The sequence below is a fragment of the Sphingopyxis sp. GW821-FHT10B01 genome (assembly GCF_059415685.1).
In genome coordinates this window covers 331906-389576 of the sequence record NZ_JBWKNS010000004.1, presented here as the reverse complement: position 1 = coordinate 389576, position 57671 = coordinate 331906, and the positions used below count along the sequence as shown (strand labels likewise).

Genomic DNA, 57671 nt, shown 5'->3' with positions numbered 1-57671 from the left:
TCTCGCTCGCCTTCGGCTGGCTGCTGCTTGGCAATCGCGGTTCCGAAGCCATTGTCGCGGGAAATGAAAGCGGCGAGATGCGGCTCGAGGATGGCACCCGCGTTGTGCTGACGGATGGAGCGCGCATCGAGATGAAATTTTCGCCGGAAGAACGCCGCATCTATCTAAGTGGCGGGCGCGCCCGGTTCGAGGTGGCCCATGATCGTGCCCGCCCCTTCCGGGTGGAGGCAGGAGGAAGCGAGACCACGGCGCTCGGGACGATCTTCGAGATCGATCTGACTGGCCGGCGACCGGTCGTCCATCTTGTCGAGGGCTCGGTCGAGGTGCGCGCCACCGCCAGGCCCCTTGCTCCGCTGCGGCTCCGTCCCGGCCAGCGCGCCGCAGTCGAGAATGACGCGCCGGTGCTCATCGAGACCAAGCCGGCCGGCGAGACGGTCACCATGGTCAATCCTGTCGGCAACGGCGCCGGTCCGAATCTTCTCCTCGCCGAGGGCCTGCCGCTCGGTGCTGTGGTAGACCGGGCCAATCGTGTCGGCAGCGCCAGGATCGAGCTCGCCGACACGGCAATCGGCAGGCGGCTCGTGAGCGGTCGCTTCGATGTGTCGGATGCGCGATCGCTCGCACGCCAGCTTGCAGCCGCGCTCGACCTCGATGTGAAAGAGCAAACGGGCGGCTATGTCCTGATGCCGAAAATAGCCAACTAGGAGTTTTTCGACCCAATCCGTCTTGCCCCCTCAGACGGCCATGCAGGCCGCTGGGAGGATAGGATGAACAAGAATTTTCTGGCCGCTCTTCTGGCCACGGGATCCGCTGTCGGTGCGCTCTGTCCAGTTGCGGCGCATGCGCAGACCGAACAGCGCAGCTACGACATTCCCGCGCAACCCCTGGGCGATGCGCTACGGGAATATTCGGAGGCTTCGGGGCGCCAGATCCTCTTCGCAACCGACCTGGTCAAGGGGCGACGCTCGACTTCGGTGCGGGGACGGATGTCGTCGGATCGGGCCCTCTCTCGACTGCTGACAGGATCGGGGATTGTTCCGGAGTTCGTCGATGGCGCGCTCGTGCTGCGGGCGGGAAATGGCGCTGCGGCAGCCAGCGACGGGTCGACTGAGGCGCATGGAGATAGTGCGATCATTGTCACGGGCACGCGGATCCGGGGAGCCGGCCCTACCGGCTCGCCCGTCCTGACGCTCGACCGCAGCGACATCGAGAAGAGCGGAACGGGATCGGTCCAGCAGCTGCTACAGGCGCTGCCGCAGTCGTTCGGCGGTGGGCCGAATGAAACCACGCTCGGCGCGACCACGCGCAACGGTTCGGGGACCGACGGCACTTATGCGTCGAGCATCAACCTTCGCGGCCTTGGACCTTCATCGACGCTCGTGCTGATCGACGGCGCGCGCCCGGCGCTTGGCGGTCTCGGCGGGGTGTTCGCCGATATCTCGCTCATTCCCCTGAGCGCGATCGAGCGGGTCGAAGTCCTCACCGACGGTGCTTCCGCCATCTATGGCGCGGATGCCGTCGCGGGCGTCGTGAACATCCGCCTGCGCAATCGCTTCGAGGGCGCCGAGACAAGCATGCGGATCGGCACTGCAGACGGGGACATGGGTGAAAGGCAATTCGGCCAGATTTTCGGCACGCGCTGGAACGGCGGTCATGTGACACTCGCCTATCAGTTCAGCGAGCGCGATGCGCTTGCCGCGGCCGACCGGCCCTTTGCCACAGAAGATCTGCGGCCCTTTGGCGGCCCCGACTATCGCTCGCTCTTCGCGGTTCCAGGGACGATCACCGCCGCCAATGGCCAGACGTTCGCTATTCCGTCCGGGCAGGACGGCACCGCGCTCACAGCCGCGGACCTGACGGCAGGCACGCGCAATCCGGGCGACCGGCGCGCTGCGAGCGATCTGCTGCCGCGGCAACGTGTTCATAGCCTCTATCTCGCCGGCGAACTCGAATTGACCAGCAACCTCACGCTCCGCACCAGCGTCCTGGCTGCGGAGCGCACCTATCGCAAAGTCGCGCTCAACCAATATCTGAGCGCCGCGCGAGTCCCCGTCACCAACCCATTCTACGTCGACCCGATCGGCACCAATCAACCGGTCATAGTCAATTATGATTTCACCAACGATCTTGGCGCGCCGATCGACACCGGGCGCGTGCGCGGGATCAGCGCTGCGGCCGGTCTGGAGCAAGCGTTCGGGCGCTGGCGGGTGCAACTTGGCGGAGCCTATGGCCGGCAGAAGAGCCGTTCGGACAGCATCAACATCCCCAACCGCGCGCGACTGACCGCCGCGCTGGCCGACACCAACCCGGCGACCGCTTTCAATATCTTCGGTAACGGCACCGCGAACAATCCCGCCACGATCGCGGCGATCCGCGGCAGCATCGGCTCGCGCGATGATTATGAAAGCTGGTCGGCGGCGCTGCGCGCCGACGGGCCGCTGCTGCGGCTGCCGGGAGGCGATGCGAGGCTCGCACTCGGCGCCGAGTATCGCCGCGAGCGCTATTATAATCTGACGATCAACGATCTGAGCAGTGCAGCGCCGAGCGCGACCCCGCTGACCGGACTGCCGGGACCACGCCATGTCCGCTCCGCCTATGCGGAATTGTTCGTGCCGCTGTTTGGCGAAGACAATGCGGCCCCCGGTTTCTACCGGCTCGACCTGTCGATCGCCGGGCGCGTGGAAGATTATAGCGACGTCGGCCGCACCACCAATCCGAAGGTCGGGATCCGCTGGGAGCCGCTGCGCGGCTTCGCGCTGCGCGGCAGCTATGGCACCTCGTTCCGGGCACCGGCTTTCGACGAGCTGATCGGGCCGACAGTTTCGAACTATACGACGTTCCAACTGCCCGACCCCACGTCGCCGACCGGCACCGCCAATGTCATCGGATTGTTCGGCTATGGCCCGGGCATCAAGCCCGAGCGCGCAACGACCTGGACCGCCGGGGTCGATATCGTGCCGGCTGCGCTGCCGGGCTTCAGGGCCGCGATCACCTATTATGATGTCGATTATCGCGATCGCATCGGCTCGGTAACCGAGGATTATCTGCGCTTCCTGTCGCGGCGCGATCTTTTCGGCGGCGTGGTGAACGACAATCCCTCACCCGAGCTTATCGCCTATTATTTCGCATTCCCGACCTTCACCAATCCGCTCGGGCTGGCACCGGGCGACGTTGATGCGATCGTCGATGGCCAGGTACGGAACCTGTCGTCCGTGCGGCAGACCGGGATCGACTTCGATATCGGTTATGCGCCGCAACTGGCCGGAGGCTCGATCGACCTCGGGCTCGCGGGAAGCCATATCTTCCGGATCGACCGGCAGCTGACGCCGGGAACGCCTGCCGTCGATGTCGTCGGCACCTTCGCGAACCCATCCAAATGGCGCCTCCGCGGCCGCGCCGGCTGGTCTAAGAAGGGCTTCGCCGCGACCGCCTTCGTCAATTATGTCGGCGGCTATCTCAACCAGATTCCCGCCGTCGCGGAGCGCGTTTCCTCGTGGACGACCGTCGACCTCAGCCTGTCGCAGCGGTTCGGCTCGGAAGAGGGAGAGCGCGGCCTGCAGCTCGCGGTCAGCGCGCTCAACATCTTCGACCGCGACCCGCCCTATGTACAGAGCCGGACCAACATATCGGCGCTCGCTTATGATCCCGAGAAAGCAAGTCCGATCGGGCGCTCGGTGGCGGTGCAGGCGACGATCCGATGGTGAAGAGTCTCGTCTGGGCGGCGTCGTTCCTTGCGGCGGCGTCGCCGGCGCTCGCCCAGACCAGTCCCCGCGAGCTTGTCGAGATGACCGATATCTCGGGGCTCGCGGCCTCTCCCGACGGGCGCTGGCTGCTCTACCGCCGCGAGCGCCCGTCGACCGTGACCGGCCGTATCGAGACCGGCTGGTATATCGTTGCGGGCGACGGCGGATCGCCGCCCCGCTATCTTGGCGATGGCGGACCCTCGAGCTGGAACGGCACCGGACTTGTCGAGCCGGGGGCCGCCCAGTGGGCGACCGATAGCGAACGCTTCTACATCCTGGCAATGATCGGCGGCGCGGCGGGACTGTGGGAGGGACGCCCCGATGGGGCGTTCGCGCCCTATCTGGTCGGCGACGCGGATATCGAGCGCTTCGCGGTCAGCGCGGCAGGCGCCCTCATCTATGAAACCGGTCCGTCGCGCGCCGCGATCGAACGCGCCGAGGAAGCCGAACGCGATCATGGCATATTGGTCGACGGGCGGGTCGACCTCGCCCAGTCGCTGTTCCGCGGCGCGATGATCGCGGGGCGCCCCGCAAGCCAGCGTCTCAACGGCGACTGGTTCGACCGGGAAGCGCTGCTTGCAAGGGCGCCGCGCCGCATCGAGGCACGCCTCTTGTCGACCGGCGAAGACCGCCCCGCGACCGCCGCTGAAGCGAGCCTGCTGGCGCCAACGCAATCGGAGTTGCCGGAGGCGGCGGGACTGGCGGCCGCAGCTCAGGGCATCTGTACGAAGGCCGAGGGCTGCGACGGCGGCAGCGGGGTCAGACTGTGGATGCATGTTGCGCTCGGCGACGGGCGCTTCGGTCTGACGACGCGCGACCGGCGCGTCCGCCAGAATGCGCTGCTCTGGGATCCGGCAGCGGGACTTCGGCCCTTGGTGACCACCGAGGGCCTGCTCGGCGGCGGGGGCGAAAATGCGCCATGCGCCGGCACGCGCGAGGCACTCTTCTGCGTAGCCGAAAGCGCGGCGACGCCGCCGCAGCTGTTGCGGATCGCGCTTGCCAATGGCGCTGTACAAATCCTCGATGACCCCAACCAGCTACCCGACCGCGACGATCTCCTGACGGAGGCGATCGCGTGGCAGGTGGGCGGCAGCCGTGCGTCGGGCTGGCTCGTACGCCCGAAGATCCCCGGACGGCTGCCGCTTTTTATCACCTATTATCGCTGCGCCGGCTATTTGCGCGGCGGCCTCGGCAATGAGTGGCCGCTGCGCGCGCTGGCGCGAAGCGGCATCGCGGCACTGTGTATCAATCAGCTCCCAACGTCCGGGGCGACCGGCGAGGCCCGTTACCAGCTCGGGCTTAACGCAGTGCGTGCCGCCATCGCCGAGCTCGACCGCCGCGAGATCGCCGACCCCGGGCGGGTCGGTATGGGCGGCCTCAGTTTCGGGAGCGAAGTCGCGATGTGGACCGCGACGCATAGCAAGCTTCTGAAAGCGGTGTCGATCGCGTCGGTCCAGGCCGAACCGGCCTATTATTGGTTCAACGCGGGAGTCGGCCGCGATTTCTTCCGGCAGAATCTCGAGAAGAATTGGGGGCTCGGCCCGCCCGACACCGACCTCGCGGATTGGCGCCGCCGTTCGCCGTCGCTTCAGGCGGACCGGATCGACGCGCCGGTTCTGATGCAACTTCCCGAGCAGGAAGCGCGGCAATCGCCCGAATTGCAGGCGCGGCTGACCGCCGCGCGCAAAGGAGAATTGCACGTCTTCCCCTTTGCTCCGCATATCAAGGTCGAGCCGCGACAGAAGCTGGCCGTGTACCAGCGCAACCTCGACTGGTTCCGTTACTGGTTGCTGGGGCATGTCGACCCCGATCCGGGCAAGGCCGATCAATATGCCCGCTGGGCGAGGCTTGCCGGCACGCGCCCGAAATCTTCGATCGACGCGATCCAAAGTTCGATATCGGCCAATTCGAGCAAGCGGAAGTAGTCGTAATCGCCCGCGAGGCGATCGCGCGCCAGGTAAGCCTCGATCCGCTCGCGGTCGAGCAGGCCTTCGCGGGCGAGCCGGCCTTCGAGCAGGATCGGGCGGAGCTTGGCGCGCTGATCGATAAAGGCCGTCGCACAGAGCGTCTCGAGCCTGCCCTTGTTGCGGCGCCAGACGACGAAATCGGGGAGCCGCGGGGCGAAGGCCTTGCGGGCGACCGCGCGGTCGCGGCCGCCGGCGACCCATTGCCAGCCCGGGATCGAAAGGCAAAGCTCGACGACCGGTTGCGAGAGCAGCGGCGCGACGACATCGCGGCCGTACCAGCGCCCCGGTCGGTCGAGAAAATCGAGGATGCGCTGGATCGATTGGACGTGCCTTATCTTCCCGGGAGGGATGCGCTCGCATCCATGGTCCCAGATGTGCGGCAAGGGTGCGTCGGGAAGCGCCGGGCGCCAACAATAATCATCCTCGCGCGGCCAACCGGCATCCGGTGGCCGGCGCCAGTGGCGATACGCCGCGCGCGCCGCATGCCAGATGGTAACGTCACACAGGCGGGCGCAATCGCGAAGCGCGCTGGCGACCCGTCTGGAAGGTTCGTTTATCCTGAGCGCATCGATCACCGGCAGGATCGACCGCGTGATGGCGAAGACATTGTCGCCGCCGATCCCGGTGAAGATGCTGGCGCCGGGCCGCTCTGCCGTCGCGGCGCCGAGCGCGGCATCGATTCCGGCGAGCACCCCATAGGTCGCCGGGCGCGGCGACGCGAACCGCGGGCCGGCGGCGAGATCGAGTCCGCTGTCGTCGTGCAGATATTCAGCGAGCGCAGCACCGCAGCGCTCGGCCACCGCGCGGGCGTAGCGCCGTTCGTCACCGTCGGGACTGGCGGTGGCGATCGTCGCCGCGGCAAAGCCATGTCCGCCCGCCGCGAGCGCTGCGGCGACGATCGAACTGTCTAGGCCGCCCGAGAGCTCGAGCATGATCCGCTCGCGCCCGGTCGCCCAGGCCGAGACGCATTTCCGAATCGCAATACCGAGCAGCGGCACGGCATCGCGGTCGTATATCTGCTTGCCCGCGTGCGGCCATGGCGACCAGATCGGCTTCACCTGAGCTGTGTTCCCGTCAAAGGCGAGGCACGTTCCGGGCAGCAATTCCTCGACACCTGCAAGTCCCGTTCGCGCGGTGCGATGATTGCTGTAGGCCAGCAGGTGACGGAGGAAATCGGCGTCCACAGCGATACCGATATCGAGACCGCGCACCAGTTCGAGGTGCGAGACAAACAACAGTCCGCCCCTTGTGCGGCACCAATAGAGCGGCAGGCCGGTCAGCGGCGCACGGCTGATTTCAACGGCTTTCCCGGCGCCCGCAGAGAATGAGAGAAAGCTGCCCCATTCAACGCTGAACGGGCCCTTCGGGAAATGGTCACCCAGAATGACGTTGGACGCCGACGGGCGTGAGCGCTTCAGGCCAGCGCCAGCGTAGAGCGTCAACCCCTCAAGGTCACCGACACGGTCAAGTCGATAGGCAGTCGCGGCCCGCGCCACTGCCGCGGCGAGCTCGGGCGCGCCCGCTATCCCCAGGATACCACGGTCCATCATATGACGAGCACCGGCCGAAAATTGTGCGCCTCTTCGGCGGTTCCCGTCAGAACAGCCGTATGGGACTGAAGCCAGCAATGGGCGGCAAAGGGGTTGGAGCGGACGCCGAAAATGAGCGATGGCGCCAGGCCCTGCCGCAGCGAGAGCCGGTAGAGCGCGAGCGAGTCGATCAGGCAGCGTGGCGGGACCGGAACCCAGCGGCGCGCTTCGCCATAGGATGATGCCAACAGGGCGAGACGCATGGCGTCGGGCTTTCCCGTCCCGGCCCGTTTCGCCGCTGCAAATCCATCGAGCGACGCGGCGAGGCGTCCGGGAAGAAGCGCCCTGCGCGCCCAAAAGAGCGACCGCGCCGCGCCTGCGATCGAAGCGAGACGTGTGCGCGGGACGCGAGCAGCGGCGAGATCAGCGGTCGGGACCTCGACCTCGAGCGGGGCGATCGCGGTGGCCTTATCGCTGCGCGCGAAAAGGCCCGTCTCGACCAGGCTGGTCATTGCAGCACTGTCGTTCGGCTCGCGGGCGCAGAGTCGCTCGAACGCTTTCCGCCGCTCGCCGTGGAGCATGAGATAGCGATCGCGCGCGACGTCGAGAAAGATGAGGTCGTTGCCGGCCAGACAGAAGCCGACGCCCGGTGCCAATGTCCAACCCATGAAGAGCTCTCCTCGAGCCGGGTGCCGGTGCAAGCGCCGACACCCGGACGAACGTTCAGTCGAGGCTGATGCCGTTCTGCCGGTCCTTGCCGCCGATTTCGACGGGCGGGCCGAGGTCGCCGGCGGTTTCGGTGCTCACCGAACCCAGTTCGACGATGTCATTGGTTTCGCGGTTCATGTCGCTACCTCCAAAAATGCCGCGGGATTGCGGCAGACACAAACTTAATCCATTGTAAAAAATAGAGTTTATGTAGTTTCGCTATCGGCAAAATATCATTCGATTATTTGCGACCGCGGTCGCAGCTCGGCCACGACGCGTCCGGCGCTTGCGACTCTCCGCCGGTGGAAATGGGCGTTATTGCGGCGCAGTTCGGCCCATTTCGCGCTGCAGAATGCCTCCTCCATCGCGGCCAGGAGATGCCCGGCCGACGGGTCGGTGCGCGCCTCTGCCGAACGAATAAATTCGGTTCGCTCGATCATATTGACGATCGCGAGGCGAATCTCGCGGTTGCCGGCCAGAAGCGCAACGCCCCGGAAGAGTCGCGCGACTCGGGCCGGATAGTCTTCGACCTCCATCCTCGGGAGCGACATGTTGGATTGTGAATCCTCAAACGATGCATCGCGAAGCGCGAGCCCGATCAGCGCGCTAGCCCAATGATAAAGATCGCAAAGATCCGCCTCGGCGTAGATTGGCTGGCGAAAGCCTTCCTGATGCCAGCTGTCGACGATCCGTTCGCCCGACAGACGATGAAGAGCCTCGCGCACGGGGGTCGGGCTTGCCGCCAGCCGCTTCGCAAGGTGAAACGGGTCAAGGCGCGTTCCCGGCGGATAGGCGCCGCCGACGATCCGCGCCTTCAGGTCGAGATAGACCCGCTCCATGGTCGAGCCGGCGTTCATGCCGCGAGCGCTCCATCGCCCTCGCGCTGAAGCTCTACATATTCGGCGAGCATTGCATTTTGATCCGGCCGAAGCGCGTCGATCGCCGCAAGCGGTTCGGCAGGATAACCACCGAACAGCACCGAAGGACATTGTCCCTCAAAATTGCCAAGGTTGGGCCGGTGCTGCGCATATCCCGCAAGGGCTGCGAGATCGGGCGGGAAGTCTTTTGCCAGCTCGGGCGGATAGGCCAACCACTGATTCTCGTAAGGTTTGAGCCAGCCGAGGCAGTAGCTGATGATGATCCCGCGCCGGACCTCCCCACTGCGGTTGCCGCCCGCTCCGTGCAAGGTCGATCCGAGGAAGACGATCGCATCGCCCGGGTCGGCCGCGGCGACGATCGGCGCGTCCTTCGGCTCCTCGACCAGCGCCTCGACCCCATGGCTCCCGGGCCAGATGATGGTCGCGCCATTTTCCTCGGTAAAGGATGTGAGCGGCCACATCACGTTGATGAGATATTCGACCTCGCCGAGCGAGCCTTGCCACATATCCTGATCGCGGTGCGGAAACTGCGGCAACGCGCCGGGATGAATGCCGATCGCCTGGGAAAGGTTGAGCTGGATTCGATCGCACCAACTGCCGAGCGCGAGTTCGGCGAGATCGAGGATGGCCGCGTTCATGACGAGATCGGCCATATGTGGCGATCTGATGAGGAGCCGGCCGAATCTTTTGGTCCGCTCGCCATAGAATCCGCCCTCGCAAAAGGGCGTCGCGGCAAATCGGGGATCAAGGTCCGCGGCGATCTTCGCGACGAGCGACGCGGGGGCGGCACCGCGCAAGATGGTGTAGCCCTCGCTCATCAACTGACGGGCCGCGGGCGACACGGGGCTTTCGGCATCGAGCCTGGCGGGATTGACGATCATCTTCGACTCCTCAGGCTGCTCGTGCGGCGGAGACCGCAACGGCGGTGCTGACAATTCCGGCGGCGGCGAGCTTTGCGATCGTCGAGCCATCGATGTCGATGCGGAGCGCGACGAGAGCCTGACCGCGATGAAGAGCCGCCTCACCGAGAGACTCGCAGTCCCATCCGAAAGTCTGAATCTGCCGGAACCAGAGCAGCTCGGCGACGCCGGTGTATGTGCGGATACCGTTCGCCAGAGCAAATTCGGCGAGCCCAACGAGCAGCGCATCGCGCGCGATCCGCCGCTGACGCGCGCCGATGCCCGGTGACAGGCAGAACCGCGTGATTTCCAGCACATCGGCCCCTTGCGGCACGTCCCCCGCGACGAGCCCCGGGAAGAGACTGTCGAGAAGCGCTGGCCGGGTGGTGAGAAGAAGCCGCGCCGAGGCGAGATGGTCGCCATCGGGATCGGTAACGATGAGATAGGTCGCATCGACATCGTCGAAATGATCAAGCTCGAACCGGCCCGCGAGCGCGGGAAGGTCCCATTTCAAGAGATCGATGAAGACGCGTTTGCGTGCCTCGAACATCGAGCGGAGGGCCCGATGTTCGCGTGCGCGGTTCAGATGGTCGATGATAAGCAACATGGATGCCTCCTTCAAAGAGGCGATCCAATTGAACCGCTTTTTTCAGTCGCACCATAGCATGATAGGGGGGTGCGGCCGTTTTTTTAGCGCCTGGCGATGTCGACGAAACTGATGTCACCATCATAAAGGGCGCGCACCGTAAGGGTGATGCCGCCATTTGCGCCATAGCGCAGCCGGGCGTTGCGCAGATGTTCGCGCACGGTATCGGGCGATAGATCGAGACGGCGCCCGATCCGCCAGATGGGATTGCCTTGCGCGGCCCAGATCAGACATTCGCGTTGCCGGTCGGTCAGTCGCGGCCCGAGACGCATATGGTCTGGGTGAGCAATACGGTGCGCCGCTTCGAAGGCGGCGCCGCCGATCATGCGCGCAAATTGCAACGCGTCCGGGTCGGCAGCGCCGCCCGGCCTCCATGCGAAGGAGACTGAGCCGTGCGCACCGCCGGGAATATGGGCGGGCACGGTCAGCCCGTCGCCGATGCCATGGCGCCGCGCTTCGCCGAGGACGATCTCGTCGCCGGGGCGCGGTGTGTCGTAGCGACGCATGTTGTGCCAGAGAAAGCCAGCCATGCTGCGCTGGCTCGCCCGGTGCACCGGATCCGTGGGCCCTAAATGGTTCTGATCGAACCAATAGGCCCATTCCTCCGGATAATTGTGAACGCGCACGCCCTTCTCTGGCGCCGTGAGAAAATCCACATGGTGGCTGAGCGCGAACCATGCACAACCCAACGAGGCGCAGGTCTCGCGAAGCAGGTCGGCGAGACTGTTCTTGGTCTTCACACGCGCGAGCTCAAGCTCGAAGGCGTGGGCGGCGTCAATCGTCGGCATTACGAACCATGGCGCGCCGAGGGCCGTTTTCCGAACCAGCCGATCCGCGTGCCCCTCGTAAGGGCCGGCAACCTCCGCCCTCTTACAAGGCCGGCTGCCGACGGCGCGATCGCCGCTGGTCCAGACGATCCTGTGAGAATGCGAAAATGGCGGCCAAGCCCATATATTCCAACTATATTCGAGAGATAGAACCAGATTGAGGCTAATTCCCGAACGGCGCGCCCAGCTAGTTCAGCCCGATCTGTTCCGGAAGTCCCAGACCGGAATGCCGAGCTTGCGCGCCTTGTCCGCCAGATTGTCCTGAATCCCGGTTCCGGGAAATATGATGGCACCGACGGGCATGGCCTCGAGCATCCGGTCGTTGCGCTTGAACGGCGCGGCCTTGCCATGCCTGGTCCAGTCGGGCCGAAACGCGACCTGCGTCACGCCGCGGCTGTCCGCCCAACAGACCGCCGCGCGCTCGGCGCCGGTCGGCGTCGCCCCATGGAGGAGGATCATGTCAGGGTGGCGGCCCCGGACGCGGTCGAGCGCGCCCCAGATCGCGGCATGCGCTTCGCTGTCGGCCCCGCCGGTGAAAATTATGCGGGTCCCGGCGGGGAGAAGCGCGGCCGCTTTCCGCCGTAGCCTGTCGTCGAGAAAGTCGCGGCTGTCGATCAATGACGCCGTCATCGCGCGATGCTGCACCCGCGAGCCCATACGCGGTGCCCACATCTTGCGGCAGTAGGTGCGGAACTGCTCGGCGGCGGCTTCGCGGAAGAATTCCATGGCATCGCGCCGTTCGATAAGGCTGATGCCCTGCTGCGTCGCGCGTTCGAGTTCGACCGAGCGGATCTCGCTGCCGTCCTGTTCGCGCTGGAGCTGGCGCTGGACCTGTTCATTGTCGTCGAGCTTGCGTTCGACCTGCACGCCGGCGCGGTGGAACAGGTTGACGAGATTCCAGAGCAGATCTTCGAGATCGGGCTCGATGCGCGTATCTTCGAGACAGCCCGCCAAGGCGTCGAACATGTCGGCAACCGCACCGCCAGCCAGCCGGGCGTCGGGGAGCGGACGCGGGTCGGGCTCGTCTTCATAGGGTCGATGTCCGAAGAGCTGCATCTCCTGGAGCAGGAGGTGTGTGGCGCCGGTTTCAGAAGCGCTGTTGTCGGGATCGGCGGCGGGGATCATGTCGGGCTCCTTCGATTGTCGCCGCGCTCGCGCGGCCTTCGCGGCGACGAAGGGCGGCGCGCGGCGCCGAACCGCACCGCGGCCGACAGGCTGCGGCCGGAGCGAAGCGGAGGATGGCCGGACCGAAGGCTATTTTGCTTCGCGCTGCAAAGGGGCGCCGCGCGCCCCGGCGGAAAATAGCCGCCCGGTCTCCATTGCGGGCTCGGCACAGCGCGCCGTAGTCGCCCTCTTGCGAAGGCCGGAGCGCGGCCTCGAAGGTACCTTGGCCCCGCCGGTGCACGATATCGCCCCGTTCCGGCAAAGCCGTTACCGTCAAGGAAGCAGAGTGCAATCTGCCGGGCTGAACTGCGAACGCAGGGCGGACGCCAAGCGCTCGCGGCCGAGCGTCTGGAGATCGGCATTGAAATCACCGCGCCGCGGCTCGAGGCCAATGACTTCGATCCCGACCGGTTCGGCACGCTCGGTCAAGGCTGCGAGCGCCATCGAACCGGCGGGGTCGTCGTCCCGCGCCACATAAAGGCGCCGCAGTGCGGGGGGAAATGCGATTGCGCCGAGGTGCGCCGCCGACAGCGCCGCGATCGCTGGCAAGGCGGGTGACACTTGCCGCAGCGACAAGATGGTCTCGATCCCCTCGCCGGCCACCATGACGGGGGCCGCCAAGCCGAACCGGACGCCGTGGCCGAGCAGATGGCCCATCGCTCGCCGCGGGTGGGCTATGGGCGCCTTTTCGCGCGACGCTGGATCGAGCCAAGTGCGATGCACGCCCACGACCGCGCCTTGCTCGTCGGTGGTAGCCGCGATCAGCGCCGGCCATGCCTTACGCGCATGCGGATCGTCGTCGGTGGAGGGCCGATAGTAGCAATGCGGGTGAAATCGAAGCCAGCTCGTCTCGCGCAAATCGGTAATCGCCCGCGATGCGAGATAGTCGTACGCGACGCTGTCACCAAGGGGTTTCGAGGCCGCCCACAGCCGCCTTGCCGCCTCGGGCGTTCCTGCCCTCGATTTTCGCGGCGGCGGATTGCGTATCGCTTCGGACGGCGGAGGAAGGCTCAGGAAGCGGCGGGCTTCGTCGAGCGTGTCACGGAAGCTTGTATGACCGCAGCTCGCGGCAATGATGTCGAGGAGATCGCCATGATCGCCGCTCGCAGCGTCAGTCCATTTTCCCGGCGGGCGGAGGCCGTCGCCGCTACCGCACAAGCGCACGTAGAGACTGCGGCCGTGCGCGTTGTGGACATCGCCGACCATCCAGTAATGGCCTTCGCGCCGGCCGTTCGACAGATAGCGGCGGCAAACGCTCTCGGCATTCTCGGCGAGGCGGCGAGCGACATCGGCAGCGGCATTGGACATAGTGGGCTCCTTCGATCGGGATGCCATGACGCGGCGCCCACCACATCGGCGCTGCTCCGAACATTCCGGCCCCGGCAGCCCCTGCCGGTTGATTACGAGAATGTTCGACCGCGCTGCGACGATTTCAAGGGGTAGGCAAAAAGACGGGAAGCCCGGCAATCGCCGAGCTTCCCGCATGGGATCGAGGTTGGCCTTATTCGGCGGCAACCGCATCGAGACCGGCGTCGCCTTCATCACCTTCGCCGCCATCCTCGCCAGCGCTCGCCGCCTCGTCATCGTTCGCCGCAGCGGGCGCGTCAGCCGCGTCTGCTTCGCCGTCATCCGGCTCGCCGGCCGCCGCGCCGACATCGCCGACCGCGGCTTCGTCCGGCGCCTCTTCGACTTCCGCCACCGGCGGGGTGCGCAGCGGGTGGGCGAGCCAGCCCGTCTCGCGCAGAAGCTCCTCGGCGGCACTCGCCATGTCGGGCTTTTTCATGCCGCTGAGACGCGCGGCCGCCTCGGCCCCGCAGGCCTCCTCAACCGCGTCGAGAATCCCGGGCTTGGTCACTCGGCCGAGATAATTTTCGGTCGTGGCGACCCAGCCCGCAGCGACCATGTCGAGACCGGCGGCACGAGCGAGGATGTGGGAATGCTCGATCCGGCTTGCGACGGCGCGCGCAGACACCCGCCCCTCATTGTACCGCGTCGCCGGTTCCCATACCGCGCTGATGCCGAACGACACACAGTGCGCGAAGAGCTGCGCCTGATCACTGTCGTCGAGCGCGGCGAGACAGTCCCAGAGTTCCGCAGTCGCATCGGGGAGGCGCGCCGACCAGGCTTCATGCCGTTCGCGGATCGAGCGTGCCGACGCCGTGTCGTTGAGGTTGCTGCCATAGCCGACCAGAGAGTCGCTCCGCATCGCGATAGTGATGCAGCTCGCAGAACTGGCGTAGGTGTAGAAGCATTCGAGGACGAGCGCGTGCAGCATCGCGGCGAAGGCCACCCGCGGAGAGCCCGCCACCGCATCGCGGAGCGCCAGGGTCCGGTGCGCGGTGAGGTCGGTGACCAGCTTGTCCGGGAGCGGACGAACAAGGTCGTCGGGATCTTCAACCTCGCCGCCACCGGGTACGGGATCGTGCGCTCCGCCTTCCACCTCGGCCGCGTCTACCCTATCGTCGTCAGCCTCAGCGCCACCGGGATCGGCAGGCGTGTCGTCCACGTCCTGCTCGGGCTCATCCTCGGGGCGGACATAGCCGCGTTCGACGTAGAGGGACCCGTCGACATCGATGCTGACGAAAGCCCCGGCGATCGCGACCTCGGCCGGATCGTAGATGAGCGGCTTCGAGACGAGCGGCGCGATTTCTTCGTCGATCGCCTCGATGCGGGCGCTGACCTCGTCGGGGATGTCGTCATGACCCGCCCATTCGTCTTCGAGCCGATCGGCCTCCTCACGAAGGGCCTCGACACGGGCCTCGTCCTCGGCGTTCGTCTCGGGCACTTCGCCGTCGATCTCGCGCAGGCCGTAGGTGTGGCCGTATTGGAAATCGACCGCCGCCTCGACCCACTTCCAGCCCTCGGCGGCGATCGCCGCAACCGCGGCGTCGAGCTTCTCGGTCTGGAGCCGGTCGAGCAACGCGACATCCTCGAGCCAGCCGCCGTCGTCGGTTTCGAAGAGATCGCGAAGGACATGGCCGCCCGCCTCGATATAGGCGGCCAGCGTCACGAAGCGGACGCGCTTGTCCGAGGCGCGCACCTTGTCCTCGGTGAGCCGCGCGCGGATGAACCAGGGCTGCTGGGTCGTGCTCGATTGCAGCATCTCCCAGACCTGTTCCTGCCGCGCATGGTCGCTCGCGACCGAGAAGGCCATGAGTTGTTCGAGCGTCATGCCGTCCTCGGCATAGACCTCATGCAGCTTCGGCGAGACTGACGCGAGCTTGAGGCGCTGTTTCACCACCGCCGGGGTGACCATGAAGGTAGCGGCGATCGTTTCGATGTCGCTCCCCTGCTCGACGAGCTTCTGCATCGAGCGGAACTGATCGAGTGGATGTAAGGGCTCGCGGTGGATATTTTCGGCGAGCGAATCCTCTTCGGCCGAAACCTCGTCGTCCTCGCGGACGATGCAGGGGACGGGCTCGGTCTTCGCCATGCGCCGCTGCTTGACCAGCTGCTGGAGCGCGCGGAAGCGGCGGCCGCCGGCCGGCACCTCATAACGCCCCGTCTCCTGGCCTTCCTCGTCGCGCTCGGCGCGAACGGTGAGGCTCTGGAGCAGGCCGCGCCTCGCGATATCGGCCGCAAGCGTGTCGATCGACACGCCGGCCTTGACCCGCCGCACATTGGCCTGGCTCAGGACAAGCGCGCTGAAGGGGATCTCCTTCGCGCCGCTAAGCGAAATTTTTGCAACTTTCGTCATGACATTCTCCATGACGAGCCGCCGCGAGACTCTCTCCCGGCTCCTGGCCCGTCATGGGACCGGCGCAGCCCTCTTCCTCTGGGGAAGAGAGCCGCGCCGGATCACGCACGCTAAGGACCGGTCAATGGACCGACGCCAGCAGGCGTGCCCCCTTCGCTTCCAAATCGAGGCGTGCATCCTGATGCGGTCGCTCGCGGGCGAGCGCGGTGATCCCTTGCACGAAGTCGAAAATCGAAGATGGGGGATGTCCCTCCTCCTTCAGCACGCTCCGGATGATCCGGTCGCTTTCGCCCTTCGAGAAGCCGCGCCCACGCAGGAATGTCTGCCGATCGTCATCCGTCCGGGCGACGATAGCGGCGCGCGACGCCTTGATTCCGTTCACGAAGGATCCGGGCGATGAGGCGGCGAAGCGTTCCAGCGCGGGCGATGCTTCCTGCGCGAACCGTCCGGCAGCGAACTTGCTGTGACGGATGCTGATTTCCTCGAAGGCCTCGGCGCCCCAGATGTTGCGGTTCATGCAGACGGCGCGCAAATAGAAGGTCGCCATCCCGAGCGACTTCGAGCCAACCTCGCTGTTCCAGCAGTAGAAGCCGCGGAAGAAGAGGTCCGGGTCGCCATTCGGCAGCCGTCCCGCCTCAATCGGATTCGCATCGTCGACGAGAAAGAGGAAGACATCGCGGTCGCTCGCATAGAGCGTGGTGCTGTCCTTGGTGACTTCGACGAAGGGATTGTGTCGCATCGTCGACCAGTCGAGCATGCCCGGGACCTTCCAGCGCGTGTCCCCCGTTCCATTCCCCGCGATCTTCATCACGGCCGACACCAGCTCGTGGTCCCAGATGCGCCCATAGTCGGGACCGGTGACTGCGCGCAGTTCGGCGCGTCCGTCACCGGACTCGAGGGTTTTGACCAGTTCGCCCCGATGCGACAGCAGGCCATGCTGCATATTGATCCCCGCCAGGGCCGCAGGCAGCTGGCGCAGATAGCCGGAAGGCGCCCCCACGAGGCCGCAAAGCTGGCCGAACGACCAGTGGGTCGGTGCAACCGGCTCGGCGCCGTCAGGAAGCAAAAAGGCAAGCCGCGCCGGATTGTCGCTCGCCGCCACAACGCGAATTGCACGGGTGTCGGCCATATGGGTTGTCGCAACCTCGGCGCGGGCACGAACGGCCTCGAAGAGCGCGTTCAGCGAAAGATAGCGCTCATCATCGGGGCGCGAGAACCACTCCGAGGAAATGCGGCCGATACGCCGGCCGCGGGAAATATCCACTTTGTAGCCCCGGGAGGGGCAAGCGGTCACCGCTTGAACAGGATGGGTCATGGCTAGTCTCCGCGACGAGCGCCTGGAGCCTCTCTCCAAGCCTCTGCCCGTCACGGGTTTCCCGAAGCTCTCTCACTCTGACTCAAGGCGGATCGGTTCACCACGTCACATTTGCGACGCAGGTGATGGAGAAATGTGTTCCCGAGCGGACATGGCCCCTATTTGTCCCCGGATGGATTCGGGCCAGGGAGTCAATAGGGCCTGCACCTAACGCCGCCCGGTGCCGTAATCGATCCTGATCCTGACCCAAGCGCCCACCATCGGCCGTCCTCCGATCCGCGGAGGCCGAACCTTGAACTGCCACGCTGCGGCGAGCACGGCGCGATTGATCTGCGATCCGTTCGGATACTCGTCGAGCCCGACGCAATCCTCGACACGATAATCCGGCGCTGTGCGGCAAGCGATCAATCCCCAACCGGGGCCGCTGGCAGTGGACAAATAGCCGCGCAGCTCGGCGTCGCTCGGCTCGCGATACCAGGCTGCCGCATAAAGCGGCTCGCCATTCGGAGCCGTGCCCACGCGCTCCGAATCGCGGGAGGTGGAACCGCCAATATTCGGTGGGCCATAGACCTGCCCGCCAGGCGGACGAACGCCGATCCGGGGAGGCGTCGGCGATGGTGGCCACTGGCTGGGTGTCGGTATCGTCGGCGCGGCTTTCGGTGCAACGGCTTGCGGGGGCAGCGGTGCGGCGGGTTCCGACGGCTGCGGGTCCTGGGTCGCTGGCTGCGGTCTTACGGGCTCCTCGTCGGCCTGCTCGCGCTTCGCACCGCTCGGTTTGGGTGCTTCCTCCGAAATCTCCGCGACTTCGAGGCGCACCACGCTCACGCGCTCCGCCCGGTGGTCAGGCGGCGCTTCCGAGCCAAAGATGAGCAGCATGAACAGCAGCAACGCCGTGATCAGAAGGGCCAGGCTTATGGCAAGCGTCCGCCGCCCCGCCCCGATGGCGATGTAGGACGTGCCTGGAACAGGGCCCGGCAGACGTAATTTTTGGTGGCGGCGTCCGTTGGTCAAGATAGCCAGAGATGCACGCGCGATGGATTATGACGCGCCAGAATTTTGCCAAATGCAAGCGCTGTCCGATGAGCGGCATAGCCGCCGGTGGCCCGTGTTTCGTTTCGACTGGCGGCGTGGACGCAAGCCCATGCGGCGGACATTGTAAAAGGAAAGCGCGGCCACGGCAGCCGCCCCAGCGACAGGGGCCCAAGCCCCGCCGTAGGCGCCGAACCGATCGAGCAATGCCGGGAGAAGGAAAGCATAGATGGCAGCGCCGCAGGCCCGTCCGGCCAGCGCTGCTCCCCCCCGCCCCGCCGCCAGGAGCGCCGGCTCAAAAGCAAAGGCGGCAAGATCGATGGCGACCGCAATCACCAGAATCGTCAGGAGCATAGCCTTTGGCCATGACCCAATTGGCCTGACCGGAAACGTCAACCCCTTTCATCGGCGGTGGAGATATTCGAGAATGGCTTCCGCCGCGCGGTAGGAAGAAGGTGCCGCGTTGAGATGGATAGTCTCGGCGAACATAGTTTCCTGCACATCACGCCAATAGTGCGGGCTGGCGAGCGCCCGCTGTAGCGCCCGATCGAGGCCAGCAATGTCGTGGACCACGGGGCCGGCATGCCATTGCAGGAAATTCGGGTTGCGCTGCCAGTCGTGACGATGGGGGTTGAGGAAAATGCACGGGCGCGGCCGGACCAGGAATTCGTAGACCTGGCTGCTGGCGTCCCCGATATAGATGTCGGCGAGCCGGGTGTAGCTCATGTCGACGCTGGCCGGGCTGCCTTTGTCAATATGAACTCCGGGCTGTCGATGCAGCCCGGTCGGAACGTCGCCCACGCGAGCGAAGGAAAAAGGCCTCAGCGAAATTTTGAAGCGTTTTGCGAACAGCATGACATGCGGCGCGAACAGCAGATTTATCCGTTCGTCGGCTGCCAGATATTCGAGAACCTCGCGCCCCATCCGATACCATGACGATAGCGCGAGCGAGGGGTGCGGATTATAGAGAACGGTGGGCCTGTCATTGCCGAAGGGACATATTGGCGGCTCCGTCTTCGGGATGTCGAACTTCGGATAACCGACGATCGCAAAGCCGCCGGGCTTGAGCAGCCCTTTTTCCTGAAGACGATCACGAATCTTCGGCCCGGGAATCAGAACGAAATCGAAGTTTCCATTCGCCCTTTCGAACTCGACGGCTCGGTCGCCCGCGCCATGGCGCGCATGGATCAGCTTCAGGTTGCTAAGTCCGAAACGGGTCTTCAGCAGCAACGAGGTCTTTTCAGACACGACCAGCGCATCAAGTTTGCGAAATCGATCGAGGTTCCGGGCTAGGATCGATACACGCTCGGCTGGCAGGGCGCCGCCCGAAAGTTTTTCGATAATCCGGGCGGGTTGATGCGGCGCTTTCAGGATGGTTACCGTGATGTTGGTAGCTGGAACCAAAAATCGGGGGATCTCATTCGCCACGGCATCGCCAGCGGTGAAAACCTCAATGCGAGCATCGCGGGCAAGTTGCGCCAGCGCGTTGGCGATGGGCAGAATATGTGCGGCGTGATGCACCGCGCTATGATCAAGCAAGAAGCCGAGGTGCATCACGTCGTCTCGCATCGGCATTCGACGACCGTCCAATCGCGTGGCCATGCCATGGCAAGGGACTGCCTTAGTGGGCCGACCGGGCCTGCGGTGTCAGCCCGTCTGGAGGTGGGTAGGTCGGATGCATGGTCGAAGGAAAACTCGATGGAATTGCGGCCGGGATCGACGTTCGAGATCGCGGTCATGCGCGAACCTGCCCCGCGCAAGCGTCCTGCTGGATAAGCCGAGCAATCAACCTGTAGTCGGCGGCATAATGCGCGCAGATGATGTCCCGTGCCCGGTCGCTTACCTCGACCAGCGCGCCGCTTGACGCACCGATCGGTCGACGGAAGGGGTCGGCCGCCTCAACGCCGACGATATCAACCATCGCAGGATATAGCCGTTCAAGCGGGATGGCGTGTGTGTATATGAGTCGCTTGAGGTGCGCTGCTTGGGGAATGCAGTGCGGGTCCGGATTCCTAGCCGCAAATTCCGCAAACAGTTCGAAAGAAGCGCCCTTTCCCTTGGCGTATTTCTCGAACCTCCTTACGATATCAGTGCAATGCCTCTCATCCAGTATTTTGCTTCTGTATAGGCTGATCAATCGAGATTCTGGATCCCTCCACACGAATATGGTGGCATCATATTGCTCAAAAATCCCACACCTGAAAGAATATTTCAACTCAGACAATTTCTCATTTTCTCCAGCCCCCATCGCGTATTTGAATGAACTGCATCCGTTATTTCTAATATATGCATATCTTATATTCTTTCCTCCAATGGTAATCGACAGATGAGTACGCCCTATCGAGAATGATTTTCTATTGTCAAATATTTGATAATTAGACAAACTTCCCACATTCGATCTCATTTTCGAAATTCACTGGATTAATTCGATCTGCAACTCAATCGCTCGGATCGATATTTGCACTCGACTATTAAACGGATGAAAAGCCAAAACCCTTCGCGCCCGTCGCAGGAAATTTGCGCATCAGTGCTGGGAAATGCGGCCGGCCGCGGCTCCAAGGTGGGAACAAAGGCGGAGGAGCCTCATTGGCCGCGCTCAGGCGAACAATCTCGCCTCACTGCCGCACATCAACTGCAACTCATCGCCGTGCGCGACGGGTGCCTGAAGGCCACCTGTCCGTAAATCGCCATTTTCGGGCCCGCCCCCGTCCCCCCGAGAGCCGCCCCAATTCCTGGGTTGCCGAATATTCGCCGTCGGAGGGGCGCGGTCGGATCACAGATCATCCGCCGAGATCCGAGCATAGGAGATTGACCGCTCTGTTCGCTCCAATCGCATGGCGCCTGCCGCCTTGTTCACTGGCGGCGGCTTTGGTTTTTCAGCAGAAGGAAATGCGAGCTACTCGCGCTTCCGCTGGGGCTCGGGCAACGTCGGCAGCCACCATGCCGATGCAATCGGAGCGGCGCGATCGTCCTGTTCGCGTGCCTGGCGGCAAGGAGGCGCAGGGTAACGCGCCCTACCTTGCGCGCATTGCTTCTAAGCGGTCCGGAGTGCCGAGCAAAAACATCTACCAGGATTATCGGACACGCGCTTCCAGAGGAAGCGAGACCAAGGCGATGAGGCCGCCCTGATCCCGGTTTCGCAAAGTCACGTCGCCGCCATGCGCGCGCGCGACTGCGCGCGCGCTAGCCAGCCCCAAACCAGCTCCTCCTGTCAGCCTGCTTCTCGATGCTTCGAGCCGATAAAATGGTGCAAAGACACGTTCCAGTTCGAGCGCGGGTATGCCAGGTCCATTATCGACAATATGAATTTCGGCGTCGTCGTTGACCCGGGCCAAGCTTACCCTGGCGCCGCCGCCATAGTTGACCGCATTTTCGAGCAGATTCGACAAGAGCGCGCGCAGACCTGCCACGTCTGCCTCGATTACAATGTCCTCGCCGTCCTCGACTTCAACATCTTTGCCCTGATCGACCAACCCCGACGCGACGCTGTCGATCAGGCTTCTCAACCTCAAGCGTTGACGGCGCCCGGATTGATTGGCGCCGCGAATGAATGCGAGGATACCGCTGATCCGCTCCTTCATCTCCCGGATTTCTGCTTCGGCCGCGCGGCGCGTTCCCGCAGGAGCATCATCGAGCAAAATGCTGAGACGCATCAACGGCGTTCGCAGGTCGTGAGCGATCGCGGCAATCATCGTTGTCCGGTCCTCCACATAGCGCTGGAGTCGCTCCTGCATGGCGTTGAAGGCCTGTGCGGCGGCAACAATTTCGGGTGGCCCACGCAATTCAAGTTGCGGTGCCCCGGGATCGCGTCCCAGCCGCTCGGCGGCGTTGGCAAAAAAATGCACGGGCGCAGCAACATAGCGAGCCATGATCCATGCGATCGGCGCAACGAGAAGGATCATTGCACCCAACCAAAGCAGGGCTTGCCATTGCCATTGCTCGATGAAGTTGGATGTCGGCGAAATAACGCGCCATTGTCCGTCGGGCAGTTGGATCGCGGCCTCGAATCCTCCGACAAGAAGTTCGGGATGACGCGGCATCACATCGAACCGGCGGGAATTTTGATTGCCCATCCTGAAGGCGATTTCACGAAGCGGCGGTCGGGAAATCGACATTCGGCATCGCTCGACCGGCTGGCCGAGGCGCTTGCACAAAAGAGCTCGAAAATCGCGGTCTCGTCGATCCTCACCGTCGAGCGATGGAGGCTCTCCCGATCGCACGCGAAGCGTTTGCGTGGACTGTCCAGTCGATAACTGATCGGCTACATCTTCCACGAGGAAAACGGACGGGGTTGGCAATCGAGCGGCAAGAACGACCGCGAAATTCAGAATCTGGGCGCCAAGCACAAGCAAAAGCATCACCGAGAAGATTCGTACAAACAGGGGGAGTCTTCGCCGCTGACCGCCAACGTCCATTGCGATCCCTCTCTTCCTACGATCTGTCGTCGAGCGTCTATGCATGCCGAAATTCATGTCTCGCGTCAGCGCCTTCCGATTCAAACCTTGCCCGCGCCAGGATCGATGCGGGGTGAAGCCGGTTCTGCACGTCCGACATTTCCCCAGTGCGTCTGGATCTTAGGTGTCTCAGACATATTGGAGACATATCCATATCCGATCTTCTCCCGACAGGGGCAGTTTCCTGGCGACGTTCCGAAGATCGTTTCCAGCTGCAGGTCGAAATCTCACGATGGAATCCCTCCCCCTCAATGCCGTAAGCGATGCTCATCCTTCGTCCGTCCCCATAGCGCCGGAACCCCCTCTGCGGTCTCTGACACTGCTGGAAAGGCAGGTCGTCTTGCTGGCGCAGCGCGATGCCGATCTCGCATCGCCTGCACGGGGAAAATGGGATTGCTTCTTGCGTATGATCGTTCGGACCAAGGGGCCCAATCCACTGGCAGGACCAAGGCTGGAAGCTCTGCGCCAGTTCAGCATGGCCCTCCACAAACAAGACGAGCTGCGTGTTGCGAACGAAAAAGAAAACCTCTTCGCTGCGGGCTACGGAGCTTGTCATATCGATGAAATCACAGAGATGCTGGATGGCAGCAAGCCGCCGCACCGAAACGGGTGATTGGCACGGCAACTTTGGGGAAACGGCCGCGCTGGGTCGCATGCGTGCACGGTGTTCATGACGGAAAATATCAGTGATGGGGCTTTGGAGAATAGTCGTGCAGGATTTCCCCATTTCCATGTGGTCGCCGATGGAGCGACAATATATTCATACAAGCGTCGGCGCGTATGCCGAAAGCAGCGATGTTTCCCATCTCGAAGCCTTCATGCGTGCGGGCATGGCAGCACTGCGCCTTTTGGCACCGCCCGATTGCACCACACAGAAAAGCTGGATCGAGTATTGCGTGGAGCCTAAACGTATCGCCGATGAACAAGTTAGCTGAATTTCTCTGGCTTGATCGGTCGGAGCGATTTCGTTCCGACGCCATTTGACGATATAAACAGGCAAGATCGCATATGGAGCGTTATGACCGAATATCCTTCCGCGACCGATATGATTGGGTCCTTGCTACTCGTCGATGACGATCCGGTCATTCGGGAGCGGCTTGGCCAGAACATGAGAGCCCGGGGCTATCAAGTTCTCACGGCCGGCGACGCGATAGAGATGGACAGAATTCTTGCGGCGCACCCCGTCGATGTTGTCATACTCGATATCATGATGCCTGGCGAAGACGGGTTATCGGTATGCCGCCGGCTCGCGGCCAATGGCGCACCACCGGTCATCCTGCTGAGTGCGCTTGGGGACGAGGATGACCGGATACTCGGGCTCGAGATTGGTGCCGAACATTATCTGTCGAAACCATGCAGCCCGCGCGAAATTCTGGCCCATGTGCGAACTTTGCTGCGTCGGCGCTCGCCTGTGGAACAGCCCCGAAAAACGCTGTTCTTTCGCGGCTGGCGCATCGATCTCGATGCAAATGAACTTTTCGATCAGGACGGAACGCTCATTGACTTGACGGGAGGCGAGTTTGCGCTCCTGCGGGTTTTCGTCGAACGCCCGCGCAGGGTCTTGAGCAGGGACCTCCTTCTGCAGGCTGCACGGGGACCGGAAACCGAATCCTTCGATCGAGCGATCGACATTCAGATCAGCCGGTTGCGACGCAAGTTGAACGCGCCCGGGGACAGCCTCATCCGCACGGTCCGGAACGAGGGCTACATGCTGGTTTCGACCGTCAGCGCGACAATGCGCCCGCGCTAAGGAGCCTCCGTCCAACCGCTTCGTGGAGAAGCCTTACCGACTCTGAAACATCCGAGACACACTCGGACATTTGGCGGCTGCGCTTCGATTGCAGCATGCGCCGATGACATATGAAAAATCAGGCCGCCGGCCGAGAAAAGCCCAGCCATTGTGCGACGTTGGCCGCCATCAGGTAAGATCTGTCGGCGCGCAGAACGGTGCGGAAGTGACGCGGGCGCGCTGCAAATATTGCGGCTGCGATCTTCTCCGATCTCCCATCGGCAAAGGCTGGATCTATTCGGGTATTTTACCATATCCCGGTTCGGTGGCCGCGCTCGATCATGATCTGCGTCCGGCCAAAGCCGAAGCATAGGCATCGCCGGGCAAAGTCTATGGACCAGCATGCTCACGTCCAGGGACGGCTCGCGCCCCCGAATTGGAGCGGACCGCCCCGGAAAGGGTGGAACAGCAATCCGGGGCAGAGGTTTGTCACGTCACCCCATAACCGCCTTGGGTTCGAGATAGGCGTCGAGACCGAAGGCCCCATTTTCGCGCCCGATGCCCGAATGCTTGAATCCGCCGAATGGCGACGACATTTCCACCGGTGCGTCATTGATGACGACCCGTCCGGCGACGATCCGGTCGGCAACGCCGCGGGCACGCACCTCGTCGCGTCCGGCAACATAGGCGTGAAGGCCATAATCGGTGTCATTGGCGATCGCGACGGCCTCTTCGTCGCCTTCATAAGGGATGATCGTCAGGACCGGCCCGAAAATCTCGTCGCGCGCTATTGCCATGTCATTGCGGACATTGGTGAAGATCGTCGGCCTCACGAACCAACCATCCAATGTTCCTTCGGGCCTTCCCTCGCCGCCGACCAACAGCGCCGCGCCTTCTTCCAGTCCTTTGCGAATATAGGATTGCACACGTTCCCATTGGCGCTGGCTGACCATGGGCCCGATCATTGTTGCCGGATCGCGCGGGTCGCCCGAGCGTATCAAAGCAACTGCCGCCTTGATCGCCGCCTCGAACTCGGCGAGCCGATGTGCCGGCACCAATATCCGCGTACCCGCGATGCAGGCCTGCCCGCTATTCATGAAGCCAGCTTGCAGCACGAAGGGCATGGCGGCAGCGAAATCGGCATCGTCGAGGATAACCATGGGCGATTTTCCGCCAAGTTCGAGCGTGAAGCGCTTGAAGGTCTCCGCGCTGGCGCGAAGGATCGCGCGGCCCGTGCCCGTCGAGCCGGTGAAGCTGATCTTGGCGACGTCGGGATGCCGGCACAATTCGGCACCGACCACATCACCGCGCCCGTTGACGATATTGAATATGCCCGCAGGCAGTCCCGCAGCGTGGAGCGCCTCGGCGACGATCTGGGTCTGCAAAGCGCTCATCTCGCTGGGCTTGATCACACACGTCGAGCCGGATGCGATCACCATGGCGAGCTTGCCGGTAATGAAACTCGCATTCGCGTTCCATGGCGTGATGAGCCCGACAACGCCGTGCGGCTCCATCGTGACGCGGGCGGTGCCGACCTGGCGTGTGAGTTCATAGTCCGCCAGCGTCCGGGCCGCGAGGCGCAATACTTCCGCTGCATATCCGGCCATCCAGCTAGCAAAGGGCAGCGGCGCGCCGAATTCCTCGACGACCGCCTCGACCAGATCCGCGTTCCGCGCTTCAAGTGCGCGGGCCAGCCCTTCGAGCATCGCCATCCGTTCGTCTTTTGTTGTCCGCGACATCGTGGGGAAGGCGCGCTTCGCTGCCAATATCGCAGCTTGCGTGTCCAGTTCGTCCCCCAGGCGGACTCGCCCGATGGCGCGCGCAGTCGCCGGATTGTAGAGGTCGAACGTCTCTTCGCCATGCGGAATGACGAACGCGCCGTCGATGTAGATCTGGTCGATGGTCTTCATGATGCAATCTCCTTGATCCGATCAATTTAGACATCTGCAATTCGGTGAATAAGTAGGATAGATCGACATGAGCTGATGCAGGAATTGAGATAATGCGAACCGGATTCACCGAATATGACGCGATCCTCGCGGTTGCCCGGCTCGGCAGCTTCCGCGCGGCCGCGATCGAGATTGGCATGTCGCCGTCGGCGCTCAGCCATTCCGTTGCGGCGTTGGAAGCCCGACTTGGCGTACGGCTTTTCAACCGAACGACCCGCAGTGTCTCCGCTACCGACGCCGGCGAGCGGTTCATCGCGCGTGTCGCCCCTGCCCTGAAGGAAATCGGCAACGCGATTGAGGATATCAACGACCAGAGGCAGACCCCGACCGGTACGCTACGGATCAATATGTCGATCGGCGCGGCGCGAATGTTGCTGACGCCCCTCTTTCTCGAATATCTCGATCGCAACCCCGACATGAATCTGGTGCTGGCAACCGAAGGAAAGCTGGTCGACGTCGTGGAGCAGGGCTTCGATGCGGGAATCCGCCTCGCCGAGTCCGTCCCGCAGGATATGATCGCCGTTCCGATCGGCGGATCGCAGCGCATGATCGTCGTCGGTACGCCGGGCTATTTCGCGGGTCGCGACCAGCCGAAAGTGCCGGCTGACCTGCTGAGTCATCTTTGCATACGGGCGCGTCTTGCGACTGGAGCGATCTGGCGCTGGGAGTTCGAGAAACGCGGCGAAGCCGTCGAGGTCGATGTGCCCGGATCACTGGTTCTCGACGAGACAAGCCTGATGGTCGAGGCCGCGCTTGCGGGAATCGGGCTCGTCTATCTGAACGAATGGGTGGTGCAGGATGATATCGTAGAAGGACGGCTGATCCCTGTGCTGGAGGACTGGAGTCCCCGCTATCCTGGCCTATGCCTCTATTATCCGGGCCGGCGCCACGTCCCTGCCGGGCTCCGCGCGCTGATCGAACTGATCCGCGAGAAAAATCGTACCGCGACCCGAGCAGGCGGTGGATGAACGTCGATGCGGGCAGCGCGGCAACAAGATGCGAAAACGGGAACTCCAAGCAACGCGGCGCGAGCCGGGTCCGATCGACAGCACCCAATGAACGCTGGTCGATGGGCTTCATTTTCGGAACAGTTGTTCGACGGGCGCAAGATCCGCTTGCTGCTGATCATACGCAGCTTCAGCCCGATTTCGCAGAGGGTCGGTGGAGCAATTGCGGCGGCGACGTCGCAAGAGGAAAGAACAACAGGCGGCCCATCCGCCAAATCAACACCAGAACGGCCGGACACTGCCCCTCACGCTCCAATAGGTACGCGGCCAAACGCTCGAACCACAACACTCACGCAAGCGAAGCGGCTTCGTTCAACGTCTCGGACCAGGACCTCGCGGTGTAGATGACCCAGGCCGCCCACCCGACGAGGGGTCTGGCGAACCGCCGCGCGATCCACGACCTCCATCGCCCGCTTCGCCGGAAACCGGGGACGGGCCGTAGGCCGATCCCGCAATGCCGAGTCCGGAGGGCGCCGGCGGTCCATAGAGGGGGGCGGAGATGATATTGCCTTGCGGAATGATCTGCGGACCCGTTTGCGCCAATCTCTCGTCGACGGGCGCAGGCTTTACGGGAGGCGCCGGGCTTTGGGTCGCCTTCTCTTCCGGCGCTTGCTCGACCGGAATCGCGGGCACGGGAAGAAGCATCACCGATCGGGAAACTTGCGCCGCCTTTTTAGGCCGCTGCGCGGGTTTGACGTCGCCCGGGGCGTCATCGACCGGCTCGGCGTCGGCCAGTATGGCAGGAGGCTGGTGCCCGGTTGAAGGAGGTGGAACAGGAGTTGCATCGCGCGCGAGTGCGGGTCGATCATCCTGCGAGTTGCCCGTGCCAAGCAACACGCCGACAGACAGGAGCGCCGCTGCAGCGACCGATGCGGCGACATAAGCGCGCCAACGCGGCGAAAGAAGGCGCCCAGGCTCATCGATGGTTGGCGTAACAATCGTGCGTGGCGCGGTGACGGGGGCGGGCTCCGCGGTTCCTATTTGTGGCAGAGCCGTAGCGCGTGCGGCGATGCGCGCCGCCAATCCATCGGGAATCGGCGGATCGGAAAGACGCGACAGCGCGAGCGCCGCAAGTTCATCCTTGCGACTCTCGGTCGCGCTCATGCCAGCAACTCCAGATCCTCGGCCGCCACGCCCATTCGCTCCAACTGTTCTCGCAGACTCCGCCGTGCCCTGAACAGCAGCGATTCCATTGCCTTCACATTCAGGCCGAGCATCTCCGCGGCAAGCAGGTTCGACAAACCTTCCAGATAGCATAGCACAAGCGCAGCGCGATGCCGATGCGGTAAAGCGCCCAACGCCTGCTCTATCATATGCTCGAGCCGTCGTATCGCAAGTTGCCGTTCGGGACCAGGTGAATGGTCCTCAATGTCGGGCACGTCACTGTCCGTGACAACCCGAAAGCGCCGCAAGCGATCGAGGCAAAGATTGACGGTAACCCGCTGGAGCCAGGTCAGCAGTCCACCGCCACGCTGTTCCCACAGCGGCGCATTTTGCCATAGTCGGGTGAAGCAGTCCTGCACCGCGTCCTCGGCTTCCTGTCCATCGCACATCAGGCGAAAGGCAACACGATAAAGGCGCGCACTATGGCGCTCGACCAGCTTGCCGAAGGCGTCGACATCGCCGCGCGCGGCGAGGGCCATCAGCACATCATCGGGATCGGCCGCAGGCTGCGAAAGCTCCGCGTGAAGGTCTGTTCCGCCCAAGGCTGGTACAGGTTCGGTCGGGGACAAGGACTGCTGAAACGACACCGGCATCCCGCCATTTTCTAAGGATGTGAGGCCATCGGGCTATGGCGCGCGCAATGAACGGCAGATGTATCCGTATGAAAAACAGGCGCCGCGCGAAGGGTTCTGCCGCGACGTCCGTTTGTCGATTGATGAGAAATTATCACCTGCGTCCTTACGGGACATTGGCTGGCCGCCCATGTGGCGCACGCACCGTCTCGAGGTGCGCCCCGTCCGCGCCTGCCAGCAAGAATAGTTCCTATGACGCCCGCACCGACACTTTTCGGGCGAGCGCCGGAAAGACACGTCCGTGTCCCCCCGGGTGACGCGTCTTTCCTGGACCGGGCGGCGGCGCTACCGCCGCCCGGTCCACCCATTTTTCTCGCGCCAAGGATCACTTGATGAAGAAATTGTTGCCGGCACTGCCCTGCTTCTCGTGATGCTGGCCGCAGCCGGGCAGGGCCCGCCGTCAGGGCCGCGGGGGACGACCGGGACGTGCCCCTCACCACAAGGCGAGTAGCATCCACGCCCTCCTCACAAAATTATCCTTCTAAAACGGCCTGAATCCGCGAGCATGGCCAATATTTTCTCACCGAAAAAGCGACCCAGACCTTCACAGGCGATAGAAGTGAAATGGCAAGATGTGCCGGCGACGACGATTTGTCCGCCTGCATCGACCAATGATCGAATTCTCCGGCTATGTGCCTCAAGTATCTCAGGAAATATTCTCGCGCCAACAAGCTTGGGCATACACGCCGCGGTGCCGTCGCTCCAGCGGTCGTGTGGAAAGATGACCTTCAGCAGGGCAAACGCTTCGTCGCGCCCGCTCTCGATCAGGAATAGCTGCTCTTTGCGCCCGAGCTCCTGAAAGAAGGCGCGCGCGATTGCGGCAGCACCGAAATCGCCGATGAACAGCAGTGGCCCCCCGAATGTTCTATCGATCTGTGACCTGAGGATGCGCAAATTGACCGTCATCTCCAAAAGCAGGCTTCGGCTTGCCTCGTCCGTGAGCGCGGGCGTCGCTTCGCTTCCCGCAAAGACGAGAAGATCGAGTGTCCCCGCTTCTGCCGGAGACGCTATGGGCAAGCGTGTTACCCCCTTGCGCCTGTGCAAAGTACCAGACCGAACCGGCCACCCACCCGGAAGTAGGCTCACGGCGCCATGCCAGGGCCCGGGGTGAATATCCGAGAGGGAACCGAACGAGATTCCGGTGTGTTGCGACGGCTTGCAGAGCTCGATCAAGTCACCGGGCCGCCAATCCGACCGCTCGCCGTCTGCCCGCTCCAGTCGCACGAGACATCCGATGGCCGATTTCCGCGCCGGCGATAACAATCGTCGTTCGACGACATTCCAGCCTGCTCCGTCGTCAAACAGCGGCCTTGGCGCCATGATCGGTTGGCGAGTGGGAACTGCCAGAATATTCATCATGTTTCCATTTCGGTGCGTGCGCATGGCGACAGGATTTCCGATTTCCGTCCGCTCGTGTGCATCGGCGCTGGGGTCATTTTCGGTCACCGCCGTCCTTGCGGCGAGTGACGGGCCGCAAGGACGGGGGCGATGCCGACCGCGGGTCAGAACTGGGTTCCGACATTGAAGGAGAAGCGCTTGGTATCGTCACCCTCTTCCTTGCGAAGGGCGTAAGCGAAATCGATCCGGAACGGCCCGAAAGGTGAATTCCAGTTGACGCCGACACCGAGCGCAACGCGCGGCATCCAGCTATTTCCGAAATATCGTTCCTCGAACGGAGCGAGCGAAGAGAAGCCGCTCGGACAGACCGTGTAACTGCCGGAAGGCGTGCCGTCGGAGCCGACGGTCTGGGTCGCAAACTGCGTCGTACCGGCCGAAGCATTTCGGCAGAGATATTTGGTGAGCCCATCGGTCGGATCGCGAAAATCGGTCAGGGTCGTCAGCGTCGGCTTGCGAAGCCCGAAGACCGCACCGACGTCGAGGAAGATCGACGGCCGCAGGCCCAGTTCCTTCGCCCCGGTGCCCAATGGAATATCCATCTCGACCCGGCCCTGATAATAGGCGCGGCCGCCTAGCGCGTCGTCGGTCTGCGAACTCGAACTCGTATCGATGACGGGATTGCCCGGATCGGTCAGGTCGACAGTATTGTAGCGGATGACGCGCGGACCGACGCCGCGGATGTCAAAGCCGCGCATCTGCGGTTCGCCAAGGAAGAAGCGATCGGTCAGGAGGACCTTCTCGTCGGCTGAGGATTGATTGTCGCCGAGGGGATGGATGTAGCCGCCCTCGGCCGACAGGTTGAGGATGAAGCGGCTGCCGAGATTGAAATGCTTGCTGCCCTGGAGACGCGCGCGGGCATAGCTGACGCTGCCACCGAGGCCGGCGAAATCGCCGCTGAGCGAAAGCGACTGGCCGCGCGTCGGCCGCATTCGATTGTCCCGATTGTCATAGGCGAGCGTGAAGCCGAGCATCGATGTGGTCCGCTTGCCGATCGCATCGCAAAGATACCGGCCGGCCACCAGCGGGTCGCATTCGTCACCGAAATAATACAGGCTCTCGTCGAGCGAGACATCGTCATAGTTGAGCGTGTAGCGCCCGAAGAAGGAAAGAAACTCGGTGAGCGGGACGCCGGCGTTGACCTGGAAGCCTGTCGTGACCTGCTGGAAAGTTGTCTGCTCCTCGTTGTCGATGATATTGTAGGAATTGAGGTCGCGCCGGTAGATGGTGCCGCCCACCGAGATATTGCGGTCGAACAGATAGGGCTCGGTGAAACCGAGTTCGACCGACTTCGAATAGGTCGAGTAGCTGACCGACGCCTGCAGTGTCTGGCCGAGGCCCCGGAAGTTACGCTGGCGGATCGACCCCTGGAGCAGCATATTCTCGACCGACGAATAGCCTGCCGACAGCGAGAGTTCGCCGGTCGGCTTTTCCTCGACATTGGTTTCGAGGATGATGCGGTCGGGGGCGCTGCCTTCCTTGCGTTCGATCGCCAGATTTTCCTGAAAATAGCCAAGGCTGTTGATACGGTTCTCGGTGCGCTTGACACCGAAGCTGTTGAAGGCGTCGCCTTCGTTCAGGCGGAATTCGCGTCGCAGGACCTTGTCGTGGGTCAGCGTGTTGCCGTTGACGTCGATGCGCTCCACGTAGGTTCGTGGGCTTTCGGCGACGTTGAAGGTGATCGCCATCGTCCGGGTTTCGGGGTCGCGGCGAAATTCGGGGTTGATGTCGGCAAAGGCGTAGCCGAACAGGCCCGCGGTCTCGCTCAGGCTTTCGACCGTGTCCTCGACTTGCTTCGCGTCATACCAGGCGCCGGATTTCATCGGCAGCAGCTTTTTGAGCATTTCGGGCTGGAAATCGCGGAGCTCACTCTTCACATCGACGTTACCGAACTTGTAGCGTTCGCCCTCCTCGACGACGTAGGTGATGATGAAGTCCTGCTTGTTGCTCGTCAGCTCGGCGACTGCCGAAATCACCCGGAAATCGGCATAGCCGTTCTGCAGGTAGAAGAGGCGCAGCTTCTGCTGGTCATAGGCGAGGCGATCGGGGTCGTAGCTGGTGTTCGACGACAGCATCGTCATAAACCGCGTTTCCTTGGTCGCCATCTCGCTTTCAAGCTGCTTGTCGCTGAACTTCTCGTTGCCGATGATGTTGATCTGGCGGACCTTCGACTTCGGCCCTTCGTTGATTTCGAACACCACATCGACGCGGTTCTGCTCGAGCGAGACCATCTTCGGTTCGACCGTCGCAGCGAAGCGGCCCTGGCGCTTGTAGAGCTCGATGATCCGCGCAACGTCGGCACGAACCTTCGACCGGGTGAAGATCTGGCGCGGCGCGAGCTTGATTTCAGGGCGGATCTTGTCTTCCTTGAGGCGCTTGTTGCCCTCGAGGATGATGCGGTTGATCACGGGGTTCTCGGTGACCTCGATCGTCAAGGCCCCTTGGTCGTCGGTAATCTGGTAATCCTTGAACAGCTCGGTGGCGGCGAGATCCTTCAGCGCCTGGTCGAGCGCGGCACGATCATATGTCTGCCCTACGCGAAGCCGAAGGTAGGACAGGATCGTTTGCGTTTCGAGGCGCTGATTTCCTACGACCGCGATCGAGATGATGGTCGATGCCATGCGCGTTTCGGGCGGGCTTTGCGCCGCCGGGACTTCCTGGGCCACGACCGGCGAAAAAGCATTTAGAGAGAGCGCCACTGCGACGAGCGAGCTCCCCAGTCGAAGATCAACAAACTGCATGAAAAAGCCTCGGTTCGAGGTGGTGCCGGGAACGAAGCGGATCAAAATGCGACGCTGAGCGACACGCGCGCCGAATAGCCAATGTCGCTGTTGTCTGTCTTTTCAGCTCCCGCCGCGACCTTCCATGTATAGTCCCAGCCCCCCGCGAGCAGGCGAACTTCGCCGAGCCAGGCGTCGTCGATCGGGTCGGCAACAATGGTGAAAGGATCAGCGGCAGTTTCGTCGTCGGTGAAATTCGCCGTGGTCGCCCCAAGCTTGCCCGACAAATTGGTACGTCGTCCGGCCTCCAGCTCGAGCGTCAGCGGGTGGTAGTCCTTGCGCGGGGCGCCAAACGCATAAGAGACTGCCACCGCGGTGATCGCGCTCAGCGACGAACTGTTGCGTTTCGCGACGGTCAGATCGATCGCGTCGCCGCCGCCTGTTTCGCTGTAGCCGCCCTCGCTGAGCCGGTACCATTCGACCACCGCCTTTGGGCGGATGGCAAACCGGCTGGTCGGCTGAAAGGCATAGGATGCGCCGGCCATGCCCGAGAAGAGCCAGCCGTTCCAGTCGGCGGTCGTCGAATAGGTCGATTCGACCTCGCTCGCCGTGACCGTGACGTCGCGCGTGCTCGAAAAGGATGCGCGTCCGGCACCGACACGCGCAAAGGCATAGAAGGGACCGGGCTTGCTCGTACGCCAGAAGGCCGCGAAGTCGTGCTGCGAGGTATCGATCTTTCCTGTGCCGCCATTGTTTTCGACCGTACCGCTGAGCCAGGCGTAGGACCCGCCAACATATCCGATGTCGGTCAACCATTCGGCGCCACCTGACATGCCCCAACCACTCGTCTTGTAGCTGTTGGTGGCGGTGGCATTGCGATTGCCGCGCCACGCAACCGGCTCGAGCCAGACGGCCATGCCGCCCGTTTCGGTCACATCGAAGATGGAATCGCTGTCCATGATGTGCTGGGCAGACAGACGCGAGGCGCGTGTGACCTGGTCGAACAGCCCGCCCGCATGGTCGGGAAGCATCTGCGAGACCTGACCCTGCAGAGCCTCCTTGTCCATGATGTCGAGGAAGCTCTGCGCGATTATGTCGTCGGTGCTGGCGGCGGTCAGGATCGCGTCATAGGCGCTGGTCGCTGCGCCGGTCAGGCCGACCTCGGCCGCGGTCTTGCGGCGGATGTCGAGCAGAAGGTCGTTGCCCTCGACCTCGATCGAACCCGCGAATACGAAGGGAAGTTCGGTCGTCGCCTCGTCAAAGGCCGGGTCACCTTCGAGGTTCGCGGCTTTCAGTATGACATAGCTGCCCTCGGCGGACAGCGAGTCGACCGTTGCCGAAACTTTGGCGCCGCTCTCGAACACCGCGGTGTCGGCGATGATCAGCGACGCCGTCTGGGTCCCCGTGTCGAGATAGGCGTTGAGGGTCCCGCCCGACTTCACGGTCAGCGAGCCGATCGAGATCGTCTTTGCACCGTCGAGGCCGAAGGTGCCGCCATTGACGACGACCGAGGCCGCGGTGCCGCCTGAAATCGTCCCGGAGAAAACCGCCGCGTCGTTGACCGATAGCGTCCCGGCCAAATTGTTGAAGTCGATACTACCGACGAATATCGCCTCGTCCGACAGGTCGGCTAGCGCGCTCCCGTCGCCGAAGGAGACCTTGCCATAATATTCGCCTTCGCCCGACAGGAGGAGACGGTCGTTGCCACCGTTGAAGAAGCTGTTGCCGACGATCTGTCCCGCGTCGACCGCGAGCGTGTCGTTCCCAGAGCCCGTCACGATGTCGCCCGTGATCCTGGTATAGACGGTTGTATCGGTTTCGCCCTCCTCGAGGTCTTCCTCGATCTCGGCGCGGGCGGCGAGATCTTCGGCGTTCATATATTGGGTGATGGTGACGTCATCGGTCGTATTGGCGAGATTGATCGCATGCCTGGTATCCGAACTCGACCCCGATGCCGTGATGAAGCCCGTGTTCTCGAGCTTGGTCAGCGACCCCGAAAGATCGTGGATCGCGTAGGCCGCCCCCTCGCCCGGCGAGGTGATCGTCGCCTGGATCGTGCCGCTATTGTATAGGGAGGGCACCGTCACGCCTTCGGCGAGCAGGAGGGCCGTCGCCCTCTCGTCATACGTCGTTGCTGAAACCGTGCCGGTCACCCCTATGCCGCCGGGCAGGACGACCGTGCCGTTGCCGCCGCCGATGACGATGCCATAAGCGTCGGTATTGCTGTAGTTGGCGGTGCCCGACACCGTTCCTTCGACCAGCAGCGAATAGCCGCTGCCCGCCAGTTCGCCGATGGTGATGTCCTCGTCGCCCGCGATCAGTATCGCCGGACCATTGCCGTAAGAATAGACGTTACCGGTGCCTTCTTCGGTGTCGACGACACCGTCGTCGTCTTCGTCGGTGTCGGCATCATCCTCGTTCGTCGGCTGCGCGGCGACGATGATGCCGCCCGCGACGTCGCCAGCAATCGACACCGCGGGCGCATTCAGCCGCAAGTCGAAACGTGATAGCGAAACGCTGCTATCGTCATCATAGGCGAAGCTCGTCGACTGCCCGACGATCCCCTGAATGCGGAGCGATCCCCCGATGTCGCCCTCGACCGACAGCGCCGTGGCGCCGCGGCCGGTGACCAGCGTCGAGCCTTCCATCACGAGGTCGCCGCTGACGTCGCTGGTTTTGACGCCCACCGAATAGTCGCCGATCACGCGGATGGTGCCGTCCTGGATCAAAGAGCCGTCGAGCGCCGAATCGACGACGATACCTCCCGAATTGAGTCCCTCGACGGTGATGGTTCCCGTATTCTCGATTGTGCCGGACACGGTCCCGCCGCCCTCCACATGGATGCCGTAGCGATCGCTGGCCGAGGCAATGGCGCTGTCGGCAATGCCGTCCCCATCCTCGTCCGCGGGTTCGAAGTCCTCGAGGACCGAGATCGTGCCGCCGTTGGCGATCGACGTCGTGACACCCGGCCTGATCAATATGCCTGTCGCGCCATCTTCGTCGCCCGTCACGATCTGGCCTGGCTCGTCCTCGCTGTCGTCCTCGTCGTCGTCGGCGATCGTCACGTCATTGTTGCTGTTGACGGTGATAGCCGCGCCCGACCCGACCTCGAGCCTGGCATCCGTCTGGATGGCAATGTCGCCCGCGCTCGATGTGACCAGTGGGGTGGTGCTGTTGCCCGTAACGGTCGTATCGGCGAACGCCGGCGCCGCGGCGAACGCCAGCGACGCAATACAGGTCGAGCCCAGCAGGGTGGTCAATTTCATCACATCAGTCCTCGATTGCAGGGGGCGAAGCAACGCGAACGGGACCGCCAATGCGGCCCAAGGAGACCGAAAGGTCGCGGGCGAAGGTTGCTCATCGTCTGATAAACGAGGGGCGCGGCGGAACCCTTCGCGCCCGTCCAAAAGAATTTTTGGGGTCTGCCGCGTACAATGAACGTGCCAGCTTCCGATGGTTTCGAGCTCCCGGACGTCGGTCGTGATCGGTGTCCAGCTCGCGGGCACTCTCGATTATTCTAGTAAAAACAAAAGCAATCCGAGAGATGTGTCGAAATATGTCTCGTATTTATCGAAATTTATACATGAATATTCTAAAGTATATATTGTTTTCGTCTGTGAAATATTTGAAATTGCAGGATTTAATTTCACTTTTTATTTGACTACTTCAAGTCTCCGTTGAAACCATCCCTCCCGAGCCAGCATCGGCGTTCGCCGGCGACGGCAATCAAATGGGAACAGGGGAGTAGAGATGCGGAGCAATCGCAACAGGTTCGAAGCCGCGTTAATCCGGGAGCGGGATCGGCGGCGGACGGACGATTGTCCGCCGGGTACCATAGCCAGGGCCCCGCACCGAAAATGGACGATAGTCCTGCTCGCCGGCGCGGCGGCTGCAGCCATGGCGCAGCCGGCCGCGGCCCACGACATTCTCAAGACCGCGCCCGCCGGTGACATCATCGTCAACGGGCTCGAGCAGACGTTGCCGCAGGAGCTGTCGCGTTATGGCAGCGATATCGAGACGGTCAGCGAGAAACAGGTGAAAAACACCGGCGCAGTCGATATCGCCGAAGCTCTCGAGGCGGTGCCCGGTCTCTATGTCAAGCCGGGCAACGGCCCCTTCAGCTATGTCGACGTCTCGTTGCAGGGTTCGCGCACGCAGGATGTGCTCTGGACCGTAGACGGCATTCGCATCAACAACCGACTTTACGGCGGCACGTCGCCCAACGACACGCTGCCCGCCAGCATGATCGAGCGGATCGAGGTGCTGAAGGGCGGCGAAAGCTTGTTCTATGGAACGCAGGCGGCGGCCGGGGTGATCAATGTCGTCACGCGGTCGTTCAGCGAAGAATTCGGCGGTCAGCTCAATGCCGGGGTCGATAGCCGCGCCGCGACCAATGTCGACGGCTACGTCCGCGGCAGCATCGGCAATCATCGGTTCGTCGCCTGGGCCTCGCACAATCGGGCCGAAGGATATCAGCCGTTCAGCGCGATGGAGCCGAGCGCGACCGACCGCAAGCGCGGCTACGAACTCTGGTCGGTCGGCGGAAAATATCAATATGACTTCGGCGGCGATGTGCAGCTCAACCTGCAGTATCAGCATATTGATGCGAAGCTCGACAATCTGAGCGCGACACGCACGCGCGAAAGCCGCAACGACCGCAACGAGGAGATCGCCAGCATCCGCCTCGACTATGTCGGCAGCGAAGCGATCCAGCTTTTCCTCAAGGGTTATTATCACGACTGGAACACCGCCTATGTCCAGATCCGCAACGACCCGGTGACCGGCGCGCCGGACGTCGTCTATCCGCCCGGCACCTATTGGGGCTATCGCGACCTCGGCGCGAGCGCGCTCGTCAAGCTCCGGCTGCACCGAGGGCTCGAATATCTGATCGGCTATGATTACCAGAATTTCCGCGGTCGCGACGATGTGCTGCTGATCGGCAAGACGCGCGAGAATGTCCATGCAGGGATCTTCCAGATCCGTACAAACGACGATCTGTCGCATAACGCGCGGCTTGCGGCGGGTGTGCGCTATAATGCGGGAAGCGGGACCGACGCGACGGTGTGGAATGTCTCGGGCCGCTTCGACATCAGCGACGACCTTTATGTCGAAGCCAATGGCGGCACATCCTTCCTGCTCCCCAGCGCCTCGCAGCTATACCAGATCGATCCGTGCTGCGAACGTGGCAACCCCAACCTAGCCCCCGAACGCAGCCTCAATCTCAACTTCGGTGCGGGCGGTCGCTTCGGCGGCGACAGGATCACCTGGAAACTCAGCTATTTTGCACGGCGGATCGATGACCTGATCGACATTGACTTCGACAATCCCGCCTGGCCCGACGGCATCTATGTCAACGCCGACGGCCGGGTGAATGTCGAGGGCGGAGAAGCCCAGATCGGCCTGCAATTTGGCGGCGGCTGGCGCGTGAACGCGAGCGTCACCTATGCCCGCTCGCGCGACGCGGGTTCGAACCGCCAGCGCGACCGGACGCCCAAAGCCTATGCGAACGGCGCGATCGCCTATGCGCCCGACAACCGGCCGTTCGGCGCCAATCTGTCGGTCAATTGGGTGGGCGATGCCTGGTCGAGCCCCGCGGGTTTTGCCCGCCAGAATTACGGTAATTATGCCGTGATCGATCTCGGCTTGCATCTTTATCCCGATGGCGCGGCCCGACGTCACCGCCTCGGGATCAACGTCGAAAATCTGCTCGACACGGACTATGCGACGCGCGGCTATGGCTCGGCAGTGCCCGACGACGGCGGCGCGCGCTTCCTCTATTATATTCGCGGCGTGCCGCGGACGCTGCGGGTCAGCTACGGCATCAGTTTCTGACGCCATGCTGCGCTCCATTCTCTTCGCCCATCGCTGGCTCGGCATCGTCGTCGGCATGGTCATGACGATCTGGTGCCTGTCGGGCTTCGTCATGATGTATTCGCCTTACCCCTCGCTCGATCCCGGCGAGCAGCTGCGCGGCCTGCCTGCGCTGCACCTTCCGGCGGGAGCCGACATATGGCAGCGGGCGGGGCTGGCCGATGACATGGAACTACGCTCGGCACGGGTCGAACAACTGGGCGACCGGACCGTGCTGCGTGTCGTGCCTGCGGCGCCCGCCGACCGCGCGATCGCCCAGATGCGCGCGTCGCCGGCGAGCATCGACCTGGCAACCGGAGATGTCATTGAAGCCCTCTCTGCCGACGCGGCGCTCGCAATAGGCAAAGGGTTCGGCGAGCGGTTCGGCATCGGCGGAAAGGCACAGACGGCCACGCCGGTCGCAATCGACCAATGGACGGTCCAGACCGCATCGCGCCATCAGCCCCTGCACCGGATCGACTATGCGAACGGCGCCTCCGCCTATATCGCCGGGTCGGGCGAGGTCGTACAGCAAACGACGCGCGCCGAACGCTTCTGGGGCTGGCTCGGCGCCGTGCCGCACTGGCTTTATCCCACGCTGCTGCGCCAGAATGGCGCACTGTGGACGCAGGTCGTGATCTGGACCTCGACGATCGGTTGCTTCCTGACAGCGACTGGCATGTGGGTGGGCATTGCCCGATTGCGGCGCAATCGCCAGGGCAGAATCGGCTCGCCCTATCGCGGCATCTGGTGGTGGCACCATGTCGCCGGTCTGTTTTTCGGCGTGCTGACGTTGAGCTGGGTCGCGAGCGGGCTCTTTTCGATGAACCCCCTCGGATTCCTTGAGAGCGAGGCCGGGCTTGCCGAGCGGGGGCGGCTGGCAGGAACGATGCGCTGGGGCGCGGTGCGCGGCGCCCTTGAACGTCTCCCGGCGCTTCCCGCGGACGTGGCGCGGATCGAAACCGCGCCGCTTGGCGGCACGATCTACCTCGCCGCCGTCAGCCGTAGCGGCGAAAGCAGGCGTATCGATGCCGCGGGAAGAGTCGCGCCGCTCGGCGTCGGCGAGATTCGCGCCGCCTTGGCCGATGGCCCGCGGGTCGCGACGCTCGACCTGCTTCGTGCCGAGGATAGCTATTATTACGGACATAAGGATGCCGCACTGCTGCCCGTGTGGCGCGCGACGCTCGCTGACACCGGCCGGACGCACCTCTATATCGATCCCGAAACCGGCCGGTTGATCCGCGCGGTAGATGCCAATGGCCGCGCCTTTCGCTGGTTGATGCACGGCCTGCATAGCTTGGACCTGCCGGGCCTTCGCATACGACCGGTCTGGGATTTGGTGGTCATCCCCCTGCTCGCCATGGTGACGCTGGTCTGTGCGACCGGCACCTGGATGGGGATCAACAAGGTCCGGCGCGATCTTCGCCGTCACCGCAATCGCCGGCGCCGCGCGGCGCGCGGCGCGCGCAGCCGTACAACCGGCAACCGCATCCTGAACCAGGACGCGCACCGCCAGCGCGCGCCCTTGTTCATGACCATCCGGCCCGGCAATATCCGGCCGGGCTTAGTTCGACGAAATCTTCTTGAGATACGCTCCGACGAGTGCGGTTGCCGCGTCGCCGTTGCGACCCAGATTGTCGTTGAGGCCCATATGATCGGTGCCGTCGATCGGGTGGGTCGATGCCGGTGTGCCATTGGCGGAGAGCGCGTCGGACAGGACACCCGCCTGCCGTCGCAAATCTTCCGAACTGGCATTCAGCAGGAAGAAACTGCGGGCGTTCGGGCTGGCGACATGATTGATCGGCGCCAGCTGTCGCCGAATCTCCTCGGTCGCGAAAGGCCCGCCCGGGCGTGGCGGCCTCGCCGGATCGGGCGCCAGCCCGGCGCCGTCAACCAGAACCACCCCCGCGATCGTCGCGATATCGACCCCGGCCTTCTTCAGAAAGGCGGGATCGGTACCGATCAAGGCCGCCAGATGACCACCCGAGCTATGCCCCATGAGGACGATCTTTTGCCGGTCGATGCCGAGCGCCTCGGCGCGGGCGGCAAGATAGCCAACGGCGTCGGCGGCGTCCTGCACCTGCTCGGTCACCGGGACGTCAGGCACCAGACGATAGTTCACCGATGCGAAAGCGATGCCGTTGGCGCGCAGAAATCCGATCTTCGGCGATGTCCGATCATATTCCTTGTCTCCTTCGGACCAGCCGCCGCCATGAAAGAAAATGACCAGTGGCGCGCCTTTGGAGCTGCGCCAGAAGTCGAGCTTCTGAAGCGGTGCAGGCCCGTAAGTCAGTTCGTCAGGCCGGATAGACGGATTGTCGGTTCCGGGCTGGGCGATGGCCAGTGACGAGACGAGGCCAAGCGTCAAAATGGCGAGTGTCGGCTTGATCATATTCATCTTCCTCATCGGTCCGGATCGGAAAGGCGGGAAAAAATGGGCTGGACGCGCTCATGCAACATCCAGCCCTCACAAAGGCTCACAGCCTGAAGCGCACGCCAACGGTATAATATCGGCCGATCAGATCGTCGCCGGGCACGGTCGGCGCGGATGTACCGGGCGAGCTGGTCCGCAACAGCGCGGGCGAGATGCGCGGATCTTCGTCGAACAAATTGCTGACGTTGAAGAACAATTGCATATTGTTATCGTCGCCAAAACCGATGTCGTAGGCCAGGTTGAGGTCCGTATAGAAAGCCGATCGCACATAGGGGTCGGCGTAGACGACACCGACGGATTCCTGCCGCAACTGCTTGCTCGAATAGCGCATCTGCACGTCGAGCGCGAAGGGCCCCTTCTTGTAGCCGACAAGGCCCGTTATGCGGTGCTTGGACAGACCGACCTGCCCCGCATCATTGTCGAGCACGGCGTCGGCATAGGAGCGCGTCTTCAATATGGGCTGATAGCTGTAAAGCAGCCGCAGGCTCACCTGACCCGGATCGCCCGCGGAGGAGCCACCGAGATCGAAGCTGTAGCTCGCCTCCGCATCAAAGCCTTCGGTAAAGGCCTCCGCGATATTGAGGCTTTGCGTGCGGGTCAAAGTCGGGAAGTTCGCCGCGCTGGTGTCCGTATAGGGCAATGGCCGATCGATCAGCGTGCATAGCGACGACGTGCCGCCCGATGCGGCACATTGCTGCAGAATGGCGGCGTTCGATCCAGCAACCGAGCTGATCGCGTTGTCGATACGAATATTGTAATAGTCGAGCGACAGCGTCAGGCGTGGCAACCAGTCCGGTTGATAGACCACGCCGGCGGTGTAGGTCCGCGCGACCTCGGGCACCAGATTGGGATTGCCACTGGTCTGGACGACCACATTGCCCGTCTGTCCGGTCAGCGGATCGACGATCCGCGTGAAGCTTTGCCCGATGTTCGGAGACAGGTCGGCGAGGGTCGGCGCCCGAATGTCGCGCGATTTCGCGACGCGGAAGCGCAATCCGTCGACCGGCTCGTAAACGAGGCCGAGCTTGTAGGTCACGACCGAACCGCTATTGGCATAATGGGTGTAACGAACGGCGCCGTTGAAATCGAGCGCCTGCGCGAAGGGCACGTCGGCCAGGAGCGGAAAGAGAAGTTCGCCGCCGACTTCCCAAACGTCATTCTTCCCGCTCCGCGGTGGTTCGGTCAGATAGGCCCAGAGTGGCGGAAGGCTCGCCGGCGATACGCCGCGGACGCCGGTGTAGATGCCCGGCGGAAGGAAGGTCGGGTCGTCGCTGGTCGTCTGATCAAGGCTTTGCTTGCGATATTCGGCATTGACCGATGCCTTTACCGGGCCCGCCCAACCATTGAACAATTCGCCCGAGATGCTGCCGCCGACATCGTCCATCTTGTTGACGGCCTGCCACGACGTGTCGCCATAGATATAATCGAGCGCGGCGGGATCCTGATTGCCCGTCCCGAACATATTGATCGGCACGCAACCGGCGGCAAGGGGGCTTGTCGGGTTGGTCAGCGTGATCCGGCAAACCGGAGCGCCCCCCGCGCCGCGCACTGCGTCGAGCGCGGCGTAAAAATTGGGGTAGTTGATATTGTTGACGGTGACCGAGTTCACCTTGGACTCGCCATGGGTATAGTAGATTTCCCAGTCGAACCGGTCGGCGAACTTGCCCTCGATTCCGGTGGTAACACGGAACACCTTCGTCTTTTGCTGCGTCACCGCATCGTCGGCGAGGTCGGCGTTGACGCGCCCCATCAGGAAAGATGGCGCATTGGCGGCGGTGAGCTGCGCCTGCGCGCTCGTCGGCAGGAAGGCATTGCCGCTGTAGATCGTATAACTGGCGACGCGTTCGTTCAGATTGTGCGGCGCGGTCGAAGCTTCGGCATAGGTGGCCTCGACATAGATATTCGCACTGTCGCCGATGTCATAATCGAGGCGTGCGAAAATCTGGCTGGTTTCAAGACTGTTGACCAGCGTGCCGCCGAAATAGCCGCCGTCCCCGCCGCTCGCGACATTGTTCGTACGGCTTGCGGTTCCCGGATCGAACGGCGCGAGGACACCTGTGCCGACGAATTGCTGGCCGGCGAATGGCCCGCTGGTCGCGAGCCCGCCAAGCGCTGTGTTGGAAAGCCGGGCATTGTTGGTCAGCACATAGGGATTGGCCTCGGTTCCGGCCCCCGTATAAACCGGGACGAGCGCGGAAGAGGCACGGTCGCTCTGAGCCTCCAGACCCTTGTTGTTGTAGTGATCGACGCTGAATTCGAAATGGCCGCGCTCGGTAATGTCGAACCCGGCGGCAATTCCGGCCCGCCATGACGGCGAGTCACCGCGCGCCGAGATGCCTGTCTGGAAATTTCCCTTGAGGCCGGTGAAATCCTTGTCGAGGACGAAATTGACGACGCCCGTCACCGCATCGGAGCCATAGACCGCCGACGCGCCGCCGGTCACCACTTCGACACGTTCCACCAGCCCCTGCGGGATCGTGTTGGTATCAACCTGGCCGTTGATCGCGGTCGGCGGCACGCGGCGGCCGTCCTGAAGCACAAGGGTCCGAATAGCTCCGAAGGAGCGCAGGTTGATATAATTGCCGGTGAAGATATTCGACCGGCCGCTGCCCGCGCCATTGCCAGCGCCGACACTAGTGGTCGAACCGGCGAATTGGGGCAGCTTGTTCAGCGCTTCCGGAATGCTCGACGGGGTCAGCTGCATCTGTTCAGTCGAGGTGATCGTCACGGGCGTCGGCGCATCGCGGCCATCGGTCGTAACGCGCGATCCCGTGACGATGATATCGACGTCCGAGGGAGCCGCTTCGCTCCGTTCGCTCGCTTGCGGCGCGGTTTCCGGCGCGGCGCTATCCTGCGCCCAAGCCGATGGCGCCAGTGCGAACAGGCAGGCGCCCGCATTCAAGGCTGCGAAAAGTCTCATAGTCCCCTCCCATAGGCATTTTTGGGTTTACCCGGAACACGCCGTGCATCTCAGATGGATGCGATCGACAGAGGTCCGATACGTTGCCCATTCACATTGTTACAAATGAAACCATCTCGCAATATATTTTGTTATTTAGTTTAGTGTGTCAAAGTTTATCAGTTTCATACTTTTGATACACTTCAACAACTTCACATCAATTGTTGATTTACTTAGAGAATCGTAGAATTATTGCTCCATTTCACTTGACTTGCATTCTGCGCAGACGGAAAAGCGCGCCCTGTAAGCCGCCCTGATGCGGTTACCATTGCGCCTACCCGCCCAAGGCGGCCGGGCGCCGATGAATGGAGGGGAAAATGTTGTGGATTTCCTGATCTGGCTAAAGGGTACGCCGCTCGCCGAATGGGTGCTTTATTCGCCCTGGGCCAACCCGATCCTCCTTTGCATGCACGCCAGCGGCATGGCACTGGTTGTTGGCTGCGGCCTGATGACCAGCTTGCGCGTACTCGGCTATGGACGCACCGTCCCGATCAGCCTCTTCGAACGACTGATCGCCTTTGCCTGGCTCGGCGTCGCCTTGAACGTGATCTCGGGCCTGCTGCTCTTCATGGCCGATGGCGACCGCTATGTCGGCAACTGGACCTTCCAGTTGAAGATCGGGTTCATTCTCTTCTCGGGAATCGCCACATGGTTCTTGTGGCGAATTCTGCTCGACGAGGGCTACACCGCCCCTGTCGCCAGCGAAAACAGCACGGCTGAAGCCGGTAACGAAGCGGACATCGACGCGGCCATCGTCGCCGTGCAAGGCATCGAGACCCGCGCAGAAACGGGAACCGAAATCTTCAGCACCAAGGCGCGTATCGTCGCCGCCCTCACCGCCCTCTTCTGGATCGGCGCGATCGTCGCTGGACGGACGATCGCCTACACGCTTGTAACGCCGGGGTTCGAATGATGAGCGAACATGACATTCTGCAATGGATCAGCGACACCTGGCTGGGGATCGCAACCCGGGACATTCCCTGGCTGTTTCCGACATTTGAGACGCTGCACTTCATCGGGCTGTGCATTTTGCTCGGCGCGATGCTGATCGTCGACCTCCGCCTGCTCGGCCGGTTTCGAGATATTGCGCCCGGCAGCGTCCTCCAGTTCAGCCATGTCGCGGCGTTCGGGCTGGCGATCAATCTCGTCAGCGGCATTGGCTTCTTCTCCGCCGATCCGTTCAACTATTGGTCGAACCCGGCGTTCCAGATCAAAGTCCTGCTTCTTGTTCTCGCCTTCGCCAATGTCGCCTGGTTCGAGCTCGGCGCCCGCAAGCGCATCCTCGCGCTGCCCGTCGGCGAGGACACGCCGCTCGGCACGAAGTTAATCGGCGCGGCATCGCTCACCCTTTGGTTCACAATCCTGATCCTTGGTCGGCTGCTCCCCGACTGGGAAGGTGTCGGAGGATTCATCTGATGATCAGCCAGCCCGCATCCAACCCCGCGCATGTTCTGATCCGCTTCACCGAAGCGGTCGATCAGCGCCGCGCCGATGACGCCGCCGCCTGCTTCACCGACGACGGCCTCTTCCGTCCGGGCGACAAGGCCACCGTCGGCCTCGACAATATCCGGCAGCTCTACCGCGAGCGCTTTGCCGATCCACGTCGGACGACCCGTCATGTCTGGGCGAATGTCAGCGTCGCCCCGATCGACGCCGATTCGGCGCGCGTGACCGCGGTGCTGACAAATTACGCCTTCGAGCCGCAGGTCTCGGAGACCGCGCTGCAAATGCGCATCGGGAACGTCGATTGCCTCGTCGTTCGGGACCCGGCCGGTGAATGGCGATTTGCCGAACATCTCTATCAGCGCGCGTTCGCAACCAGCCTTCCGCTCGACGCCGCACCCATCCAGCAAGGAGCCTGACATGGCCGAACTTACCCTCGAAAAGGCATCGATCATCGTCGATGCCGCGCTCGCACACGCCGCGACGCTGAACCTGAACCCGCTAACCGTCGCTGTGCTCGATGCGGGCGGCCATCTGGTCGCTTTCAAACGCCAGGACACGGCAGGGATCCTGCGGCCCAACATCGCATTCGGTAAGGCGTGGGGCACGCTCGGCATGGGCCTTGGCGGCCGCTCGCTCGCGCAGCGCAGCGAAATGGCACCAGCCTTTTACAACGCGCTCGTCGGCGCGTCGGACGGGCGCGTCATTCCGGTTCCCGGCGGGGTGCTGATCCGCGGCGTCGACGGTGATGTGATCGGCGCGGTCGGGATCAGCGGGGACATGCCCGACAAGGACGAAGCTTGCGCGGTCTCCGGCATCGACGAGGCAGGCCTGACTGCCGATGTCGGCGGCGCGCATTGAAGATGAAACTGGCCCAATATCATGATGGCGTCGCCTGGCATCTCGGCGCCGTCGAAGGCGACGAGGTGATCGACCTCGCCAGCGGCGACGAACCATTGCCGGCGTCGGTGACCGAATTGATCGTAGCGGGAACCGGCGCGCTCGCTGCGGCAAGAAAAGCGGCGCTATCCGCCCGGCGCGTTCCCCTCGCAAGCGTGCGACTCGGCCCGCCGGTCACCCCGCGCAAATTTCTCGGCCTCGGTCTTTGCTATGCGTCGCACGCGCGCGAGATGGAGCGGCGGGGCATGGCGATCCCCGAACACCAGGTGTGGTTCAACAAACAAGTCACCGCGCTCAACGGCCCTTTCGATCCGATCCATATGCCGCGGGTGTCGTCGCAGCTCGACTATGAGGCCGAATTGGCGCTCGTCATCTCCAAGCGCGCACGGCATGTGAAAGCGGCGGATGCGATGTCGGTGGTCGCAGGCGTCATGATCTGTAACGATGTATCGGTTCGCGACTGGCAACGCCGGTCGCCGACCGCAACATTGGGCAAATCCTTCGACACCCATGGTCCGGTGGGCCCGTGGCTCACGACGCTCGACGAAGCGCCCGATCTTGGCAATCTATCGATCCGGTCATGGGTCGATGGCGAGCTGCGCCAGGACGGCAATACCAGCGAGATGATCTGGTCCTTCGGCCAGATGATCGAGGAACTCTCCAGCGTTTTCACGCTCGAGCCCGGCGACATCCTCTCTACTGGCACGCCCGCTGGCGTTGGCCAGGGCTTCGAGCCGCCGCGTTTCCTGACCGAAGGCCAGACCGTTCGGGTGGAGATCGAAGGCCTCGGGCATATAGAGAACCGCGTGGTAGCCGAGCCCTGATGGCCGCGCGCCGCACCAAATTGCCCTCTTCGTGGCAGGACGGGCGGCGCAGCTTCGGCTGGATTTCGATTCTGCTGCACTGGCTCGGTGCGATGGTCATCCTGACCCTGTTGTTCGTCGGCAACTCGATCCCGGCCGCAAAAGGCGTCGACAATGACGCGGCGCTGCGGCTCCACACCAGCATCGCGCTTTCGGCCTACGCGCTGCTGTGTGTCCGCATCGTATGGCGGATCGTCAATCGCCACCCCGATCGCTTGCCTCGCCAGAAGCGCTGGCCCTATGCCGCCGGCAGGTGGTTTCACTGGCTCTTGCTGGCGGCCATCGCCGTCATGCTTTTCACCGGCCCGCTGATGGCGTGGGCGGGCGGCATCCCACTGCGGCTATTCGCGTTCGAAATTCCCGGACCTTTCGGCCCCTCGCCCCGGCTGTTCGAGGCGATGCACAACATGCATGTTTTCGCGGCGTCGGTCCTCGGCTGGGGGACGCTTTTGCACATGCTGGCCGTGGTCAAGCATGTCGCGGTCGACCGCGATGGTTCTTTCGACCGGATGATGACGCCGCTCTTCGACGCCGCCCCTGAACAAGCCACCTCACAATCAGCCGATCCGGCAATCAATGCCGAGGAAAGATCCGAAACGGCCTGCACCTCTCCGCCCTAGGCGGGCGGTCGTCGCAGCACGGCCTTCGCGAGCCATTTTGAAGGACAGACCGCGCGGTGCCGCCGCCGTCGGCGGGCCGCATCGGTGCGTCCCGGGCAACAGCAAAAAAGATGGGAGATAAAGGATGATCGAGGGAAAATATCTTGGCTGGCTGACTGCCGTATCGCTGCTCGGGCTTCCGGCGCCATCGAAGGCGCAGGATACGGACTCGGCCCAATCAGGGAGCGACGAGGAAATCGTCGTGTTCGGCCGCGGCGAAAGCAAGATCGGCATAGCGCAGGCGGCGAGCGAGGGAACGGTCGCGGGCAAGGACTTGCTGGTTCGCCCCCTGCTCCGCGTCGCGGAGTTGCTGGAGGCCGTGCCGGGAATGGTTGCGGCGCAGCATTCGGGCAGCGGCAAGGCGAACCAGTATTTCCTGCGCGGATTCAACCTCGATCACGGGTCCGATTTCACCACCTATGTCGACGATGTGCAGATGAATTTCCGCAGCCACGGTCATGGCCAGGGCTATCTCGACCTCAATGGGCTCATCCCCGAAATCATAGACCGCGAGGATTATCGCAAAGGTCCGTATCGCGCCGATGGCGGCGATTTCGCGCTCGCGGGCGCGGCCTATATGCGCACGACCGAAGGCTATGATCGCCCCTGGACCTCGGCGGAGGTTGGCTCCTATGGCTGGCGACGGATCGCCGCCGGCGGAACGGTCCGGGATCTCGGCGGCGGCGACCTGACGCTTGTCGGACAGGCCAAGGCCTATGACGGCCCGTGGGAAGAGCCCGAACATCTCCGCCATTATTCGGGTTTTCTCAAATACGCTCGTCCCGTCGGCGATGACCGGCTGGATTTCACGGTCCACGCCTATCATGCCACATGGAACCCGACCGAACAGATACCCGAACGGATCGTCGGAACCGACGATTGCGCCGACATTTTCTGTTCGCCCGACCCCACCGCGCGGGGCAAGACGACGCGTTTTATCGCCAATGCCGCGCTGGCTGGCGACAGCTACCGCGGCAATTTCTACGCCCAATTCTACGACTGGAACATGTCGTCCAACCCGACCTACGCCAATCCCGACGGGTCGAGCGCGCAAATCGATCAGTTCGACCGGCGCTGGATTTTCGGCCTGAAGGGCGAGAAGTCGTGGCAGGTTGCCCCTGCCCTTACCCTCATCGTCGGGACCGAGAACCGTTACGACGATATCGGCAATGTCGGCGTGTATCACACCGATGCCGGGGCTTTCGTGAACAGCCTGGGTGCCTATCGCGTGCGCGAGGCGTCGGCCTCGGCCTATGGCGAGGCTACATGGAAGCCGCTTGCGGGCCTGCGTGTCACCGCCGGACTGCGCGGCGACTATTATCATTATGATGTGTCGGCAAAAGATGCCGAAGCGGCCGCGCTCGGCGAAGGGAGTGGCGATGCCAGCCTGATCTCGCCCAAGGCGGCAATCGCCTATCAGCTATCGCCCAACGTCGAATTCTACGCCAATTGGGGCCGAGGCTTCCATTCGAACGACGTCCGCGGCGCAGTCACCACGACGCCGGTGCCGGTGCTCGTGCGCGGCACTGGCAAGGAGCTTGGAGCTCGGCTCCAGTTCGGTTCTTTCACCGCGACCGCAACCTATTGGTGGCTCAACGTCGGCAGCGAACTGCGCTTCGTCGGCGATTCCAATGCGGTCGAGCCCACCGGCGCCAGCCGCCGCCATGGCTATGAAATCGTGGGTTTCTGGCGGCCATTGCCATGGCTGGCGCTCGATGCGAACTATACCGCGAGCCATGCCCGCTACGACAATGGCGATTATATCCCCAATGCCTTTGAAAATGCGGCGCAGATCGGCGTCTTGGTCGTCAAGGATAGGTGGGAAGCGAGCATCCGCTTCCGCCACCTCGGCCCCTATCCGTTGATCGAGGACAACAGCCAGCGCGACAAGGGCAGCAACGTCGTCAACCTGCGCGCCGGATACAAGCCGGGCCGTTTCCAGTTCTATGCCGAACTGCTCAACCTCTTCGACAGCCGCGACAAGGACATCGCCTATTATTATGAATCCTACATCCCCGGCTTCGATGGGCGCCCGTCGAGGACCGGCTGAGCCGGGTGGTCGAGCCGCGCACAATACGGGTCGGCGTCCGGATCGCTCTGTAGACGGAAAAGGCGCGGCGATCACCAGACCGCCGCGCCTTGCCGGAGAGCCCGCACCAAGGTTATTCAGAAGGCGACGGCCTTCGCCGAAAGGCCGGCCTCATTGCCCGCCTCGCCGGCCGGGATGAGCGTGTAGAAACCCGAGAGCTTCAGCCGCACCGTCACCGGCTTCAGCGACTGATTCTGGAAATACCAGCCATGCGCGCCCGCAAAAGGCGCGGTCAGAACACCATTATCTGCGGTGCCGGTCGCCTTGCGATATTCGCCGAGCGTCATCGGCTTTCCGGGTTCCGAGATGTGGCCATGAAACTCGGAGTAAAATTCTTCGGGATTGGAAATCCCGGCCACCTCCCACGAATATATATAGGTTCCACCCTTTTCGAGATGAACCTTATATTCGAGGTCGTTGCCTCCGCTCGGGTCCTCATCGGCCTTAAGCGGAATTTCGATCACGTCGCTGCGGAACGTGGCCGGGTAGCTGCGCGACGCCGTTGCCGCCCCTGGATCAATGACTGTCTCCCGAGGCTCGGCCGCTCCGGCCGACGCAAGCCCGGCAACCAGGGCGGCGAGGCCGGCGCCGAGCGCGACACGCCGGACGGTGCCGCGTGGACGCCGCGCAGTGATTTCGATCTCGGTCGAACAGGTCAATGTGAAACTCCCAATATTGCGATTGATGCGCACCGGCGCGCATGGCCTTCTTCAGTTGCGGCCGCGCGCCATGCGCAGCAATGTCCCGTCGCGAAAGATGAAATGGTGAACCATTGACATCGCGACATGGCCGACGATGAGCAGCAGCAGCAACCAGCCAAGCGGGCCATGCAGGCTGTTCGCGAACTCCCGCAGCCAGCCCAATTCTACCCCGGTCGCGACTATGATCTCGATGCCTGCCCAGGTGAAGCCGCGTCCCGAGGCATAGGATCGCACCAGCGCGAGCGCCGGGACAAGGATCATCAAGGCATAGAGTGCCAGATGCCCCAGATTGGCGGCGGCACCGAGCGCGTCGGGTCGGTGGCCGGGACGGCTCTGAAGATTGGCGATGCCCCAGCCGCCGCGCAGGAAGACGAGCAGAAGAAGCAGGAACCCCGTCGTGCGGTGGCTCCAGAAAAGGCTGTCGACGATACCCGATTCCTCGTCGATCCAGTGAACGACCGCGGTCGCGAATTGCCAGAGGAACAGGCCCGCCATCGACCAATGGAAGGACCGGGTGACAAGCCCGTAGCCTGTCGGCGTATCCCGCCACTGTACTGGAGCGCCCGTCGCCATGATCAAACCTCCGTCGTTGATGATTTCTTCAGGACGAACGCGCCCATGGCGAACACCCCGGTCGCGGCGAGAAGCGACACGCCGCCGGCGATGACGAAGAGGCTGGGCGCCGATACGCCCCCCGCGATGAGTACGGCGCCAAGGATCGGGCCCAATATGGCGCCGATGCGGCCGGTCCCCATGAGCCAACCCACGCCGGTCGCGCGGATCGCGGTTTCATAGAAGATCGCGCCAAGCGCCACGACGCACATTTGCGCGCCGATGCTCAGCGCACCCGCAACGAAGCACATGAAGAGCATGAACGGCGCCGAATCCGCCGAGATCCCGATCATCGCGATCGCGGCCGCACCGAGGGCATAACTCCAGCCGATCGGGCCCGCAGGGCCGAGACGGTCGGCGAGGCGCCCGATAATGAGGCAGCCGAAGATTGCACCGAGATTGAGCGCAGCAACCCCGAGCACGGCGCCTTTCATTCCCACGCCCGCCTGAAGCGCAAGAAGCGGCAGCCAGTTTACGAGAAAATAGGCTAGCATCAGGCTGAGCAGGAAGGTGACGGTGAGAATCCAGGTGCCGAGCGCCTTGTCCGCAGCGAAGAGCGCGAGAATCGAGTTGCGCGGTGCCGACGCATCGGCGCGCTCGGCGACCTCAACGGGAACCTCGAAACCCATGCGCTGGCGGATCTTTTCAATCGCGCCATGCTCGCCCTTCAGGGCGAGAAAGCGAACCGATTCCGGCAAGAGCATTGCGATGACAGGAAGTAACAGCAGCGGGGCGATACCGCCGATGTAGAAGAGGCTCTCCCAGCCATGGCTGGGAATAAGCTGCGCCGCCGCGACCCCGCCGATCACCGCGCCGAGCGGGAAACCGCAGAACATCAGCGACACGATCGTCGCGCGCCGGTGCGGCGGCGCATATTCCGACGTCACCGCGATCACGCCGGGAAGCGCGCCGCCGAGTCCAAGTCCCGTCACGAAACGGATGATGATGAGGTCGCTCAGCGAGGTTGCGAAGGGCGTGAGCAGGGTCACCGCGCCGAAGAGCAGAATCGCGATCAGCAGACTGGGCTTGCGCCCGAACCGGTCGGCCGCGACGCCAAATCCGAGCGCACCGAACAGGGCACCGACAAGCCCGGCAGCGAACACGCCGCCGAACATTTCCGGCGCGATATCCCAGGCGCGCGCGATCTCCGGCGCGGCAAGCGCGATTGCCTGGGTATCGAAACCGTCGAGCAGCGCGACCGTGGCGCAAAGCAGGAAGGTCGCGATCTGAAACCCGCTCAATCGCGATGTGCCGGCATTCGCAACCGGTTCTCCGGCTTCGAGGGAACTCATCATCGGCCGCTGGCCCTTTCTATGCTTTGATCTTTGAGCGAGGGGCGCGTCAGCGGCCGCTATAGGTCAGCGTGCCGTCGTCGTTGCGGCGCCACTGTTTGAAATAGTCCCATTCGAGCTGCGCCGTCCGCGGATCCTGACCGTGCGACATGTCGGTCACCCAGACGAAGCTCAAGAGGTTGAGCGGCTTGGAATCGGCGCTCATATAGGCGCTGATCTGGAAGCGGCCGTCCTTGTAGCGCTTGTCGACGCCCTGCTTCACCAAGCGGGCGCCCGGCACGAGCACGTCATAGGTCATCGCATTGGGACTGTTGTAGCTGACGACCTGATCGGGGGCCGTGATATTATTATAGGCCTTCATCTCATCGATCGCGCCGCGCAGCACGCCCTGCGCCGGTATCTTTGCATCAACAGATCCCGCATTGTCGACGTCGCCATAGACGATCATCATCGGAACGCGGACGTCGCCCGCTGCCTTGAGTTCGGCGACCTTCGCCTTGACCGCTGGCGCCATCGGACCGATGCCGTTGTTCGGTGACACGGCGGCGAACAGCCGCGGATGGGTGATCCCCATCATGTAGCTGATGCCGCTGCCCAGCGAGAAGCCCTGCATATAGACGCGGCTGCGGTCGATGCCGTAGCTACCAGCGAGTTCACCGATCACGCCTTCGATGAATTTCGCGTCGGCCCCGGCCGGATCGGTGAAGTCCCACCGGTTCTGCTGGCCGTTCACATAGACGGTGATGAAGCCCTCTTTCTCGCCGACATCGTGCATCCGGATCTGGCTGGCATAGAGCCATGCCGGCAGGAAGGCGCCGTGCGCCGCGATCACGAGCGGGAGCGACTGGCCCTTCTGGTAACTCGAGGGTGCCTTGACATAATATTGGTAGCTCTTGTCACCGACCGCGAAGCTGCGCGTATCAAAAGCCGCGCGGGTTTCGGCTTCGGTCAGCATGGTCCCGAGATCACCGTTCGGCGATGAGGTCCAGCGCGCGGTATGCGCGAAGAGATCGTTCCAGATCGCCGTGGCCATCTTGTTGTCATATCCCGCGGTTTCGCCGAGCTGGGTGGTGCGGACCTGCTGCGCCGGATTGCCGGGGTTGCGGAACGCGCTCACCGCGAAACCGTCGATCGTGGCGGCCTGCGCCGCAGGCGCGACGGCGCTGCTGCGTTTCCAATAGTCGACCACCTTGGTTTCGGCCGGCGTCGGCTCGCCGGTCGTGAACAGCCAGGCGGCAACCGGCACGTCCTTCTTGAGCTGCTTCCACACCGGTGGCGCGTTCTTTCCGGGGCGCATATTCTGGTAATAGCCTTGTGCGGGTTCGGCGCCCTTCGCGTAGGCAGCCTCGAACGGCGCGCCATCAAGCGTCGCGATCGCGGCAAAGACGCCCGGGTTGTTGATCACAAATTCCTGCGCGACGGTGGCGCCGGCTCCTGCGCCCGTTACGAAGTGGAAGGGAACCCAGGTCTGAGCGCGCGGCGCGCGCGGCGCCCCGCCGCCCGGTCCGCCACCGCCGGGCGCACCTGCGCCCCCCGCTGCGGGCTGACCGCCGCCGCGACCCGCTTCGCCGCCGGCCGCAGCTCCCTCACCGCGCGGCGCGCCGCCAGGTGCGCCGGGAGCTGCTGCCCCGCCGCGACCGCCCGGCCCGGCCGGCGCGCCGATGGTCAGATGCCCGATTGCATGATCGTAAACGGCCTTCACATAGGCATCTTCACCGCCGCTGTTCGGTGCCCAGCCCTCGCCCTCCGGCTGCAGGAACACGACAACGAAATTCTGTTCGTCCGCAAGCTTGCGCCAACCTGTCTGCCGGTCGAATGCCTCGGCGTTCTGGCCGTTGTCGGGCAGAACATAGACGACGAAGTTGAAGCCATCGCGGCGATAGTTTGCTGGAACGTGATAGAGATAGGAGCGGTCACGACCGTTAACGCTCACCATGTTCCGTGCCAACGGCGCGGCTTCCGCCGCGAGCGCCGGCGCCGGCATCGCCGAGAGCATCGGCACCGCCAGAGCAAAACCGAGGGCCGCGACCAGGCTCATGGGCGCACGGGAGACCCGACGCTCGCGTAGGGCGTTCGAACTTGTGAAAATAAGCACCTGCTTCTCCTTGATCGTCTCGCTGATGTCCGGGCGGCCGCTCATGGCCGTTCGCAGGACGGGTTCTGGAAATCGGCATCGGCCGAGCAGAAATATTTGTTCGAGCGCGTCGTCGCGGTCCATTTGATGCCGGTCTTGCTTTTCTGGACCTCCGCCACTGTTACGCTTTCCCAGGCGAGGTTGCCGATTGCGAGGCTCGTCGCGCGTTGCAGCGATTCGGTCTGGTCGGGCTTGTGCGGCTCGGTGAAGAACAAGCGGCGGTCGCTGGTGACGGGCCCTGCCGCCTGCTGGATCAAGACCAGCGCGGAAAGCGCCGCCGAACCCAAAGAAGAAAATAGCATTGGAGTGACTCCTGGAAAATTGCTGCTGATGCGATTATTCGGCCGGCGGCCTGCCGCCGGCCGCCGGCCGATCGCGGTCATTTTCCTCGCGGTCATATTCGACCGGCTCCCAATCGGGGCGGCGATGCCAGATCTTCTCGGTCGTCCACGGCTTGGTGAATGCCTTCGGATCCTCGACGGTCACCTCGGTCACGAGCGTCTTGCGGTCGCGCAGATACCAGCGTTCGGTGATGCGCATCGCGTCGCTATGCGGGCCGTTGCCCGGCAGGCGGGTGTCTTCGCGGATACAGCAGGTATCGACATGAAGCTCGCCATTGACCCACCGCCCGATCGAATGACCGTTCGAACTGGGAAGCGTCTCGGGTGTATGGGCGCGGCCATCGGTGTAAATCCGCCGGTAATTTTCCTTATTCTCCGACATGATTGTCACCTGCATGCGGCTAACCTGGATTTCCATCGGGAAGAGCATGCTCAAAAAGCCCGGCATCGAATTAAATGCCGAACCACGCGGCCCGGGGGGGCCGTTCTTCGCAAGGTCCTGATATTCCGCATTATAGGGCGGCGCCTGTGACGCGCCGACGGGGAGCCGATTGTCCCAGACATTATCCTGGTCACGTTCCCAGAGCCCGTCCCAGTCGGGAAGCGTCGCAAGATCGGGAATCTCGGGCGCGCCGCTTGGATAACTGGCGGTCTGGGCGGCGACGGGCCCGGAGATCAGCACGCCCGTCGAGACGGAAAGCGCCAGAATTGCGCAGCCGAATGCGCGCAGATGAATGCGATGTGTCAAAAATACCTCCCCTGGTGCCGCGGACGTCGGCGCCCGCATGCGTGCATGGCCATGTCAGTTGGGCGTGATGCCCGAGCTGATCGTCTTTCCGTCGGCGAAGGTCGCGGAGAGGAAGGCGCCGCCCTTCTTGCCGTTGAGAAGCGGGTACATGACGACCGCGATCTTCTGGCCGGGTTTGAAGGTTTCGCGGCCCCAGCCGCGGCGGATCAGCGTGTTCACGCTCGCGCCCTCGAGGCTGTATTCAACCTCGCGGCCATTCTCGACGACGTTAAGCTGGAGCCAGCTGTGCGGGTTGGTGAACTGCCATTGCTTGACGGTGCCTTTGAGCGTCACCTTGCGGCTCTTGTCGAAACCCGCGAAGGAATGATGCGCCTGCGCCGGCTCGGCAAAGCTCGTGGCGATCATAGCGACCGTCGCGGTGCTGGCGATCATCGCCAGGCCCGCAACGCTTGCCCGCCAACCTTTGGACAGCGCCTTGGGGCGCGACAGCTTCTCGATGCTTTCCATAGATCTCTCCATCCTTGAGCGACCGATCCGTCGTTCGGTTCGCAATATTGATGGGAAGTTTCTACTCATATATTCAAGAATCAAAAGTTATTTATTACATTTGTCCCTATTGTCACAAGTTATCACAAGAATAGATTTCGATTAACGTTGACACACTTTGATATAATTCAATCTGTATTTGGAATCTGGCTCGATATAGAGCTCCACGAAACAGTTCGGCCTTGGAAATGCAGCGATCCATGATAGGATTGCGCAAACGACAATGTACTAGGGCCATCGGCCATGGGGAGAGATATGACCGCGCACGACCTTCGAACGGCGAGCCCTCCGGAGGGCGCCGTCACGCCGGTTCATCAGCAGACCTTGTTGGTGGTCGATGACGACACCGAGATTTCGGCGCTGGTCGCGGAGCAGCTCGGTCAGGCCGGTTATGCCGTACTGACGGCCTGCGACGGCCCGACGATGCGCGCGGCGCTGGCCGTGCATGAGGTGGACCTCATCATCCTCGACCTGAACCTGCCGGGCGAGGATGGCCTTTCGCTGTGCCGCGAAACGCGCACCAAACGGAACACGCCTATCATCATGCTCACCGCGCGCGGCGAGTCAATCGACCGGATCATCGGCCTGGAAGTCGGTGCCGACGACTATATCGCAAAGCCCTTCGAGCCGCGCGAGCTGATCGCGCGC

The 57671-nt window shown here is 63.2% G+C and carries 46 protein-coding genes and 1 pseudogene (2 of these 47 only partly in view); 17 read left to right on the top strand and 30 right to left on the bottom strand.

The features are described 5' to 3' along the window. The 3 genes from AC07NV_RS14560 to AC07NV_RS14550 form a co-directional block, all read left to right on the top strand. A protein-coding gene (locus AC07NV_RS14560; RefSeq protein ID WP_495167080.1) for a FecR family protein crosses the window boundary here: on the top strand, positions 1–704 show its 3' portion. 259 nt of this gene lie to the left of the window's left edge; only the last 704 of its 963 coding nucleotides appear in the window; its start codon lies beyond the left edge, outside the window; it ends in the stop codon at positions 702–704. A gap of 63 nt (positions 705–767) precedes the next feature. After that, complete coding sequence (locus AC07NV_RS14555) at positions 768–3704, top strand: TonB-dependent receptor domain-containing protein (protein ID WP_495167079.1); 2937 nt, start codon at positions 768–770, stop codon at positions 3702–3704. After that, positions 3698–5668: an Atxe2 family lasso peptide isopeptidase gene (locus tag AC07NV_RS14550; protein ID WP_495167078.1), complete on the top strand. Its 1971-nt coding sequence runs from the start codon at positions 3698–3700 to the stop codon at positions 5666–5668. The genes AC07NV_RS14555 and AC07NV_RS14550 overlap by 7 nt, the downstream gene beginning before the upstream one ends. Here the strand turns inward: AC07NV_RS14550 and AC07NV_RS14545 are convergent. The 15 genes from AC07NV_RS14545 to AC07NV_RS14475 all read right to left on the bottom strand — a co-directional run bounded on the left by AC07NV_RS14545 (position 5569) and on the right by AC07NV_RS14475 (position 22760). Further along, a complete protein-coding gene (locus tag AC07NV_RS14545; RefSeq protein ID WP_495167077.1) occupies positions 5569–7260 on the bottom strand; it encodes an asparagine synthase-related protein in 1692 nt (563 codons plus the stop codon). The two genes, AC07NV_RS14550 and AC07NV_RS14545, sit on opposite strands and share 100 nt — an antisense overlap. Further along, a complete protein-coding gene (locus AC07NV_RS14540) occupies positions 7257–7907 on the bottom strand; it encodes a lasso peptide biosynthesis B2 protein (RefSeq protein ID WP_495167076.1) in 651 nt (216 codons plus the stop codon). Before AC07NV_RS14540 ends, AC07NV_RS14545 begins: the two co-directional genes overlap by 4 nt. 55 nt (positions 7908–7962) lie before the next feature. Continuing rightward, entirely contained in the window at positions 7963–8085 is a 123-nt protein-coding gene (locus tag AC07NV_RS14535) for a benenodin family lasso peptide (RefSeq protein WP_495167075.1), read from the bottom strand. 95 nt (positions 8086–8180) lie between these two features. Further along, positions 8181–8804 carry a GntR family transcriptional regulator gene (locus AC07NV_RS14530; RefSeq protein ID WP_495167074.1) on the bottom strand — a complete coding sequence of 208 codons (624 nt, stop codon included), beginning with the start codon at positions 8802–8804 and terminating at the stop codon, positions 8181–8183. Continuing rightward, a complete protein-coding gene (locus AC07NV_RS14525; protein WP_495167073.1) occupies positions 8801–9706 on the bottom strand; it encodes a phytanoyl-CoA dioxygenase family protein in 906 nt (301 codons plus the stop codon). The genes AC07NV_RS14530 and AC07NV_RS14525 overlap by 4 nt, the downstream gene beginning before the upstream one ends. 10 nt (positions 9707–9716) lie before the next feature. Further along, a complete protein-coding gene (locus tag AC07NV_RS14520; RefSeq protein WP_495167072.1) occupies positions 9717–10331 on the bottom strand; it encodes an acyl-homoserine-lactone synthase in 615 nt (204 codons plus the stop codon). A gap of 83 nt (positions 10332–10414) precedes the next feature. Then, positions 10415–11158, bottom strand: a complete 744-nt coding sequence (locus AC07NV_RS14515) for a helix-turn-helix transcriptional regulator (protein WP_495167071.1) — start codon at positions 11156–11158, stop codon at positions 10415–10417. A gap of 231 nt (positions 11159–11389) precedes the next feature. Next, entirely contained in the window at positions 11390–12322 is a 933-nt protein-coding gene (locus AC07NV_RS14510) for a DUF2493 domain-containing protein (protein WP_495167070.1), read from the bottom strand. Positions 12323–12634: 312 nt separating this feature from the next. After that, positions 12635–13669: a DUF7146 domain-containing protein gene (locus tag AC07NV_RS14505; RefSeq protein ID WP_495167069.1), complete on the bottom strand. Its 1035-nt coding sequence runs from the start codon at positions 13667–13669 to the stop codon at positions 12635–12637. 193 nt (positions 13670–13862) lie between these two features. Next, positions 13863–16058, bottom strand: a complete 2196-nt coding sequence (locus tag AC07NV_RS14500; protein WP_495167068.1) for a ParB/RepB/Spo0J family partition protein — start codon at positions 16056–16058, stop codon at positions 13863–13865. A gap of 121 nt (positions 16059–16179) precedes the next feature. Then, a complete protein-coding gene (locus tag AC07NV_RS14495; protein ID WP_495167279.1) occupies positions 16180–17373 on the bottom strand; it encodes a DUF932 domain-containing protein in 1194 nt (397 codons plus the stop codon). Positions 17374–17580: 207 nt separating this feature from the next. Beyond that, entirely contained in the window at positions 17581–18384 is an 804-nt protein-coding gene (locus AC07NV_RS14490; RefSeq protein ID WP_495167067.1) for a hypothetical protein, read from the bottom strand. A gap of 420 nt (positions 18385–18804) precedes the next feature. Then, complete coding sequence (locus tag AC07NV_RS14485; RefSeq protein ID WP_495167066.1) at positions 18805–20004, bottom strand: CDP-glycerol glycerophosphotransferase family protein; 1200 nt, start codon at positions 20002–20004, stop codon at positions 18805–18807. Positions 20005–20137: 133 nt separating this feature from the next. Next, positions 20138–20794, bottom strand: a complete 657-nt coding sequence (locus AC07NV_RS14480; protein WP_495167065.1) for a sulfotransferase family 2 domain-containing protein — start codon at positions 20792–20794, stop codon at positions 20138–20140. A 682-nt stretch (positions 20795–21476) separates the two neighbouring features. Next, a complete protein-coding gene (locus tag AC07NV_RS14475; protein WP_495167278.1) occupies positions 21477–22760 on the bottom strand; it encodes a HAMP domain-containing sensor histidine kinase in 1284 nt (427 codons plus the stop codon). A gap of 436 nt (positions 22761–23196) precedes the next feature. Here AC07NV_RS14475 and AC07NV_RS14470 point away from each other — a divergent pair, with 436 nt between their 5' ends. The 4 genes from AC07NV_RS14470 (at position 23197) to AC07NV_RS14455 (ending at position 24958) form a co-directional block, all read left to right on the top strand. Then, positions 23197–23469, top strand: coding sequence for a hypothetical protein (locus AC07NV_RS14470; RefSeq protein WP_495167064.1), 273 nt, complete (start codon positions 23197–23199; stop codon positions 23467–23469). Between the two features lie 97 nt (positions 23470–23566). After that, positions 23567–23791 carry a hypothetical protein gene (locus tag AC07NV_RS14465; RefSeq protein ID WP_495167063.1) on the top strand — a complete coding sequence of 75 codons (225 nt, stop codon included), beginning with the start codon at positions 23567–23569 and terminating at the stop codon, positions 23789–23791. 83 nt (positions 23792–23874) lie between these two features. Further along, positions 23875–24606, top strand: a complete 732-nt coding sequence (locus AC07NV_RS14460) for a response regulator (protein WP_495167062.1) — start codon at positions 23875–23877, stop codon at positions 24604–24606. 103 nt (positions 24607–24709) lie between these two features. Further along, complete coding sequence (locus AC07NV_RS14455) at positions 24710–24958, top strand: hypothetical protein (RefSeq protein WP_495167061.1); 249 nt, start codon at positions 24710–24712, stop codon at positions 24956–24958. 121 nt (positions 24959–25079) lie between these two features. Here AC07NV_RS14455 and AC07NV_RS14450 read toward each other — a convergent pair whose 3' ends face one another. Then, the gene (locus AC07NV_RS14450) at positions 25080–26495 is read right to left on the bottom strand and encodes an aldehyde dehydrogenase family protein (RefSeq protein ID WP_495167060.1); all 1416 of its coding nucleotides are present in this window, start codon (positions 26493–26495) and stop codon (positions 25080–25082) included. Positions 26496–26587: 92 nt separating this feature from the next. On the opposite strand from AC07NV_RS14450, the gene AC07NV_RS14445 reads away from it, so the two are divergent. Further along, the gene (locus AC07NV_RS14445) at positions 26588–27502 is read left to right on the top strand and encodes a LysR family transcriptional regulator (protein ID WP_495167059.1); all 915 of its coding nucleotides are present in this window, start codon (positions 26588–26590) and stop codon (positions 27500–27502) included. Positions 27503–28641: 1139 nt separating this feature from the next. Here the strand turns inward: AC07NV_RS14445 and AC07NV_RS14440 are convergent. The 4 genes from AC07NV_RS14440 to AC07NV_RS14425 all read right to left on the bottom strand — a co-directional run bounded on the left by AC07NV_RS14440 (position 28642) and on the right by AC07NV_RS14425 (position 36718). After that, entirely contained in the window at positions 28642–29298 is a 657-nt protein-coding gene (locus AC07NV_RS14440) for an RNA polymerase sigma factor (protein ID WP_495167058.1), read from the bottom strand. Between the two features lie 504 nt (positions 29299–29802). Continuing rightward, a complete protein-coding gene (locus AC07NV_RS14435; protein WP_495167057.1) occupies positions 29803–30783 on the bottom strand; it encodes a hypothetical protein in 981 nt (326 codons plus the stop codon). Positions 30784–30839: 56 nt separating this feature from the next. Next, complete coding sequence (bamA, locus tag AC07NV_RS14430) at positions 30840–33473, bottom strand: outer membrane protein assembly factor BamA (protein WP_495167056.1); 2634 nt, start codon at positions 33471–33473, stop codon at positions 30840–30842. A 41-nt stretch (positions 33474–33514) separates the two neighbouring features. Then, positions 33515–36718 carry an autotransporter family protein gene (locus AC07NV_RS14425; protein ID WP_495167055.1) on the bottom strand — a complete coding sequence of 1068 codons (3204 nt, stop codon included), beginning with the start codon at positions 36716–36718 and terminating at the stop codon, positions 33515–33517. A gap of 631 nt (positions 36719–37349) precedes the next feature. Here AC07NV_RS14425 and AC07NV_RS14420 point away from each other — a divergent pair. Further along, positions 37350–39284 carry a TonB-dependent receptor plug domain-containing protein gene (locus tag AC07NV_RS14420; protein WP_495167054.1) on the top strand — a complete coding sequence of 645 codons (1935 nt, stop codon included), beginning with the start codon at positions 37350–37352 and terminating at the stop codon, positions 39282–39284. 211 nt (positions 39285–39495) lie between these two features. Here AC07NV_RS14420 and AC07NV_RS14415 read toward each other — a convergent pair whose 3' ends face one another. From AC07NV_RS14415 to AC07NV_RS14405, 3 genes are all read right to left on the bottom strand, one after another. Continuing rightward, positions 39496–40812, bottom strand: a complete 1317-nt coding sequence (locus AC07NV_RS14415) for a hypothetical protein (protein ID WP_495167053.1) — start codon at positions 40810–40812, stop codon at positions 39496–39498. Between the two features lie 54 nt (positions 40813–40866). Beyond that, entirely contained in the window at positions 40867–41694 is an 828-nt protein-coding gene (locus AC07NV_RS14410; protein WP_495167052.1) for an alpha/beta hydrolase, read from the bottom strand. An 85-nt stretch (positions 41695–41779) separates the two neighbouring features. Then, a complete protein-coding gene (locus AC07NV_RS14405) occupies positions 41780–44656 on the bottom strand; it encodes a TonB-dependent receptor domain-containing protein (RefSeq protein WP_495167051.1) in 2877 nt (958 codons plus the stop codon). Positions 44657–45017: 361 nt separating this feature from the next. Here AC07NV_RS14405 and AC07NV_RS14400 point away from each other — a divergent pair, with 361 nt between their 5' ends. From AC07NV_RS14400 to AC07NV_RS14370, 7 genes and pseudogenes are all read left to right on the top strand, one after another. Further along, entirely contained in the window at positions 45018–45608 is a 591-nt protein-coding gene (locus AC07NV_RS14400) for a hypothetical protein (RefSeq protein ID WP_495167050.1), read from the top strand. Then, positions 45605–46111, top strand: a complete 507-nt coding sequence (locus tag AC07NV_RS14395) for a DUF6644 family protein (RefSeq protein WP_495167049.1) — start codon at positions 45605–45607, stop codon at positions 46109–46111. Before AC07NV_RS14400 ends, AC07NV_RS14395 begins: the two co-directional genes overlap by 4 nt. After that, the gene (locus AC07NV_RS14390) at positions 46111–46557 is read left to right on the top strand and encodes a nuclear transport factor 2 family protein (protein WP_495167048.1); all 447 of its coding nucleotides are present in this window, start codon (positions 46111–46113) and stop codon (positions 46555–46557) included. Before AC07NV_RS14395 ends, AC07NV_RS14390 begins: the two co-directional genes overlap by 1 nt. A 1-nt stretch (position 46558) precedes the next feature. Continuing rightward, positions 46559–46999: a GlcG/HbpS family heme-binding protein gene (locus tag AC07NV_RS14385; RefSeq protein ID WP_495167047.1), complete on the top strand. Its 441-nt coding sequence runs from the start codon at positions 46559–46561 to the stop codon at positions 46997–46999. Positions 47000–47001: 2 nt separating this feature from the next. Continuing rightward, on the top strand, positions 47002–47862 hold the full coding sequence (locus AC07NV_RS14380; RefSeq protein ID WP_495167046.1) for a fumarylacetoacetate hydrolase family protein: 861 nt from the start codon (positions 47002–47004) through the stop codon (positions 47860–47862). Continuing rightward, positions 47862–48521, top strand: a complete 660-nt coding sequence (locus AC07NV_RS14375; protein WP_495167045.1) for a cytochrome b — start codon at positions 47862–47864, stop codon at positions 48519–48521. The genes AC07NV_RS14380 and AC07NV_RS14375 overlap by 1 nt, the downstream gene beginning before the upstream one ends. Positions 48522–48645: 124 nt before the next feature. Further along, a pseudogene (locus AC07NV_RS14370) lies at positions 48646–50663 on the top strand (TonB-dependent receptor). A gap of 63 nt (positions 50664–50726) precedes the next feature. Here AC07NV_RS14370 and AC07NV_RS14365 read toward each other — a convergent pair. From AC07NV_RS14365 to AC07NV_RS14335, 7 genes are all read right to left on the bottom strand, one after another. Further along, positions 50727–51308: a hypothetical protein gene (locus tag AC07NV_RS14365; protein ID WP_495167044.1), complete on the bottom strand. Its 582-nt coding sequence runs from the start codon at positions 51306–51308 to the stop codon at positions 50727–50729. Positions 51309–51359: 51 nt separating this feature from the next. Then, entirely contained in the window at positions 51360–51923 is a 564-nt protein-coding gene (locus AC07NV_RS14360) for a cytochrome b (RefSeq protein WP_495167043.1), read from the bottom strand. A 2-nt stretch (positions 51924–51925) separates the two neighbouring features. Continuing rightward, a complete protein-coding gene (locus tag AC07NV_RS14355; RefSeq protein WP_495167042.1) occupies positions 51926–53257 on the bottom strand; it encodes an MFS transporter in 1332 nt (443 codons plus the stop codon). 46 nt (positions 53258–53303) lie between these two features. Then, complete coding sequence (locus tag AC07NV_RS14350; RefSeq protein WP_495167041.1) at positions 53304–55292, bottom strand: CE1 family esterase; 1989 nt, start codon at positions 55290–55292, stop codon at positions 53304–53306. A 98-nt stretch (positions 55293–55390) separates the two neighbouring features. Further along, the gene (locus tag AC07NV_RS14345; protein ID WP_495167040.1) at positions 55391–55690 is read right to left on the bottom strand and encodes a hypothetical protein; all 300 of its coding nucleotides are present in this window, start codon (positions 55688–55690) and stop codon (positions 55391–55393) included. Between the two features lie 34 nt (positions 55691–55724). Continuing rightward, positions 55725–56477 carry a hypothetical protein gene (locus tag AC07NV_RS14340; RefSeq protein WP_495167039.1) on the bottom strand — a complete coding sequence of 251 codons (753 nt, stop codon included), beginning with the start codon at positions 56475–56477 and terminating at the stop codon, positions 55725–55727. Between the two features lie 54 nt (positions 56478–56531). After that, on the bottom strand, positions 56532–56984 hold the full coding sequence (locus AC07NV_RS14335) for a DUF6152 family protein (protein WP_495167038.1): 453 nt from the start codon (positions 56982–56984) through the stop codon (positions 56532–56534). A gap of 294 nt (positions 56985–57278) precedes the next feature. On the opposite strand from AC07NV_RS14335, the gene AC07NV_RS14330 reads away from it, so the two are divergent. After that, positions 57279–57671, top strand: the 5' portion of a protein-coding gene (locus AC07NV_RS14330) for a response regulator (RefSeq protein ID WP_495167037.1). It continues 387 nt past the right edge of the window; only the first 393 of its 780 coding nucleotides appear in the window; its start codon is at positions 57279–57281; the stop codon falls past the right edge of the window.

Coding starts and splice junctions, on each gene's coding strand:
- AC07NV_RS14395 (WP_495167049.1), top strand. CDS start 45,605: ATGATGAGCGAACATGACATTCTGCAATGGATCAGCGACACCTGGCTG.
- AC07NV_RS14475 (WP_495167278.1), bottom strand. CDS start 22,760: ATGCTTTTGCTTGTGCTTGGCGCCCAGATTCTGAATTTCGCGGTCGTT.
- bamA (WP_495167056.1), bottom strand. CDS start 33,473: ATGCAGTTTGTTGATCTTCGACTGGGGAGCTCGCTCGTCGCAGTGGCG.
- AC07NV_RS14440 (WP_495167058.1), bottom strand. CDS start 29,298: ATGCCGGTGTCGTTTCAGCAGTCCTTGTCCCCGACCGAACCTGTACCA.
- AC07NV_RS14510 (WP_495167070.1), bottom strand. CDS start 12,322: ATGATCCCCGCCGCCGATCCCGACAACAGCGCTTCTGAAACCGGCGCC.
- AC07NV_RS14525 (WP_495167073.1), bottom strand. CDS start 9,706: ATGATCGTCAATCCCGCCAGGCTCGATGCCGAAAGCCCCGTGTCGCCC.
- AC07NV_RS14535 (WP_495167075.1), bottom strand. CDS start 8,085: ATGAACCGCGAAACCAATGACATCGTCGAACTGGGTTCGGTGAGCACC.
- AC07NV_RS14530 (WP_495167074.1), bottom strand. CDS start 8,804: ATGAACGCCGGCTCGACCATGGAGCGGGTCTATCTCGACCTGAAGGCG.
- AC07NV_RS14450 (WP_495167060.1), bottom strand. CDS start 26,495: ATGAAGACCATCGACCAGATCTACATCGACGGCGCGTTCGTCATTCCG.
- AC07NV_RS14420 (WP_495167054.1), top strand. CDS start 37,350: ATGGCGCAGCCGGCCGCGGCCCACGACATTCTCAAGACCGCGCCCGCC.
- AC07NV_RS14485 (WP_495167066.1), bottom strand. CDS start 20,004: ATGGCCACGCGATTGGACGGTCGTCGAATGCCGATGCGAGACGACGTG.
- AC07NV_RS14410 (WP_495167052.1), bottom strand. CDS start 41,694: ATGATCAAGCCGACACTCGCCATTTTGACGCTTGGCCTCGTCTCGTCA.
- AC07NV_RS14405 (WP_495167051.1), bottom strand. CDS start 44,656: ATGAGACTTTTCGCAGCCTTGAATGCGGGCGCCTGCCTGTTCGCACTG.
- AC07NV_RS14355 (WP_495167042.1), bottom strand. CDS start 53,257: ATGATGAGTTCCCTCGAAGCCGGAGAACCGGTTGCGAATGCCGGCACA.
- AC07NV_RS14500 (WP_495167068.1), bottom strand. CDS start 16,058: ATGACGAAAGTTGCAAAAATTTCGCTTAGCGGCGCGAAGGAGATCCCC.
- AC07NV_RS14505 (WP_495167069.1), bottom strand. CDS start 13,669: ATGTCCAATGCCGCTGCCGATGTCGCTCGCCGCCTCGCCGAGAATGCC.
- AC07NV_RS14345 (WP_495167040.1), bottom strand. CDS start 55,690: ATGCTATTTTCTTCTTTGGGTTCGGCGGCGCTTTCCGCGCTGGTCTTG.
- AC07NV_RS14360 (WP_495167043.1), bottom strand. CDS start 51,923: ATGGCGACGGGCGCTCCAGTACAGTGGCGGGATACGCCGACAGGCTAC.
- AC07NV_RS14460 (WP_495167062.1), top strand. CDS start 23,875: ATGACCGAATATCCTTCCGCGACCGATATGATTGGGTCCTTGCTACTC.
- AC07NV_RS14495 (WP_495167279.1), bottom strand. CDS start 17,373: ATGACCCATCCTGTTCAAGCGGTGACCGCTTGCCCCTCCCGGGGCTAC.
- AC07NV_RS14380 (WP_495167046.1), top strand. CDS start 47,002: ATGAAACTGGCCCAATATCATGATGGCGTCGCCTGGCATCTCGGCGCC.
- AC07NV_RS14335 (WP_495167038.1), bottom strand. CDS start 56,984: ATGGAAAGCATCGAGAAGCTGTCGCGCCCCAAGGCGCTGTCCAAAGGT.
- AC07NV_RS14520 (WP_495167072.1), bottom strand. CDS start 10,331: ATGTTGCTTATCATCGACCATCTGAACCGCGCACGCGAACATCGGGCC.
- AC07NV_RS14540 (WP_495167076.1), bottom strand. CDS start 7,907: ATGGGTTGGACATTGGCACCGGGCGTCGGCTTCTGTCTGGCCGGCAAC.
- AC07NV_RS14350 (WP_495167041.1), bottom strand. CDS start 55,292: ATGAGCCTGGTCGCGGCCCTCGGTTTTGCTCTGGCGGTGCCGATGCTC.
- AC07NV_RS14550 (WP_495167078.1), top strand. CDS start 3,698: ATGGTGAAGAGTCTCGTCTGGGCGGCGTCGTTCCTTGCGGCGGCGTCG.
- AC07NV_RS14445 (WP_495167059.1), top strand. CDS start 26,588: ATGCGAACCGGATTCACCGAATATGACGCGATCCTCGCGGTTGCCCGG.
- AC07NV_RS14555 (WP_495167079.1), top strand. CDS start 768: ATGAACAAGAATTTTCTGGCCGCTCTTCTGGCCACGGGATCCGCTGTC.
- AC07NV_RS14425 (WP_495167055.1), bottom strand. CDS start 36,718: ATGAAATTGACCACCCTGCTGGGCTCGACCTGTATTGCGTCGCTGGCG.
- AC07NV_RS14545 (WP_495167077.1), bottom strand. CDS start 7,260: ATGATGGACCGTGGTATCCTGGGGATAGCGGGCGCGCCCGAGCTCGCC.
- AC07NV_RS14385 (WP_495167047.1), top strand. CDS start 46,559: ATGGCCGAACTTACCCTCGAAAAGGCATCGATCATCGTCGATGCCGCG.
- AC07NV_RS14455 (WP_495167061.1), top strand. CDS start 24,710: ATGACATATGAAAAATCAGGCCGCCGGCCGAGAAAAGCCCAGCCATTG.
- AC07NV_RS14375 (WP_495167045.1), top strand. CDS start 47,862: ATGGCCGCGCGCCGCACCAAATTGCCCTCTTCGTGGCAGGACGGGCGG.
- AC07NV_RS14515 (WP_495167071.1), bottom strand. CDS start 11,158: ATGCCGACGATTGACGCCGCCCACGCCTTCGAGCTTGAGCTCGCGCGT.
- AC07NV_RS14390 (WP_495167048.1), top strand. CDS start 46,111: ATGATCAGCCAGCCCGCATCCAACCCCGCGCATGTTCTGATCCGCTTC.